This window comes from Aeromonas sp. L_1B5_3 (assembly GCF_963866575.1).
Taxonomy (GTDB): Bacteria; Pseudomonadota; Gammaproteobacteria; order Enterobacterales; family Aeromonadaceae; genus Aeromonas; species Aeromonas jandaei.
Window position 1 is genome coordinate 173,015 of record NZ_CAWMDN010000114.1, and the last position, 57,671, is coordinate 230,685.

General features: G+C 58.0%; 41 protein-coding genes (1 of these 41 cut by a window edge). 26 read left to right on the forward strand and 15 right to left on the reverse strand.

What is annotated here, in order from left to right:
* Positions 1-396: 396 nt before the first annotated feature.
* The 4 genes from mukB to cmoM form a co-directional block, all read right to left on the reverse strand.
* Entirely contained in the window at positions 397-4,824 is a 4,428-nt protein-coding gene (gene mukB, locus AACR93_RS11590) for a chromosome partition protein MukB (RefSeq protein WP_043850876.1), read from the reverse strand.
* A gap of 3 nt (positions 4,825-4,827) precedes the next feature.
* Positions 4,828-5,547, reverse strand: a complete 720-nt coding sequence (gene mukE / locus AACR93_RS11595) for a chromosome partition protein MukE (protein WP_005336835.1) — start codon at positions 5,545-5,547, stop codon at positions 4,828-4,830.
* The gene (gene mukF, locus AACR93_RS11600; RefSeq protein WP_042030892.1) at positions 5,528-6,847 is read right to left on the reverse strand and encodes a chromosome partition protein MukF; all 1,320 of its coding nucleotides are present in this window, start codon (positions 6,845-6,847) and stop codon (positions 5,528-5,530) included. The genes mukE and mukF overlap by 20 nt, the downstream gene beginning before the upstream one ends.
* Before the next feature lie 100 nt (positions 6,848-6,947).
* The gene (gene cmoM / locus AACR93_RS11605) at positions 6,948-7,724 is read right to left on the reverse strand and encodes a tRNA uridine 5-oxyacetic acid(34) methyltransferase CmoM (protein ID WP_033113262.1); all 777 of its coding nucleotides are present in this window, start codon (positions 7,722-7,724) and stop codon (positions 6,948-6,950) included.
* A 101-nt stretch (positions 7,725-7,825) separates the two neighbouring features.
* Between cmoM and elyC the strand changes: the two genes are divergently transcribed.
* The 3 genes from elyC to pfkA all read left to right on the forward strand — a co-directional run bounded on the left by elyC (position 7,826) and on the right by pfkA (position 10,610).
* Positions 7,826-8,596, forward strand: a complete 771-nt coding sequence (gene elyC / locus AACR93_RS11610; RefSeq protein ID WP_043850877.1) for an envelope biogenesis factor ElyC — start codon at positions 7,826-7,828, stop codon at positions 8,594-8,596.
* 135 nt (positions 8,597-8,731) lie between these two features.
* Positions 8,732-9,487 (forward strand): triose-phosphate isomerase, encoded by a 756-nt coding sequence (gene tpiA, locus AACR93_RS11615; RefSeq protein ID WP_041207655.1) that lies wholly within the window; start codon positions 8,732-8,734, stop codon positions 9,485-9,487.
* 151 nt (positions 9,488-9,638) lie between these two features.
* On the forward strand, positions 9,639-10,610 hold the full coding sequence (pfkA, locus tag AACR93_RS11620; protein ID WP_041207654.1) for a 6-phosphofructokinase: 972 nt from the start codon (positions 9,639-9,641) through the stop codon (positions 10,608-10,610).
* Positions 10,611-12,080: 1,470 nt separating this feature from the next.
* Here pfkA and AACR93_RS11625 read toward each other — a convergent pair.
* Positions 12,081-13,322, reverse strand: coding sequence for a dicarboxylate/amino acid:cation symporter (locus tag AACR93_RS11625; protein WP_042030891.1), 1,242 nt, complete (start codon positions 13,320-13,322; stop codon positions 12,081-12,083).
* Positions 13,323-13,590: 268 nt separating this feature from the next.
* Between AACR93_RS11625 and ppnP the strand changes: the two genes are divergently transcribed.
* The 3 genes from ppnP to AACR93_RS11640 all read left to right on the forward strand — a co-directional run bounded on the left by ppnP (position 13,591) and on the right by AACR93_RS11640 (position 17,059).
* Positions 13,591-13,875 carry a pyrimidine/purine nucleoside phosphorylase gene (ppnP, locus tag AACR93_RS11630; protein WP_043850878.1) on the forward strand — a complete coding sequence of 95 codons (285 nt, stop codon included), beginning with the start codon at positions 13,591-13,593 and terminating at the stop codon, positions 13,873-13,875.
* A 152-nt stretch (positions 13,876-14,027) separates the two neighbouring features.
* Positions 14,028-15,413, forward strand: a complete 1,386-nt coding sequence (locus AACR93_RS11635) for an L-serine ammonia-lyase (RefSeq protein ID WP_043850879.1) — start codon at positions 14,028-14,030, stop codon at positions 15,411-15,413.
* Between the two features lie 275 nt (positions 15,414-15,688).
* Positions 15,689-17,059 (forward strand): L-serine ammonia-lyase, encoded by a 1,371-nt coding sequence (locus AACR93_RS11640; protein ID WP_041207648.1) that lies wholly within the window; start codon positions 15,689-15,691, stop codon positions 17,057-17,059.
* Positions 17,060-17,230: 171 nt separating this feature from the next.
* Here the strand turns inward: AACR93_RS11640 and AACR93_RS11645 are convergent, their stop codons facing one another.
* A complete protein-coding gene (locus AACR93_RS11645) occupies positions 17,231-18,757 on the reverse strand; it encodes a fumarate hydratase (protein ID WP_042030888.1) in 1,527 nt (508 codons plus the stop codon).
* Between the two features lie 294 nt (positions 18,758-19,051).
* On the opposite strand from AACR93_RS11645, the gene pabB reads away from it, so the two are divergent.
* The 3 genes from pabB to AACR93_RS11660 all read left to right on the forward strand — a co-directional run bounded on the left by pabB (position 19,052) and on the right by AACR93_RS11660 (position 22,458).
* Positions 19,052-20,335: an aminodeoxychorismate synthase component I gene (pabB, locus tag AACR93_RS11650; protein WP_043850880.1), complete on the forward strand. Its 1,284-nt coding sequence runs from the start codon at positions 19,052-19,054 to the stop codon at positions 20,333-20,335.
* 41 nt (positions 20,336-20,376) lie between these two features.
* The gene (locus AACR93_RS11655) at positions 20,377-20,943 is read left to right on the forward strand and encodes a CoA pyrophosphatase (protein ID WP_043850881.1); all 567 of its coding nucleotides are present in this window, start codon (positions 20,377-20,379) and stop codon (positions 20,941-20,943) included.
* A 216-nt stretch (positions 20,944-21,159) separates the two neighbouring features.
* Positions 21,160-22,458: an HAAAP family serine/threonine permease gene (locus tag AACR93_RS11660; RefSeq protein ID WP_043850882.1), complete on the forward strand. Its 1,299-nt coding sequence runs from the start codon at positions 21,160-21,162 to the stop codon at positions 22,456-22,458.
* A 365-nt stretch (positions 22,459-22,823) separates the two neighbouring features.
* Here the strand turns inward: AACR93_RS11660 and sstT are convergent, their stop codons facing one another.
* On the reverse strand, positions 22,824-24,074 hold the full coding sequence (sstT, locus tag AACR93_RS11665) for a serine/threonine transporter SstT (RefSeq protein WP_043850883.1): 1,251 nt from the start codon (positions 24,072-24,074) through the stop codon (positions 22,824-22,826).
* Between the two features lie 318 nt (positions 24,075-24,392).
* Between sstT and AACR93_RS11670 the strand changes: the two genes are divergently transcribed.
* The 4 genes from AACR93_RS11670 to AACR93_RS11685 all read left to right on the forward strand — a co-directional run bounded on the left by AACR93_RS11670 (position 24,393) and on the right by AACR93_RS11685 (position 31,641).
* Complete coding sequence (locus AACR93_RS11670) at positions 24,393-26,312, forward strand: RecQ family ATP-dependent DNA helicase (RefSeq protein WP_043850940.1); 1,920 nt, start codon at positions 24,393-24,395, stop codon at positions 26,310-26,312.
* A gap of 581 nt (positions 26,313-26,893) precedes the next feature.
* Entirely contained in the window at positions 26,894-28,816 is a 1,923-nt protein-coding gene (locus tag AACR93_RS11675) for a PrkA family serine protein kinase (RefSeq protein WP_033113275.1), read from the forward strand.
* Between the two features lie 23 nt (positions 28,817-28,839).
* Positions 28,840-30,111 (forward strand): YeaH/YhbH family protein, encoded by a 1,272-nt coding sequence (locus AACR93_RS11680; protein WP_042030883.1) that lies wholly within the window; start codon positions 28,840-28,842, stop codon positions 30,109-30,111.
* 9 nt (positions 30,112-30,120) lie between these two features.
* The gene (locus AACR93_RS11685) at positions 30,121-31,641 is read left to right on the forward strand and encodes a SpoVR family protein (protein ID WP_041207641.1); all 1,521 of its coding nucleotides are present in this window, start codon (positions 30,121-30,123) and stop codon (positions 31,639-31,641) included.
* Between the two features lie 166 nt (positions 31,642-31,807).
* Here the strand turns inward: AACR93_RS11685 and fadJ are convergent, their stop codons facing one another.
* Entirely contained in the window at positions 31,808-33,931 is a 2,124-nt protein-coding gene (fadJ, locus tag AACR93_RS11690) for a fatty acid oxidation complex subunit alpha FadJ (protein WP_043850884.1), read from the reverse strand.
* On the reverse strand, positions 33,931-35,241 hold the full coding sequence (fadI, locus tag AACR93_RS11695; protein WP_043850885.1) for an acetyl-CoA C-acyltransferase FadI: 1,311 nt from the start codon (positions 35,239-35,241) through the stop codon (positions 33,931-33,933). Before fadI ends, fadJ begins: the two co-directional genes overlap by 1 nt.
* 183 nt (positions 35,242-35,424) lie before the next feature.
* On the opposite strand from fadI, the gene AACR93_RS11700 reads away from it, so the two are divergent.
* From AACR93_RS11700 to AACR93_RS11750, 11 genes are all read left to right on the forward strand, one after another.
* Positions 35,425-36,375: an AAA family ATPase gene (locus AACR93_RS11700; protein ID WP_043850886.1), complete on the forward strand. Its 951-nt coding sequence runs from the start codon at positions 35,425-35,427 to the stop codon at positions 36,373-36,375.
* On the forward strand, positions 36,366-37,268 hold the full coding sequence (locus AACR93_RS11705) for a DUF58 domain-containing protein (protein WP_043850887.1): 903 nt from the start codon (positions 36,366-36,368) through the stop codon (positions 37,266-37,268). Before AACR93_RS11700 ends, AACR93_RS11705 begins: the two co-directional genes overlap by 10 nt.
* Complete coding sequence (locus tag AACR93_RS11710) at positions 37,253-37,795, forward strand: DUF4381 domain-containing protein (RefSeq protein WP_043850888.1); 543 nt, start codon at positions 37,253-37,255, stop codon at positions 37,793-37,795. Before AACR93_RS11705 ends, AACR93_RS11710 begins: the two co-directional genes overlap by 16 nt.
* Positions 37,792-38,781 (forward strand): VWA domain-containing protein, encoded by a 990-nt coding sequence (locus AACR93_RS11715; RefSeq protein WP_043850889.1) that lies wholly within the window; start codon positions 37,792-37,794, stop codon positions 38,779-38,781. Before AACR93_RS11710 ends, AACR93_RS11715 begins: the two co-directional genes overlap by 4 nt.
* Positions 38,772-40,235: a VWA domain-containing protein gene (locus tag AACR93_RS11720; protein ID WP_043850890.1), complete on the forward strand. Its 1,464-nt coding sequence runs from the start codon at positions 38,772-38,774 to the stop codon at positions 40,233-40,235. The genes AACR93_RS11715 and AACR93_RS11720 overlap by 10 nt, the downstream gene beginning before the upstream one ends.
* Positions 40,229-41,728, forward strand: coding sequence for a BatD family protein (locus tag AACR93_RS11725; RefSeq protein ID WP_043850891.1), 1,500 nt, complete (start codon positions 40,229-40,231; stop codon positions 41,726-41,728). Before AACR93_RS11720 ends, AACR93_RS11725 begins: the two co-directional genes overlap by 7 nt.
* Positions 41,729-41,757: 29 nt before the next feature.
* On the forward strand, positions 41,758-42,351 hold the full coding sequence (locus tag AACR93_RS11730; RefSeq protein WP_041207632.1) for a sigma-70 family RNA polymerase sigma factor: 594 nt from the start codon (positions 41,758-41,760) through the stop codon (positions 42,349-42,351).
* The gene (locus tag AACR93_RS11735) at positions 42,344-43,102 is read left to right on the forward strand and encodes a DUF3379 domain-containing protein (protein WP_043850892.1); all 759 of its coding nucleotides are present in this window, start codon (positions 42,344-42,346) and stop codon (positions 43,100-43,102) included. The genes AACR93_RS11730 and AACR93_RS11735 overlap by 8 nt, the downstream gene beginning before the upstream one ends.
* A gap of 389 nt (positions 43,103-43,491) precedes the next feature.
* On the forward strand, positions 43,492-44,778 hold the full coding sequence (locus AACR93_RS11740; protein ID WP_043850893.1) for an outer membrane protein transport protein: 1,287 nt from the start codon (positions 43,492-43,494) through the stop codon (positions 44,776-44,778).
* A gap of 251 nt (positions 44,779-45,029) precedes the next feature.
* Positions 45,030-46,298, forward strand: coding sequence for an outer membrane protein transport protein (locus tag AACR93_RS11745; protein WP_043850894.1), 1,269 nt, complete (start codon positions 45,030-45,032; stop codon positions 46,296-46,298).
* 116 nt (positions 46,299-46,414) lie between these two features.
* Positions 46,415-47,638, forward strand: coding sequence for an EAL and HDOD domain-containing protein (locus tag AACR93_RS11750; RefSeq protein ID WP_043850895.1), 1,224 nt, complete (start codon positions 46,415-46,417; stop codon positions 47,636-47,638).
* On the opposite strand, the gene AACR93_RS11755 is transcribed toward AACR93_RS11750, so the two are convergent.
* A complete protein-coding gene (locus AACR93_RS11755) occupies positions 47,635-48,798 on the reverse strand; it encodes a thiolase family protein (RefSeq protein WP_043850896.1) in 1,164 nt (387 codons plus the stop codon). The two genes, AACR93_RS11750 and AACR93_RS11755, sit on opposite strands and share 4 nt — an antisense overlap.
* 122 nt (positions 48,799-48,920) lie before the next feature.
* On the opposite strand from AACR93_RS11755, the gene AACR93_RS11760 reads away from it, so the two are divergent.
* Complete coding sequence (locus tag AACR93_RS11760; protein ID WP_043850897.1) at positions 48,921-49,316, forward strand: MerR family transcriptional regulator; 396 nt, start codon at positions 48,921-48,923, stop codon at positions 49,314-49,316.
* 110 nt (positions 49,317-49,426) lie between these two features.
* On the opposite strand, the gene rplY is transcribed toward AACR93_RS11760, so the two are convergent.
* From rplY to AACR93_RS11785, 5 genes are all read right to left on the reverse strand, one after another.
* Positions 49,427-49,714, reverse strand: a complete 288-nt coding sequence (gene rplY / locus AACR93_RS11765) for a 50S ribosomal protein L25 (protein WP_042030867.1) — start codon at positions 49,712-49,714, stop codon at positions 49,427-49,429.
* Positions 49,715-49,829: 115 nt separating this feature from the next.
* The gene (locus AACR93_RS11770; protein WP_043850898.1) at positions 49,830-50,660 is read right to left on the reverse strand and encodes a hypothetical protein; all 831 of its coding nucleotides are present in this window, start codon (positions 50,658-50,660) and stop codon (positions 49,830-49,832) included.
* A 94-nt stretch (positions 50,661-50,754) separates the two neighbouring features.
* On the reverse strand, positions 50,755-54,654 hold the full coding sequence (hrpA, locus tag AACR93_RS11775; protein WP_043850899.1) for an ATP-dependent RNA helicase HrpA: 3,900 nt from the start codon (positions 54,652-54,654) through the stop codon (positions 50,755-50,757).
* A gap of 215 nt (positions 54,655-54,869) precedes the next feature.
* Positions 54,870-55,289, reverse strand: a complete 420-nt coding sequence (locus AACR93_RS11780) for a CBS domain-containing protein (RefSeq protein WP_043850900.1) — start codon at positions 55,287-55,289, stop codon at positions 54,870-54,872.
* A gap of 98 nt (positions 55,290-55,387) precedes the next feature.
* Positions 55,388-56,668, reverse strand: coding sequence for an HD domain-containing phosphohydrolase (locus AACR93_RS11785; protein WP_043850901.1), 1,281 nt, complete (start codon positions 56,666-56,668; stop codon positions 55,388-55,390).
* 349 nt (positions 56,669-57,017) lie between these two features.
* Here AACR93_RS11785 and sbcB point away from each other — a divergent pair, with 349 nt between their 5' ends.
* Positions 57,018-57,671 carry the start of an exodeoxyribonuclease I gene (gene sbcB, locus AACR93_RS11790; protein WP_043850941.1) on the forward strand. The gene runs 774 nt beyond the window's last position, so the window shows 654 of its 1,428 coding nt (coding positions 1-654); its start codon is at positions 57,018-57,020; its stop codon lies off the right edge, out of view.

The following is a 57,671-nucleotide window of genomic DNA, read 5'->3' on the forward strand; positions in this document are numbered from 1 at the left end:
ATCATCTCGCGTCGCAGTAACGGGGAGATTCTCCCCATACCGGCAAGCCACCGCAATGTAGGCGGCCCCTTGCCATCATGGCGCCCAGCCCTGTTGCCAACGCAGTGGTCACCGCGATTGTTGCAATAAACACAGGCTTTAAATCACCACTGTTGCACCCAAGAGACAATCAAGGGGCCACTTTTCTGCTCTCGTTTGCCAACAAGAGCACGCAAACACCCTCCGATCTGCGTCCGCAACGCAGCACAACAAGAGGGATACTTATTAACCAGAACCGGGCAAGCCCGTTCATCCGCTGCCTTATCCCATCGCAGGCTGCGCCGCTACTTTGCCATATTTTTCCAATAAAAAGGGAGGCGAATGCCTCCCTTTTCTCCAGCTATTTGCCCATCAGAGTCAGGCGATCAGCTTGTCGTCGGCGAAGCCGAAGCCGCGCAGACCCACCACATGCACGTGCTCGTGCTTGCCCTGCACCTTGCGGATGAGCTTGTAGGTGGTGCCCTTCTCCGGGCTGATGTTCTCCGGCGCCGCGATAAGCAGCTGCATATCCTGACGCTCGCACAGTTCGAACAGGGTGGCGATGGATTTGCCATCCAGACGGGCCGCTTCGTCGAGGAACAGCAGACGGCAGGGGGCGATATCCTTGCCGCGCAGACGGCGGGACTCCTCCTCCCAGCTGATCAGCACCATCAGCAGGATGGCCTGACCGGTACCGATCGCCTCACCGGTAGAGAGCGCACCGCTCTCGGCACGCAGCCAGCCATCGGCCCCGCGCTGCACCTCGATCTCCAGCTCCAGATAGTTGCGATAGTCGAGCAGCACGTCGCCCATCACCTGATAGCTGCGATCCCCCTGCTCGATCTGCGGGTTCAGGCGCTGGAACAGCTTGGCCATCGCCTCGGAGAAGCTGAGCTCCTTGTCGGCGAACAGATCGTTGTGCATGGCGGTTTGATCGGCCAGCGCCGTCAGCAGACGGGTGTGGGCCTCGCGGATATTGACGTTGAGGCGCACCCCGCGCACCAGACCGAAGGCGATGTTCTGCAAGCCCTGGTTGAGCACCCGGATGCGGTTCTGCTCGCGGCGGATGATGTTGGTGATCTTGGCCGCCACCTCGTGAGAGGAGAGCGACAGATGGGTTTCCCGCTGCTTGAGCTCGTCTGCCAGACGCGCCAGCTCGATCTCCATCTCCTCGATCGCCTCAACCGGATCATCGGAGCGGATGATGTCGTTGCGGATGCGATCCTTGAGGTAACGGTAGACCTGCACGTAGAAGGCGACTTTCTGCTCGGTGCTGCGGTTGCCCTCGGAGAGACGCAGCGCATCGCGCAGGGCCTCGTCGTGGGCCACCGCCACCCGCAGGGCGCCGAGGGCCTTGTCCGACATGGAACGCAGCTCGTCGCCGTCGAGGTACGCCAGCTCGCGCTTGTTGAGGCGCTTCTCGACGTCGGTCTCCCGCGCCAGCCGCACCACCCGCGACCAGCTCGCCTTGTGGCCCACCAGAGATTTACGGGCGCTGTAGTAATCCTTGCCTTCCAGCTTGAGACGACCGCCAAGGGATTCAATCTCGCGCTTGGTGACCTGCAACTGGGCCTCGGCGCTGGTGCGACGGGAACGGGTACGGATCAGCAGCTCTTCAATCTCTTTCTTGTGGGCGCGCGCCTTCTCTTCCATATCGTCAGAGAGGGTCAGCCCCATGGCCGCCAGCTCCTGCTCGAACTCGGTCAGGGTCTGGCGCTTGGCCTCGACGCTGGAGTTAAGCGCGGTGCGCAGCTGCAGCGCCTCGGTGTGGCGCAGGGCAATCTGCTTGTGCTGCTCGCCGGCGGTGCGGGCCGCCAGCTCTGCCGCTTTCAGCTTCTCTTTGAGTCGCTCGCTCATCTCGGACGCCTTGCCCAGCAGGTCTTGTGCATCCTGATAGGCAAAGTGCGGCAGGCGGGCCACCAGCTGATCGAGGGCGTAGCAACGGCGCTTCTGCTCGGCCAGCAGGTCGCTCACCTCATCGTAAGCCGCCTGCAGCGCAGCCAGATCCTGCGGATCCTGACGCAGCACCTGCACCATGGTTTCCAGTTTCTCCAGCGCCTTGCCGTGTTTGGCGATAAAGGCTTCGGCCTGTTTCAGGGCCTCAACGTCGGCATGAGCCGCCTCGAGGCGGACCGCCAGATCAGTCTCGGCAAACAGGTGGGCAAAGGGCAGCATGCCCTGCACCAGCTGGATATGGCGCGTCAGCTGGGCGGCGGCGGCTTTGGCCTCGGCCAGCTGCTTGTCGCACTCGCCGATGGCCCCTTGCAGCGCGCGCAGTTCGGCCTGTTTGGCCTGCACTTCGGCTTCGGGGTCGGGGCGGAAGGCGATATCCAGATGCTGGCCGATAAAGTCGCGGAAGTGACCGTAGAGACGATGGTACTTCTGCTGCTCGAAGGCGGCCTTGGCGTAACCCTCGATGAGCCCTTCGCGCTCAAGGTCGAGCTGCTCGATCCGCTTTTCCCGAGCGGCGCGGCCAAACAGCGGCAGCTCGGGGTAGCGGGAGAAGCGCACCTGACGCTTGCTGGTGCGCACCAGCACGGCGTCCCCCAGCTCGTCCGCTTCCACGAGATCCTCGTCAAAGGAGTCGGGATTGCCCTGAATGAGGTAGATATCTTCCGGGCAATCTTCCAGCTTTTTCAGCCGCTCGATGGCCCCCTCAAGGTCGAGCACCACCAGGGCGCTGCGAGCCGGGCCGTAGAGCGCGGAGTAGTAAGGGGCATCGTCGATGGAGATGTCGTCGTAGACATCGGAGAGCAGCACGCCCCCCACCTGCTCGGCAATGCGGGCAAGACGTGGATCCGCCTCGCCTGCCCCCAGCTGCAGATTGCGAATTTGCAGCTCCAGCGCCTGTTTCTGCGCCGCGATGCGGTTGCTCTCCTGTTCGAACTCGCGCTCCTTGTCGAGCACTGTCTGCATACCGGCCGAAAGCTCTTCGGCAGTGGCGAGCGGCAGACCGCTCTGTTCGCGCAGCTGCTCGAGCTTTTCAAAGGATTTCAGCCAGCGCGGCGCCAGCTTGGTCAGCTCAGCAATATCACGACCCAGCTGGGTGCCCTGATGCTCGAGGCTGGCGCGGCGCTGGTTCACCTCCGCCTGCTGCTCGGAGAGCTCCTCCTGACGGGTGCGTTGGGCTTCGAGGAAGATCTCCAGCTCATCGCTGCTGGCAATCAGCTGGCCAGAGGCCTGCTGCAGCTCGTCGCGCAGCTTGAAGAGACTCTTCTGGCTTTCGCTCTCTTTCTCGAGGCGAGCCAGCGCGGCGCGCAGCCCCTGCCCCTGGGCAATGCGAGCCTTGTCTTCGATGTGACGCTTGAGCAACGCCTGCGCGGTGGGCCAGGCGGCCTCGCGCACTGTCTCCGGGGCGATGCTCAAAAGCAGCGCCAACGCCGCTTCATGCTCGGCTACCGCCGCCTTGGCCAGCGCCAATTGCTGTTCGGCCCCCAGCACCCGGCTGGTGAGGCTCTGCTCGGCTGCGCGGAACTGGTGCAGGGTGTCGCTCGCCTGTTCGGCGGTCAGCCCCGGCAGCTCGCACTGCTCGCGGGCAGCCTCCAGCGCCTGCACCGCTTGACGGTACTGGATGGCGCGGGTCTGCTGAATATCGAGCGCCTGCTGGTAGTCGGCCAGCTGGGTCTTGAGGCTGTCGACTTCTGCCTGTGCCAGCTCCTTGCGCTCTTCCACTTCCAGCAGCTGGCCGTGGATCTCCTCCACCACCGCTTGCTGCTGCTCGAGTTTGTCAGAGAGATCCGCCAGATCGGCGCGGTACATCTCGATCTTCTTCTGCAAGGAAACCGCTGCCATCACCTTGGCCAGATGCTCTGAGGCAGACTCCAGCTCGTCGGTCAGCAGTTTCTCGCGGTTGGTGAGCTGCTCCACCTCGTCGGCCAGATAGATGGCGCGCTGCTTCTCTTCGGCCAGAATGCGGCGCTTGTCGGCCAGCTCCTGACGCGCCTTGAGGGCCAGCTCGGAGAGACGGCTCTTCTCGGCGGCGTTGCGCACATAGTCGGCGGCCACATAGTGGGTGGTCTCGGTGATCAGGTTCTTGAACAGATCCCGCTGACCCTGGGTCTCCTTGATCGCTTCCAGCGTGCGGCGGTTTTCATAGATGGCCGCCTCCATGTCTGCAAACGCCTTGCGTACCCCGGAGTTCTCCGGCAGCAGGTACTCGCGCAGGGAACGGCTGATGGACGAGGAGATGCCGCCGTAGAGGGAGGCTTCGATCAGGCGGTAGAACTTGCCGCGATCTTTTTGATCACGCAGCTTCTTCGGGGTGATACCGAACTCGAACATGAAGTTGTGATAGTCGGTCACCGTATTGAATTTGGCGACTTTCAGCGCCCCCAGCTCGGCGGCCGCCCCTTTCAGATCGGTAAAGGCGCGTACCCGGCCCTTGCCGCCATCAAGCTTCTCCAGCAGCAGATCGGTCGGTGCCAGATTCTCCGGCACATCCACCAGAGCAAACGGGGTGATGTTGACCTTGTTGTCACGGTTGGCCACCTGCTCGAGGTGGACGCCGACCCAGATCCGCTGTTCGCGGCTGTTCATCACTTCCAGCAGGGAGTAGCAGTGGCCGCGCTGCAGCTTGCCGTAGAGCCCCTTGTCACGAGAGGCGCTGCTGGAGCCCGCTTCCGTGGTATTGCGGAAGTGAAGCAGTGACTGGTCGGGGATGAGCGCCGCGATAAAGGCCGCCATGGTGGTGGACTTGCCCGCGCCGTTGCCGCCGGAAAGAGTGGTGACCAGCTGGTCGAGATCGAAGGTCCGGGCAAAGAAGCCGTTCCAGTTGACCATGGTCAGGGATTTGAACTTGCCTCGCACCGGTTATACCTCCAGATCCAGTTGTTCTTCATCGAGATCCGCCTCGATGTCATCAAAGAGCGAGTCGCTGCTCGGCATTTCGTCGTCGTGGAAGATGGCTTCACCCTCCTGGATCATCCGCAGTTGAACGGCGCGCGGATCTTCATCGGAACGCACGTCAGCGGCGAAACGGAACACCGATTCGTTGACCCGGAATTTATCCCCGTTGCCAAGGGCGGTGATCATGCCAAGGCGGCGCAGACGGCGCATGGAGGTACGGATCTTTTCGAGCAACTTCTTCTTGTCGAGATCGGTACCGCCGGAGCGGCTGTTGACCATCCGCAGCAGCTGCTTCTCGTCGGCGAGGCTCAGCACCTCTTCTTGCAGCTCGGCCATGGCGAATACCCCTTCCGAAGCCAGACGGTCCGGGCTCAGGTAGAGGTAGCAGAGCACCTTGCCCACCAGCATATCGAGCTCGGAGAGCACAGTGGTGCCGATGTCGGAGCTCGGGCGCGGGCGCAGGTAAAAGAAGCCTTCCGGCGCCTTGATCAGCTCCACCTGATAGCGGCCGTAGAAGATCTCCAGCTCGCTGTGATATTCGACCAGCGCCGAATGCTGCTCGAACTCGTCGGCACTGATGTGGCGGCCGGAGCGCAAGGCGGTGTCGATGCGCGGAAACAAGGGGTTGGCAATCGCCTCTGCAAGGCGCAGCGGCAAGGGAAACTCAGAATTGATCAATGACATAGGCCTGAACCTTGGATCCAGCTTGGTTAATGGGTTTCCATGCGGGTTGGCGATGCAGTTCACGCTCGCCGCTGGCATGGCCCAGGCGCACGGCCTGGTCGATCAGAAGACGCGCCACATCGAAGTGGGCATGGGCCGGGTAGTCCAGCAGGTATTCCCGCAGCACATCGGCCAAGTCCAGCTGCTGGCCCTGCTCGGGGTAGCGGGCCAGATAGCGCTCGATACGCTCGGCCAGCTCCTGGTTGATATCCACCATCTCGACGTACTCCATCTCGAGGGGCACCTCGCCGGTCACCTCCTCGTCGTGGATGGCGATGGTTTCGTCGCGCAGCTCCAGCAGACGGGGCTCTTCGGCCACCCGCAGCTGCCAGTTGTGCTGCTCGAAATTGCGGATGGACTCGCGCAGCCGCTGGCTGAAGGCACGGTTCTTGTCCATGTCGATGGCGTTGCGGATAAATTTGTGGACGTGCCTGTCGTAGCGGGACCAGAGCTCGATGCACTGCTGACCCCAGCTGGTGATGACGTCAAGGCGCCCTTGCAAGGCGTGAGTCAGCTCCTCGACGTGGAACAGATCGTCGCGCCCCTGCGCCGCTTCCTGAATATTGAGCAGCCCTGCCTGCAGGCGGTGGCCGGCAGCGTCCAAAGTATCTTGCAGCTCGCGCAGGGTCTGGCCGGTCTCGTGCAGCAGCTTTTCGCAGCTGTGAATGGCATCGACCCAGTTCTGGGTCAGCAGGGCCGCGATTTCGCTCTTGACCTGATTCTGCTGCTCATCCATGGCGCGCTGGGTGAGATCGATCCGCCCCAGCGTCTCTTCCAGCGAGAAGGTGAGCCGTGGCAGCACCTCGGCATCCCACTGCTCGCGGGTGTTGGTCTCCAGCGCCGCCTTGCGGGCGGTGTCGAGCTCGGAAGCCAGGTGCTCGAGCAGAATGGAGAGCTTGATGGAGTCAACCTGACGCTGATCCATAAAGAAGTCGACAATGCTCACCCCCAGGCGTGACAGGCGGTAGAGGCTCTCCCCCGCCACCATGTCGGTGTTGAAACGCGACAGCAGCTGCTGGCGAATGAGATCGTTGATGGCGTTGTTGGCGCGACCGGTGAGGGTCTCGTCCATCTGGCCGAAGGCGCTGCTGACATAGCCGAAGGCATCGTGCAGCGCCGCTTCCGACAGGTCCGACTCATCTTCGGACAGGGTCTTGATTGCAATCAGAAAGGCCAGCCGGTCGGTCGGCAGGCTCAGCGCCAACCCCTCCTGCCTGACCCATCCCACCATCTCTGGCAGGGTACGGGATGTACTCATCATGATGTTGTCATCTCGTTGTTGTATTGGGCGCAAAATCGTGCGCGCGGCTACATCCGGTAGCATCGAAAACATGGTTCACATCGACGTGAACAGCGAGCAATCAACTGGCCGGCTTCTGGGCCATCACATGGATATAGCGACCGAGGGAGACAAAAGGCTCCTGACGGCAATATTGCTGCTCCATGGCCAGCAGATCGTCGAACTTCTCCACCTGATCCTGCTTGTGACGCATATAGTCGTGGATCACCCGCACCCCGGTCTTGCCGATGATGCGCAGCCCCCCGCGACCAATCCAGTCATAGACCTGCTCCGGCAGCTGGGGATTGGTGGGCGTAAGCGCAGTCTGGCGCTTCTTGCGAAGACCAAGGCGCACATAGTCAAAATTGCCCACCACCAGGCTCTGGAACAGCAGGCCATGACGGTTGTAGAAAAGCAGCGACAGTATGCCCCCGGCATTGACGAAAGGGAACAGACCCAGCAAGGTCTGACGCGGCTCGGCAAGCCACTCCAGCACCGCATGGCAGAGCACCAGATCAAAGGTCCCGGTCACGTGTTGCTTCAGATCCTGAATGGGGCAATGGATGAGACGAATTTTGTCTTCCAGCCCCTTCTCGGCGATCTGGCTGCGGGCCAGTTCCAGCATTTCTGCTGACAGATCGCACAGCTCCACCTGATGACCCATGGCCGCCAACTTCTGGGCGAAATAGCCAAAACCGCCCCCAGCATCGAGGATGCGCAGCGGTCGGTTGCCAAGGCGGGCCAGGCAGGCTTCGATGTCGCTCCAGACAATGGTGGTGCGGATGCGCCCCTTGGTGGAGTCGTAAATGTTGCGGGCGAACTTATCGGCGCGCCCGTCAAAACTCTGATCGTGCTTCAAGGAGAAACTCAACATTAGCGCCACAGGGTTGTGGCCATCCCAAAAAAGAGAGGTATTCTGTCACATCCCGAATTTGCTGAAAACTCAAGGAAGTGTCTGCCGTGTTTGTGCTCAAAAAGTGGCTTGGTCAGCTGTTGATGCCGCTCCCCTTCTCCCTCTCCCTGCTGCTGGTTGCCCTGTTGCTGCTCTGGTTCACCCGTTTTCAGAAAACCGGCAAGCTGCTGGCGACTCTGTCGCTGCTGCTGGTCGCCCTGCTGGGAATGCGGCCGGTGAGCTACGAACTGGCCCGCGGGCTGGAGCAGACCTTCCCGCCGTTCGAGGTGAGCCAGCATCCCAACATCGACGCCATCGTGGTGCTCGGCAATGGCCATGTCAGCGATCCGGCGGTACCGATGCGCAGTTGGCAGAACAATATCTCGCTGGCACGGACTCTCGAAGGGGTTCGCCTCGCCCAGGCCTATCCCGACGCCGATCTGGTATTCTCCGGCTATGTGTCGGGGGATCCCCTCTCCAATGCCGAGGTCAATGCCCGGATGGCCGAGAGCCTCGGCATACCCCGTTCGCGGATGACGTTGTTTGAAAACAACAAAGACACTCATGATGAGGCGGTCAGTATCAGCCGCCATCTGAAAGGAAAAGAGGTGGCGCTGGTTAGTTCTGCCACCCACCTGCCGCGCGCCATGGCCCTCTATCAGGGTCAGGGGCTCAACGCCGTGCCGGCCCCCACCGATTACACCGCCAAGCAGAGCCAGGTGGCCCAGCCCCTCTACAGTTATTTACCCAAAGGGCGCTATCTGATGTATTCCGAAGCTGCCATCCACGAATGGATTGGGGTATGGTGGGCCCGCTTGCGGGGGCAGGTTAACGAATGAGCAATCAAGCGTTTCATTCCTGATTTGGATCAGGAAAGCGAAAAAAAATTACGTCATTTGCCGCCGGGTCAGCTATCTTGGGCTCGGTTCAATTCATATAATGTTGCGCAATCAAATGCCTAGGAGATTAAGAAGATGAGACAGCACCTGGTAATGGGTAACTGGAAACTGAACGGCACCAAGGCTTCTGTAGAAGCTCTGATCAAAGGACTGACACCGGCTGCTGCCGCTCATCCTTCTGTGCAAGTCGCCGTCTGCCCGCCGGTTATCTTTTTGGGTCTGGTTGAGCAGCTGACCGCTGGCACCAAAATCGCCTACGGTGCCCAGAACGCCGACGTACACGAGTCTGGCGCCTTCACCGGTGAAAACGCTCCGTCCATGCTGAAAGCCTTCGGTTGCACCTACTCTCTGGTCGGCCACAGCGAGCGTCGTACCCTGCATGCAGAGAGTGACGACGTGGTTGCTGCCAAGTACGAAGCGATCCAGAAAGGCGGCCTGGTGCCGGTTCTGTGCATCGGTGAAACTCTGGAGCAGTTCGAAGCCGGCGTGACCAAGAACGTGGTTGAGACCCAGCTGAAAGCCGTTATCGACCGTTGCGGTATCGCCTCCTTCAACAACGCCGTTATCGCTTACGAGCCGGTATGGGCCATCGGTACCGGCAAGACTGCCACTCCGGAGATCGCTCAGTCCGTTCACGCTCACATCCGTCAGTACCTGGCCGGTTTTGATGCCGCCGTTGCTGCCAAAGTACAGATCCTGTACGGCGGTTCCGTCACTGGCGCTACTGCTGCCGACCTGTTCGGTCAGCCGGACATCGACGGTGGCCTGGTCGGTGGTGCGTCCCTGAAAGTGGACGACTTCTCCCAGATCATCGCTGGCGCTGCCAAGTAATCGCTGATTACGGCAAAGAGAGGGGCTTGTCCCCTCTCTTGTATCGCTTTTCCTATGGTGGCCCCCGCATCCCATACGAAAGCCGATATAGTAAAAGTGGCTTGTCTATTTCCAAACATTCGTATTTGACAACTCAGATCCAGAGGCACTCATGACCAAACAAATCAAACGTATTGGTGTTCTGACCAGTGGTGGCGACGCGCCGGGTATGAACGCAGCCATCCGCGCTGTGGTTCGCGCCGGTCTGCATTACGGCCTGGAAGTTTACGGTATTTATGATGGCTACCTCGGTCTGCACCAGGATCGCATCGTCAAGCTGGAGCGTCACAGCGTCTCCGACGTGGTCAACCGTGGTGGTACTTTCCTCGGCTCCGCCCGTTTTCCTGCTTTCAAAGACCCCGCAGTGCGCGCCGAAGCGATCGAGAATCTGAAAAAGCATGGTATCGATGCGCTGGTCGTCATCGGTGGTGACGGCTCCTACATGGGTGCCAAGAAGCTGACCGAAGAGGGTTTCCCCTGCATCGGCCTGCCGGGCACCATCGACAACGATATCGCCGGTACCGACTTCACCATCGGTTTTGATACCGCTCTGAACGTGGTAGTTGACGCCATCGACCGTCTGCGCGATACCTGCAGCTCCCACCACCGTATCTCTGTGGTCGAGATCATGGGCCGCCACTGTGGCGATCTGGCCATGTCTGCCGCCGTTGCCGGTGGTGCCGAGTATGTGATCGTGCCGGAAGTGGCCTTCGACAAAGAGAAGCTGCTCAAGCAGATCAAGGAAGGCGAAGCCAAGGGCAAGAAGCACGCCATCATCACTATCTGCGAGCACGTTACCGACGTGAACGCGCTGGCCAAGGATATCGAAGCCCTGACCGGTCGTGAAACCCGCGCCACCATTCTGGGTCATATCCAGCGTGGCGGTGCCCCGACAGCCCGTGACCGCATCATGTCCAGCCGTATGGGTGCTTATGCCGTTGAGCAGCTGCTGGCTGGTCACGGTGGTCGCTGCGTCGGTATCCAGCGCAACGAGCTGGTACACCACGACATCATCGACTGCATCGAGAACATGAAGCGTCCGTTCGATCAGGAGCTTTACAACCTCTCCACCACCCTGTTCTAAGAACCGCACAAGAACAAGCTGGTTATGCAAAAACCCTCCATCCGGAGGGTTTTTCTATTTCTACGCGCAGATCACCGTGGTGCCCAGATAATGGATTGGTGCCAGTACATTTGGCAATGTCATCAGGCAGATCTGCCAACTGTGAAATAACAACAATGCCTATATGACCGGCTTGAGGTTGGGATTGAGGTTGCGCTTCAGCTCGGCCAATTACCCCACCGTTGCAGTCGCTACCGACAGTTTGCCCAGCCTCCTCTCTGCATCATCTCTTCCGCTCAATCTTATTCCCCCCACTGTTACTGTTGTCCTCTGGTGCTCCTGTTAGGCGATGCGTTATCTCTAATCCGCACCGACGGGGCTCAACATTGGCTACAGATACAGGCAGTCGCAGATCGGGGGCCTATCTCGCTCCCCCCCTGCAGGTTGCAACTTGTCCCCTTGAGGGAAAAACCGCTTCCCAAGCCACTATTGCACCAACCAATATCAATCACGCTATCTCATCCATAGTCAGAGGCTAAAAAATGGGCTACCTCTGCATTTTTTCTCTCTCAGATCCGGCTACATCGCTAAAAACAGGGCTATTTATGCAAATCCATGAACAGAAGATCGTGATAAAACCCTAACCATGGCGCTGGATTGCATGCCGATACCGGCATTACTCTCTTTCAGAGGGGGATTATCTTCGCCAGAAGCGGTAAAACCAGATTCACAGCCATTTTTTGACGCTAAAAATGGCTGCTTAGCCCAACAAAAAATGTAAAACCAATTAATAGCTCCATTCAAACCCCTGAATTCAGATTCCACGCACTTAACTAAAACACTGAAAATAAAGGATTTTTAATGTGGCGCCCCCATTAAAGAAACCAGCACCTCAAACATAGAGGATAAAACAGCCAAAGGATTGCAAAAACAGAGCTTTCATTACCACGAAGAACAAAAAGCTAACTTTTATCAATTAAACCCTTGTTTTAAGCTCCTGTTATGGTATCTTGACCTCATCAACCAACAACCTGGGGAGAAAAAAGATGAAAGAGTTTGTTGTTACCGCTGTTTTTACCGTGTTTTTCACCCTGGTTGCTGTCTCTCTGCCCTCGCTGTCACAGCTCTAAGTCGGATAGAGAGGCATCAATCGGGAACGAGCCTCTCTGGCATGACGCTTTAATCGCCACAAACTGACGTTTTTAGCCATCAGTGCCGAAATGGTCAACATGGATATGATTTCAAGCTGTTGTGGTTGCTTGTTTAACCACACTTCTGACTGAGCCAACGTCAGACCATCCTCGGGGGAGCCAAGCTCCCCTTTTTGCTACCTGCCGTCTGACAACACCTTTGCTCTCTCCTTATCCTTTCCTCCTCTTCTACCGCTTTGCTGCTTGTTCTGATCAATCCATTTTTCCAGTAACCAGCGGGCACAAAAAAGCCCCCACCCGAAGGTGAAGGCTTGTGGCATAACCAGAAGGGTAATCCCGCTTATACCTTGTTCCAGCGCTGCGGGTCATACTCCGGGCTGAAGCGATCAACGATCACGGCGCAGGCTGCGTCACCGGTGATATTGAGGGAAGTCCGGATCATGTCGAACAGACGATCCAGCGCGAACAGCAGCGGCAATCCTTCGATGGGGATCCCTGCCGCCAGCAGCACCGCCACCACCAGGAAGCTCGGGCCCGGCACACCGGCTTGGCCAATCGCGCCCAGGGTGGCCGTCACTATGATGGCGGCCCAGGCACCGACGCTCAGATCGATGTTGTAAACCTGCGCGAAGAAGATGGCGACCAGACCGTAATAGATGGCGTTGCCGCTCATGTTGATGGTGGCCCCCAGCGGCAACACGAAAGAGGCCGTTGCATTGGTCACCTTCAGATCCTGTTCGCAGGTCTCCATATTGACCGGCAGGGTCGCCATGGAGGAGGCGGTAGAGAAGGCAACGATCTGCGGCTTCTTCATCGCCGAGATATAGGTCATCACCGGCGTGTTGGAGAAGAGTGCCACCAGCAGCGGGTAGACAACAAAGCCGAAGATCAGAATCGCAGCGACATAGACCACAAACAGCTTGAGCACCAGCGTCAGCACATCGAAGCCATAGGTGCCGATGGCATCAGCCATCAGACCGAATACCCCGAGCGGCGCGATGATCATTACCTTGTTGATCATCCAGACAAAGGCATCCACCAGGGTATTGAGGCCATCGACCAGCGGCTTGGCCCGCTCGCGCGGCTGTTTGGCCAGCGCAATGCCGAGGAACATGCAGAACACCAGGATCTGCAGAATGTTCGCCTCGTTGAGGGACTGGAATACGTTGGTCGGGATCATGCCAAGCAGAGTTGCGACGGCATCCGGCAGCGCCCCTTTATCGGCATAATCACCGCCAAACATGGAGGAGACAGAGCCAAAATCGACACCGACACCCGGCTTGAAGATCTGTCCCATCACCAGTGCCAGCAACACGGCCAGTGCCGAAGTGACAAGGAAGAAGGCCAGCGTGGCCACCCCTATCTTGCCTGCTGCCGGGCTTGCCCCCAGATTGGCGGCACCGGAGAGGATGGCAACCGCCACCAGCGGGATCACCAGCATCTTGATGAGCTGGATAAAGAGGGTACCGAGTGGGGCAAAGATGGTGGCCTGCTCACCCATGAGCACCCCGACCACTGCCCCCAGTACCATGGCCACCACAACCTGGAAGCCAATATTTTTTATGAGTCCTTTAGTCAACACAGTACTTTCCTTTATGTAGCTACATTCGCACTTTCCCAGTGCAATAAACCAGACAGGGGAATGAGCTCCTGCACATTCCCCTGCTGCGGCGTGTTATCGCATATTTCATTGCTGTTTGAAATCGACAAATCGTTAACAGAAGCTATTAATAATTTTCTAAAAAGCGCATTTCCCACCCTTTGGTTGCGTTTTTTGCAGTCAGCCCAATGACAACTGGCAAAATGTTGTGCTAGCTTGGCTGCACAACCGAACATACAAGGATGTAAAGATGCTGAAAGTTAACGAATATTTTGACGGAAATGTAAAATCCATAGGTTTTGAGCAAAAAGGCGAAAAATCCACTGTCGGTGTCATGAACATCGGTGAATACCTGTTCAATACCGCAGCCCCCGAGCGGATGACGGTGATCAAGGGTGCCCTGACCATCCAGCTGGCGGATGAAGATGAGTGGCACACCTACAGCCAGGGTGAATCCTTCCTGGTTGCGGGCCACTCCTCCTTCAAACTGGAGGTGACTACCCCCACCGCCTACCTGTGTGAATTTCTCGACTGATCAGCCCGGCTGAAGGGGCTCATCCCTTCAGCCCTCTCTCCCCCTCCTGCTCTTCATATCTCTACCCATGTCACAGCGCGGCACATCCCCGCTTTTCATCCATGGCAAAAATCCTAGAATAAACAGACATAAACCATCACCGGAGTGGTGTCATGATCAGTGTGTTTGACCTTTTCTCTATCGGTATCGGCCCCTCCTCTTCCCATACAGTCGGTCCCATGCGCGCCTCTTATGCCTTTGTGCAGCAGCTCAAGCTCCATGGTCATCTGCCTCATACTGCGCGAGTCGAAGTGGAGTGTTACGGCTCGCTGGGCCAGACCGGCAAGGGACACGGTACCGGCAAGGCGATCATTCTGGGGCTGTCGGGCTTTGAACCGGAATCGGTCGATATCGATGCCATCCCCGCCATTCTGGCGCGAGTGGAAAAGGAGCAGAGCCTGCAACTGGCAGGTGAGCAACCAAGCCATTTTCCGCGCACGGGTGCCATCATCTTCAACCGCCGAAAAACCCTGCCGGCCCACACCAACGGCATGACTCTGCGCGCCTTTGGCGAAGATGAGAACCTGCGCTTCAGCCAGACCTACTACTCGATTGGCGGCGGCTTCATCATTGAAGAGAGCCACTTCGCTACCGCCAAGGAGGAGGCCGCCAGAACGGATAGCGAACACCCGATCCCCTACCCCTTCGAGAGCGGCTCCCAACTGCTGGCCCACTGCCAGGAAAGCGGTCTCTCCATCTCCGGCATCATTCTGGCCAACGAACGAGTCTTTCGCAGCGACGAGCAGATAAAGAGCGGTCTTCGCAAGATCTGGCAGGCGATGCAGGGTTGCGTCGAGCGGGGCTGCAAGAGCGAAGGGGTTCTGCCGGGCGGGCTCAAGGTACGGCGCCGCGCCCCGGGGCTATTTCGCCAACTCAGCTGCGAGACCAACTTCAACAAGGATCCCCTGATGGTGATGGAATGGGTCGATCTGTTTGCGCTGGCCGTCAACGAAGAGAATGCGGCGGGCGGACGAGTGGTCACCGCCCCCACCAACGGCGCCTCCGGCATCATTCCGGCGGTGCTGCACTACTATGATCGCTTCGTCCACAAGGTCGATGATGACGAGCTGGTGCGCTTTTTCCTCACCGCAGCAGCGATCGGCATCTTATATAAGAAGAACGCCTCCCTCTCGGGAGCGGAAGTGGGCTGTCAGGGTGAAGTGGGCGTGGCCTGTTCCATGGCGGCCGGCGCGCTGACCGAACTGCTGGGTGGCAGCCCGGCCATGGTGGAGAACGCCGCCGAGATCGGCATGGAGCACAACCTCGGGCTCACCTGCGATCCCATCGGCGGGCTGGTACAGGTGCCCTGCATCGAGCGCAACGCCATGGGCGCAGTGAAAGCGATCAATGCAGCTCGTCTTGCCCTGCGTGGCACTGGGGAGCACAAGGTGTCGCTCGACAAGGTGATCAAAACCATGTGGGAGACCGGCAACGACATGAAGACAAAGTACAAGGAGACGGCTCGAGGCGGCCTCGCCGTTAACATTACCGAATGTTAAAAAACGGCAATTGACTCCATTTGGTTCCGAAATGCCCGGCATCGCCGGGTATTTTTATGGGCAAACGCTTAACAAAATGGATAAGCACCAAAATAAATTTTATACTCGCGCCTCAAACTCAACAAAAATAGATCTATTTCAACTTTTTTTAGGTCGCGAGCCGTTACACTACGGTTATATGGTTCAGTGACCTGCGCAAACCAGCGCGTTCCATGGATCTCCCAAATTTCTGTGAGTGGGCATGCCGCCCCCTTCTACCCTGAGGTAATAGTGACATGATCAGCGTTTTTGATATCTTCAAAATCGGTGTAGGCCCCTCTTCTTCCCACACTGTTGGCCCGATGAAAGCAGCCAAACAGTTTGTTGACGAACTGCGCGCAGGCGGCAAGATCCGCGATATCACCCGCATCAATGTCGATGTCTACGGCTCCCTCTCCTGGACCGGTAAAGGCCACCACACCGACACCGCCATCATCATGGGCCTGGCCGGCAACCTGCCGGAAAACGTCGATATCGATGCCATCCCTGAGTTTATCTCCCGCGTAGAACAGACCGAGCGCCTGCCGATCGGCCTGCACTGCCACACCGTCAGCTTCCCGCGCGATGCCATGGTATTCCACGACGAAGCCCTGCCGCTGCACGAAAACGGCATGAAGCTGACTGCTTTGATCGAAGATGAAGTTGTCTACAGCAAGACCTACTACTCCATCGGTGGCGGTTTCATCGTTGACGAAGAGAACTTCGGCAAGGCTGACAGCGGCGACATGTCCGTGCGCTATCCGTTCAAGAGCGCCGCCGAGCTGGTTGCCCACTGCAGCCAGACCGGTCTCTCCATCTCTGCCCTGATGATGGAAAACGAGAAGTGCTTCAACACCCCGGAAGAGATCTACAAGAAGTTCGGCAAGATCTGGAACACCATGCGTGAAGGTATCGAGCGCGGCTGCCGCACCGAAGGCGTTCTCTCCGGCCCGCTGCGCGTGCCCCGTCGTGCGGCTCCGCTCTACCGTCAGCTCAACACCAACGAGAATCTCTCGAGCGACCCGATGAACATCGTTGACTGGGTCAACATGTTCGCTCTGGCAGTGAGTGAAGAGAACGCAGCCGGTGGCCGCGTAGTCACCGCCCCGACCAACGGCGCTGCCGGCATCATCCCGGCCGTACTGGCCTACTACGACAAGTTCATCCAGCCGGTTGGCCGCGATGAGTACACCCGTTTCTATCTGGCTGCCGGTGCCGTCGGCATCCTCTACAAGATGAACGCCTCCATCTCCGGCGCCGAAGTAGGCTGCCAGGGTGAAGTGGGTGTCTCCTGCTCCATGGCCGCTGCCGGTCTGACCGAGCTGATGGGCGGTAGCCCTGAGCACGTCTGCGAAGCTGCTGAAATCGGTATGGAACACAACCTGGGTCTGACCTGCGACCCGGTTGCCGGCCAGGTTCAGGTGCCCTGCATCGAGCGTAACGCCATCGCAGCCATGAAGGCGGTCAACGCCTCCCGTATGGCCCTGCGTCGTACCTCCAAGCCGCGCGTCTCGCTGGACAAGGTGATCGACACCATGTACGTCACCGGCAAGGACATGGACTCCAAGTACCGTGAAACCTCCCGTGGCGGTCTGGCCATCAAGGTGATGCAGGTTGCCTGCGACTAAGCAGCCACTGGCTGGCATGACGACAAAAGGCGGGTTATCCCGCCTTTTTTCTTTTTACCTGTTCCGGCACTTCGTCACTGGAAGAGTGGATAACAAAAAGGATGGCCTTGCTGGCCATCCTTTTTTATCTGCTCTATCCAGCCAATCACGGCACCAGGGCCGCACGCCGGATCAGGAGGAGAGTTTGCCATCCAGTTCGGCAATCTTGGCTGACCAGTAGGCAGGGCCGGTTTCGTGGATATTGTTGCCTTCGGAATCGACCGCTACGGTCACCGGCATATCTTCCACTTCAAACTCGTAGATCGCTTCCATGCCGAGATCGGCAAAGGCCACCACGCGGGCTTTCTTGATCGCCTTGGCCACCAGATAGGCGGCGCCACCAACGGCCATCAGATAAACAGCCTTGTGCTGCTTGATGCTCTCGACGGTTTTCGGGCCACGTTCGGACTTGCCGATCATGCCGATAAGGCCGGTTTCACCCAGCATCATGTCGGTGAACTTGTCCATCCGGGTGGAGGTGGTGGGACCTGCCGGGCCGACCACTTCGTCGCGCACCGCATCGACCGGGCCAACGTAGTAGATGAAGCGGTTGGTGAAATCGACCCCTTCTGGTAGCCCTTCGCCGCGGGCCAGCATATCGGCGATACGCTTGTGGGCAGCATCGCGGCCGGTAAGGATCTTGCCTGACAGCAGCACGGTATCACCGCTCTTCCAGCTGGCCAACTCGGCCTTGGTAATGCCGTCGACGTTGACACGGCGCACGTTGCCACCCGCTTCACGGGTGATCTCCGGCCAGTCGCTCAATTTCGGTGGAGTCAGTTCGGCCGGGCCTGAACCATCGAGTTCAAAGTGAACGTGACGGGTCGCAGCGCAGTTGGGGATCATCACCACCGGCTTGGAAGCAGCGTGAGTCGGCGCGGATTTCACCTTCACATCCAGCACGGTAGTGAGGCCGCCCAGGCCCTGGGCACCGATCCCCAGCTTGTTGACCTTGTCGTAGAGTTCGACGCGCAGTTTCTCTTCAGTGGTTTGCGGGCCACGGGCCATCAACTCCTGAATGTCGATGTGCTCCATCAGCGCCTCTTTGGCCAGCACGGCGGCCTTCTCGGCAGTACCGCCGATGCCGATGCCGAGCATGCCGGGCGGGCACCAGCCCGCGCCCATGGTCGGCACGGTTTTCAGCACCCACTCGACGATATCATCGGAGGGATTGAGCATGACCATCTTGGATTTGTTCTCGGAACCACCGCCCTTGGCGGCGATGCTCACCTCAACCTTGTCACCCGGGATCATGTCGATATGGACGACCGCCGGGGCGTTGTCTTTGGTGTTTTTGCGACTGCCAGCCGGGTCGGCCAGCACCGAGGCACGCAGCGGGTTGTCCGGGTTGGTGTAGGCACGGCGGGTACCTTCATCCACCATCTCCTGCACCGTCATGTCACTGTCCCACTGCACCTGCATGCCGATCTTCACAAAGCAGGTGACGATGCCGGTATCCTGACAGAGCGGACGGTGGCCTTCGGCAGACATGCGGGAGTTGATCAGGATCTGGGCCAGCGCATCCTTGGCTGCGGGGTTGGCTTCCCGATCATAAGCAGCTTTGGCGGCCTGGACAAAATCCAGCGGGTGGTAATAGGAGATGTACTGGAGGGCATCTGCGATGGAATCGATAAAATCCTGTTTTTTTATAATGCTCATATCATCCTCACTGGTCCTTGCGTCGCACGGGGGCGATGGACAAGGGCTTCCATATGATGGCTGTACAGAGGCGCAAACCAAACACTATCGGTCAGCAAAAAACCTGAAGCACAGCAGTTTTTTCTTTAGTCACCGACACCTATGATACGCTTGCCCACCAGCACCGACTAGGGTTCGGGAATCAAACTGTTGCCTGTGTAACATAAAATGACGCCATCACTGCATATCCATTATCCAGATCATCACACTCCTCTCCACGCGCTATTTGCACGGCTGCAACATCAGCCGTGGGCCATGCTGCTGGAGTCAGCCGGGCCACTTGGTGCCGACAATGGCTTCGACATCATCACCGCCGATCCGCTGGCCACTCTCCAAACCTGCGGCCAGCTCACCACGGTGCGCAGCAGCAATGTAGAAAAAGAGCATCTTGGCGACCCCCTCACCCTGCTGGCCGAACTTCAGCAGCAACTGCTAGGCCAACCGGTTGCGCATGACAGCAAGCTGCCGTTTACAGGCGGCGCGCTCGGGCTGTTTGGCTACGATCTGGGCCGCCACTTTGAACAGCTGCCAAGCCAGGCAACCGCCGATATCAAGGTGCCCGACATGGCGGTGGGGATCTATGACTGGGCGCTGCTGCGCAGCGTCGAGACCGGCGCCTGGCAACTGGTGCACTGGGGAGATGAAGCGGGTCTTGCCCGACGTATCGACTGGCTCGAACAACAAGTGGCCGAACCGGCGCCGCCTTTCCACCTGCAAGGCAGCTGGCAAAGCAACATGAGCCGGGAAGCTTATGGCGCGAAGTTTGCCCGCATTCAGGAGTACCTCGCGGCTGGGGATTGCTACCAGATCAACCTGACCCAACGCTTCAGTGCATCCTATCAGGGCGATGAGTGGCAGGCTTACTGCACACTGGCGGCGGCCAACAAGGCACCTTTCTCCGCCTTTTTGCGCTTGCCGGACAGCGCTATTTTGAGCCTCTCCCCCGAGCGTTTCTTGCTGCTCGATGGTCGCCATATCGAGACCAAGCCCATCAAGGGCACCCGTCCGCGCCATCCTGATCCAGTCATCGATCGGGATACAGCCCAAGAGCTGTCACAGGCGGACAAGGACAGATCAGAGAATCTGATGATCGTGGATCTGCTGCGCAATGATATCGGGCGGGTGAGCAGGCCGGGCTCGGTCAGCGTCCCTCACCTCTTTGCGGTAGAGTCCTTTCCGGCAGTGCACCATTTGGTTTCCACCATTCATGGTGAACTCGATAGCCGCTGGCAAGGGGTCGATCTGCTGCGCGCCTGCTTCCCGGGTGGCTCCATCACTGGTGCACCCAAGATCCGCGCCATGGAGATCATCGAGGAGCTGGAGCCCCAGCGACGCAACGCCTACTGCGGCAGCATCGGCTACCTCAGCCAGCATGGCCGGATGGACACCAGCATCTGCATTCGCACCCTGATTGCCGAAGCGGGCCGTCTGCACTGCTGGGCCGGTGGCGGCATCATCGCCGACTCCGACGCCGACAGCGAATATCAGGAGACCTATGACAAGGTCGCCCGCATTCTGCCCCTGCTCACCGCACTGTGAGCCAGAGCCCCAGATAAACTGCCACGGAACCACGTTACGCCATGGATCGCAACGAACTGCTGACCCGTTTCTCCCTGCAACGGCCGGCGCCTGCCCATCGCCTTGCCATCGCCGGCCTAAACCCGGCGGCGGTGCTGGTGCCTGTCGTGGAGCGCCACGATGGCCTTCACCTGCTGCTCACCCGCCGCAGCACCCGGCTGCGCCATCATGCCGGGCAAATAAGCTTTCCGGGCGGGCGTCAGGACCCCGATGATCAGGATCTCATCGCCACCGCGCTGCGGGAGACCAGAGAGGAGCTCGGCATCCCCTCTCATCTCGTGCAGGTGATCGGCACCCTTAATCCGCTCAATACCATCTCGCGCTTCGAAGTGCTGCCGGTGCTGGCTCTGCTCGATGCCGACTACCCCCTCGAACTGAGTGCAGATGAGGTGGAGCATGCCTTTGAGGTACCGTTAAACCACCTGCTCGATCGCCGCAATCATATTGCCCTCACCTTTGTTCGGGCGGGCAAACAGCACACCGTCTACTGGATCCCCTGGCAACAGCACTACATCTGGGGTGCCACAGCCAGCATGATCTGTCAGCTGGCCCAGCACCTCGAACGATAACAACATGGCAACTTTTGGCGGGGCGGAATTTAATCATTAACATTAAACTAACGTGCCAAATGATAAACAAAAATTGATTTTTTACTGTTTTGATCACGTTTCTATAAGAAACTCGGGGTTTTCGTCTGTTAAAGATGAATTTGATCAACATTTTTGATTAAAAAAACCGTATCCTTGCCGCCGACTTAATAAGAACCACAATTCGGGGTGAGATAGATGTCAAATACTGTCACTGGCGCACAGGATGTCGCGACCGTAAAGGAGCAAGGAACAAGCTTCGCCAAGAGTAAAGGCTGGACAAAACAGGATTCAACCTGGGTTATCAGCCTGTTTGGTACTGCTGTTGGTGCAGGCATCCTGTTCCTGCCGATCAACGCAGGCATGGGCGGCTTCTGGCCACTGGTGGTGATGGCGCTGCTGGTTGGCCCGATGACCTACCTGGCTCACCGTGGCCTGGCCCGTTTCGTTCTCTCCTCCAAAAAGCCCAATGCGGATATAACTGAGGTGGTAGAAGAGCACTTTGGTGCCGGTGCAGGCAAGCTGATCACCCTGCTCTACTTCTTCGCGATCTACCCCATCGTGCTGATCTACGGCGTGGGTATCACCAACACCGTGGAAAGTTTCATGGTCAACCAGCTGCAGATGAGTGCACCGCCGCGCTGGATCCTCTCCATCGTGCTGATCATGGGCATGATGTCCGTGATGCTGGCAGGCGAGAAGTTGATGCTGAAAGTGACCGAAGTGCTGGTCTACCCGCTGATCGCCATCCTGGCCGGTATCTCCCTCTACCTGATCCCGGACTGGACTGGTGCCGCTCTGGAGCAAGTGCCTTCTGCCAAGGATTTCGCCGTCACTCTGTGGCTGACCATCCCGGTGCTGGTCTTCTCTTTCAACCACAGCCCGGCCATCTCCAGCTTCTCGCTGGCCCAGCGCCGTGACCACGGTGAGCACGCCGTCGAGAAAGCCGATGCCATCCTCAAGCGTACCGCCATGGTGCTGCTGGGTTTCGTGATGTTCTTCGTCTTCTCCTGCGTGATGAGCCTGACACCGGCTCAGCTGGCTGAAGCCAAAGCTCAGAACATCGCCGTGCTCTCCTATCTGGCCAACCAGCATGCGAGCCCCATCATCTCCTACTTCGGTCCGCTGGTTGCGTTCGTTGCCATCGTCTCCTCCTTCTTCGGCCACTATCTGGGCGCCCGTGAAGGTCTGAAAGGGATGCTCGTGCAGAACATGCGCAAATCCGGCAAAGAGCCGAACGCCAAGAAAGTCGAGATGTTCATCATCGCCTTCTTCATCCTGACCCTGTGGGGCACTGCTATTGTCAACCCCTCCATCCTGGGCATGATCGAATCGCTGGGCGGCCCCATCATCGCGACCATCCTGTTCATCATGCCGATGTACGCCATCAAGCGCGTCCCGGCCATGGCGAAATATCAGGGTCATATCAGCAACGTCTTCGTGACCGTGATGGGCCTGACAGCCATCTCCGCCATCCTCTATCAGCTGGTCGGTTAATCCCGCCACCGATAGTCAAAAACCAGCCGGCAACGGCTGGTTTTTTTATTGCGTCATTTTGCGTTCTTCTCTGGAAATACCAGCTCCTTTACTCAGTTGCCCCGGTTAACCAAGCTCCCTGCACTACTGCATATCTGTGCCATCACAGCCCTCCTCTCACATCATGAGAACCCGTTTTTATCTCGCCCTGTGGGGTAAACACATCCCAACCCGTCACTACGCAACAGCCTTCTGACTGTCTGCCTATCTATTTGCCAAGCCCCTGCATAGTTGGGCAATACCCACGAAACAAGGCAAAATCGAGGCAATAAAAAGCGCCCTCCGAAGAGGGCGCCAAAAAACAGCATTAACCAGCGAAGCTGAAATCAGGCCTCGCTGCTGGGGAGTGCGGCAGGTTCCAGCAGGGTTTCATCTTCGGCCATGCAGGCCGCAGCGGTGAAGAGCACGTCGGTGGAGCTGTTAAGTGCAGTCTCGGCAGAATCCTGCAGTACGCCGATGATAAAGCCGACGGCTACCACTTGCATGGCGATATCGTTGCCGATACCAAACAGGCTGCAGGCGAGCGGGATCAGCAGCAGGGAGCCACCGGCTACACCGGACGCGCCACAGGCACTGATGGTGGCGACCACGGAGAGCAGCACAGCGGTTGCCAGATCCACTTCCATCCCCAAGGTATGCACCGCCGCCATGGAAAGCACGGTAATGGTGATGGCCGCACCCGCCATGTTAATGGTGGCGCCCAGCGGAATGGAGACCGCATAGGTATCCTCCGGCAGACGCAGCTTTTCACACAGCGCCATGTTGACCGGGATATTGGCCGCAGAGCTGCGGGTAAAGAAGGCGGTTACACCACTCTCTTTCAGGCAAGTCAGCACCAGCGGATAGGGGTTGCGTTTGAGCCTCCAGAACACGATCAGCGGGTTGACCACGAAGGCGATAAAGAGCATGGAACCGATCAGCACCATCAGCAGCTGGGCATAGCCAAACAGGGCGTCAAAGCCGGTTTCCGCCAGGGTGGAGGCGACCAGCCCCAGGATCCCGAGCGGCGCGCAGCGGATCACCGCTTTCACGATGGCGGAGACGCCGTGGGACAAATCGGTGATCAGCGCCTTGGTGCTCTCGTTGGCGTGGCGCATGGCAATGCCCAGACCAATAGCCCACGCCAGAATACCGATATAGTTGGCATCCATCAGCGCCTTCACCGGGTTGGTTACCACGTTGAACAGCAGGGTCTGCAACACTTCGGTGATGCCGCCCGGCGGAGTGATTTCGGCCGTATTAGCCACCAGATGCAGATCGGAGGGGAAGAGGAAGCTGGCAATCACCGCGACCACGGCCGCAGAGAAGGTGCCAAACAGATAGAGCAGCAAAATGGGTCGCATGTTGGTCTTCTGACCCTGCTTGTGACCAATGATGGCAGCCATGACCAGTACAAATACCAGCAGCGGCGCCACCGCTTTCAGTGCGCCCACAAACAGGCTGCCAAGCAGACCTGCCGTTTTGGCCCACTCGGGGGCAAACATAGCCAGCAAGATACCGAAAACCAGACCAACCAGGATCTGGCTGACCAGACTGGTGCTATTGACCAGCCGAAGGAGGGGGTGTTGTTGTGTCATCAAAAAAGTCCCTAGGCACCGTAGTGCTCGATTCATGAGTCCTGTCTGCAACCCTCCCGTCAGCATGATTCCGTTCTGACGGGTTGCCTGCGGCCAGCCTTCTGTCGGGCCGATCCGCCGGTCACCGGATTGCATGACGGAATATCCCATTCACCACTGCTTTTTTCCAGAGACCTACCAAAAAATATCCAGTATCCGGCACAAATAACCGCAACAAAAACACAACAACAGAGTAACCATCCATTTTTGTTCGTTTTATCAACACCCGGGCGGATGGCCAACTGTGGTATCATCCACCATTTGCTGCGGAGCCTTGCCATGATCCCCTCCCTTCTGACCCGACACTTCGGTTTCTCCAGTCTCCGGCCTGGCCAGGAGGCGGTCATCAACCGGATCGTGGCTGGCCAGAGTGCTATTGCCATCTTCCCCACCGGCTCTGGCAAATCCCTCTGCTATCAGCTGCCCGCCCTTGCCCTACCCCACCTGACGCTGGTGATCTCGCCCCTGATTGCGTTGATGCACGATCAGCTCGCCTTCCTTAAAAGCAAGGGGATCAGCGCAGCCACCCTCGACTCGAGCCAGAGTCCGGAAGAGAGCCGACAGGTGATGCAACAGGCGCTGGCTGGCCAGCTCAAGATCCTGATGATCTCGGTGGAACGACTCAAGAACGAGCGCTTTCGCCGCTTCATCCAGCAGGTGCCACTCTCGCTGCTGGTCGTCGATGAGGCGCACTGTATCTCGGAGTGGGGCCACAACTTTCGCCCCGACTACCTCAAGCTGCCGGACTACCGTCAGGAGTTGCAGATCCCGCAGGTGTTGCTGCTGACAGCCACCGCAACTCCAGCCGTTATTGGCGACATGCAAGCCAAGTTCGCCATTGAGCCACAAGGGGTGGTCGTCACCGGCTTCTACCGGCCCAACCTCGACTTGTCGGTCATCCCGATGCTACCGGAGGCGCGCAGCGAATGGCTCTGTCAGATGCTGACACAATCTCAAGGGGCACCGACCATCGTCTATGTCACCCTGCAACATACGGCTGAGGAGTGTGCCGAGGTGCTAGCCAGACGGGGGATCAACGCCCGAGCCTACCATGCCGGGCTCGATGCGGCGCTGCGCAGCCAGATACAGCTCGACTTCATGAGCGGCAAGGTGGATTGCATCGTCGCCACCATCGCGTTTGGCATGGGGATAGACAAAGCCGATATTCGCCAAGTGATCCACTATGACCTGCCCAAGTCCATCGAGAACTACAGCCAGGAGATTGGCCGCGCCGGGCGCGATGGCCAACCATCACGCTGCATCGTGCTGGCCAACCAGAGTCAGCTGCCGGTGCTGGAGAACTTTGTCTATGGCGATACGCCCGATCTGAACGCCATAGTTCAACTCCTCGTCCAGATCCACCAAAGCGGACCCGAGTGGGAGTTCACCCTGCTGCGCCTCTCGAACGATACCAATATCCGCCAGTTGCCGCTTAAAACCCTGCTGGTCTATCTGGAGATGGCGGGCATCATCACGCCGGCCTACAGCTACTACGCTGACTACCGTTTCAAATTCGTGCTGGAAAAGCGCGACATTCTTGCCCGCTTCAACCCGGAACGACGTCAGTTTCTGGAGCAGCTGTTCGCCTGCGCGCCACTGGCACGCAGCTGGTGCACCATGGATTTCGATGCCCTCTGGCAGAGTTACCAGGGGGAGCGGCAACGCGCGGTCGCCGCCCTCGACTATTTGCAGCAACAAGGCTGGATCGAGCTTGAGAGCAAGCAGATGACCGAGGTCTACCGGATCAACCGCCATGACTGGGAACCCGCTGCGCAGGCCAGCGCACTGCACGCTCTATTCCTGCAAAAAGAGCAGAGCGAGCTTGCCAGACTGCAAGCCATGCTCGACTTTTTCACCTCGGATGAGTGCCTGAGCCACCGCCTCGCCCGCTATTTCGCAGATGAGGCAGCTCCGACCCATTGTGGTCACTGCTCGGTTTGTCGTGGCCAGGTTGCTGTACTGCCTCCCCTGCCCCTGCCCCTGCAGACTATGCCAAATGATGCGGGGATCCGCGCCTGGTGCGATCCACTCATCGCCAAGGCAGGCTCACAGGACGCACGCGTGCTCACCCGCTTTTTGTGCGGCATCGCCACGCCGCTCACCAGCAAAATCAAGGCAAAATCGTTGGCCGGCTTCGGCCAGCTGGCACAACATCCATTTGCTGACGTGCTGCTGGCGGTCGAGCAAGCCTACGCCTGACCATTCGCACACCTCTTACATCCCGCAACGGCTCACACACGCTGAAAAAAGAAGACCCTCGCTATTGCGAGGGTCAAGCCAACGGAAACGTGCTTAAACAGAGCTTGGTGAGATCACGATACACTCTCTTGCTAAAGTGTCTCGCTGCTCACACATGGCCAATCTAGGGCAGCAATAATGTAGCGTCAATGTAAAAATTAGAGCTAAAAATCTAATTCATGAAATTTACGTTGACGTGAACGTAATGACATTTTTATCCATATCTGTGCAAGCCAACCCCCGCCTCATCTTTTACTGTTCACCTTTCAGGTAACACCGGCAGTTTCCACTTTCCAATAAACATTTATTTTTTATGTCTTTGACATTTACCTCACTATCGTGGCAAAAATAATTTAACAGTCAGTAACATAGGTGTGTTGTTGACTGACCCTCCCGCACAAGGATCGGGCAGGTTTCCTCCGCATTTAACCAATCGACCTTGATGGATTACTGGGGGCTGTTGACTAGGCTTAACATTGCAAACAACACAAAAGCAGTCATCCAACTTTTTCAGGGCAAGCGACTATAACGAGGGCAAAGTTATGGGCATCTTCGAGCACTACCAACAGCGATACGAAAAGGCAAGGGAAGAGGAGTACACCATCCAGGAGTTTCTGGATATGTGCAAGCAGGACAAAGCCTGCTACGCCTCTGCGGCCGAACGTCTGCTGACCGCCATCGGTGAACCTGAGATGGTAGACACCTCTGCCAACCCCAGACTGAGCCGGCTTTTCTCCAACCGCGTCGTGGCACGCTATCCGGCATTCAAAGATTTCTACGGCATGGAAGAGGCGATCGAGCAGATTGTCTCCTATCTCAAACACTCCGCCCAGGGGCTGGAGGAGAAGAAACAGATCCTCTATCTGTTGGGCCCCGTTGGCGGCGGTAAATCCTCGCTGGCAGAAAAACTGAAATCCCTGATGCAGAAGGTGCCCATCTATCGCATCAAGGGCTCACCGGTCAACGATCACCCCTTCTGTCTGTTTGACATCGAAGAGGATGGCGAAATTCTGGAAAAAGAGTACGGCATTCCGCGCCGTTATCTGCGCCCCATCATGTCGCCCTGGGTTGCCAAGCGCCTGCACGAGTTTGGCGGCGACATCACCAAGTTCAAGGTGGAGAAGGTCAACCCCTCCATCCTCGATCAAATCGCCATCGCCAAGACTGAACCCGGTGATGACAACAACCAGGACATCTCCTCACTGGTTGGCAAGGTCGATATACGCATGCTGGAGCACTTCGCCCAGGATGATGCCGATGCCTACTCCTACTCCGGTGCGCTGTGCAAGGCGAACCAGGGTGTGATGGAATTTGTGGAGATGTTCAAAGCGCCCATCAAGGTGCTGCACCCGCTGCTGACTGCAACTCAGGAGGGGAACTACAACGGTACCGAAGGGCTCTCAGCCCTCCCCTTTGACGGCATCTTGCTGGCTCACTCCAACGAATCCGAGTGGCAGCAGTTCCGCAACAACAAGAACAACGAGGCCTTCCTCGACCGGGTCTACATCGTCAAGGTGCCTTACTGCCTGCGCGTCTCCGAAGAGGTGAAGATCTACGAGAAGCTGCTGGTCAACAGCGAACTGACCGAGGCTAAATGCGCACCGGGTACCCTCGAGTTGCTGGGCCAGTTCTCGGTGTTGTCACGGCTGAAAGAGCCCGAAAACTCCAGCATCTACTCCAAGATGCGGGTCTATGATGGCGAAAGCCTCAAAGACACCGATCCGAAGGCGAAGAGCTATCAGGAGTATCGCGACTACGCCGGTGTGGACGAGGGGATGAATGGTCTCTCTACCCGCTTTGCGTTCAAGATCCTTTCCCGCGTCTTCAACTTCGACCACGCGGAAGTGGCCGCCAACCCGGTGCACCTCTTCTATGTGCTGGAGCAACAGATCGAGCGCGAGCAGTTCCCGCAAGAGCTGCACGATCGCTACCTTGAATTCATCAAGGGTTATCTGACCCCGCGCTATGTGGAGTTCATCGGCAAGGAGATCCAGACCGCCTATCTCGAGTCCTACTCCGAGTACGGTCAGAACATCTTCGATCGCTACGTCACCTACGCCGACTTCTGGATCCAGGATCAGGAGTACCGTGACCCCGAAACCGGCCAGCTGTTTGACAGAGCGTCCCTCAACAGCGAGCTGGAGAAAATTGAAAAACCCGCAGGGATCAGCAACCCGAAAGATTTCCGTAACGAAATCGTCAACTTCGTGCTGCGTGCCCGGGCCAACAATGCAGGCCGTAACCCCAACTGGACCAGTTACGAGAAGCTGCGTACCGTGATCGAGAAGAAGATGTTCTCCAACACGGAAGAGCTGCTGCCGGTTATCTCCTTCAACAGCAAAACCTCGGCTGAGGAGCAGAAGAAGCACGATAACTTTGTCGAACGGATGATGGAGAAAGGCTACACCCGTAAACAGGTGCGACTGCTCTCCGAATGGTATCTCAGGGTACGCAAGTCATCCTGACCCTGACTGTTCAAGGGGGAGTTATGGCGCATTTTATCGACCGCAGGCTCAACGGCAAAAACAAAAGCGCTGTCAATCGGCAGCGCTTCATCCGCCGTTACAAGAAGCAGATAAAACAAGCGGTCTCTGATGCTGTCTCCAAGCGCAGCATTCAGGACGTAGACAAGGGCGAGAGCATCAGCATCCCGACCAAGGACATCGGCGAGCCCCATTTCCACCAGGGGCAAGGCGGTAAACGGGAGATGGTTCATCCCGGTAACGATCAATTCGTCTCTGGCGACAAGATTGACCGCCCCAAAGGAGGGGGCGGTGGACAGGGTTCCGGCGAGGGGCAGGCATCCAATCAGGGGGAAGGAGCAGACGATTTCGTGTTCCAAATCTCCAAGGATGAGTATCTCGATCTGCTGTTTGAAGATCTGGAGCTGCCCAGGCTGCAGAAAACCCAGCTCAATCAGCTGATGGAAGTCAAAACCTATCGGGCGGGCTACACCTCCAACGGGGTGCCCGCCAATATCAACGTGGTGCGTTCCCTGCAAAACTCGCTGGCACGGCGTATGGCGTTGCAAGCTGGCAAAAAGCGCCAGTTGCATGAACTGGAAGAGCGACTGGCTCTGCTGGCCGCCGATCCCAACGAACACTTTGCCGAAATTGCCCAGCTCGAGAAGGAGATCCGCGAGCTGAAACGGCGGATCGATGCGGTGCCATTTATCGACACCTTCGATCTCAAGTTCAACAATTTCGTCAAACGGCCCGTCCCTTCCAGTCAGGCGGTGATGTTCTGCCTGATGGACGTCTCGGGCTCCATGGATCAGGCCACCAAGGAGATGGCCAAGCGTTTCTATATCCTGCTCTATCTGTTCCTGAGCCGGACTTACAAGAACGTCGAGGTGGTCTACATCCGCCACCACACCCAGGCCAAGGAGGTGGACGAACACGAGTTCTTCTACTCCCAGGAGACTGGCGGCACCATCGTCTCCAGTGCGCTCAAGATGATGAACGACATCATTAACGAACGCTATCCGGCCAACCAGTGGAATATCTATGCGGCGCAGGCGTCGGATGGTGACAACTGGGCCGATGATTCACCGCAATGCAGGGAGATCCTGGCGCGGGACATCATGCCAAGGGTGCGCTACTACTCCTACATCGAAATCACCACCCGTGCCCACCAGACCCTGTGGCACGAGTATGAATCAGTGGCCAGCCAGTTCCCCCACTTTGCGATGGAGCATATTCGCAAGGTTGAGGATATCTATCCGGTATTCCGGGAGCTGTTCAAGAAGCAAGCGGCGTGAGGAGGTCACATGATCGAAACTGAAAAACGTGTAGCGCCACTGGATGATGGACCAGACTGGAATTTCGATCTGCTGGAGACCTATCACCAGGAGATCGCCCGGGTCGCCCGTTTCTACAAGCTGGATACCTACCCCAACCAGATCGAGGTGATCACCGCCGAGCAGATGATGGATGCCTACTCCAGCGTCGGCATGCCCATCGGCTATCAGCACTGGTCGTTCGGCAAGCGCTTTATCCATACCGAACGCAACTACAAGCGCGGCCAGATGGGGCTGGCCTACGAGATCGTCATCAACTCGGATCCCTGCATCGCCTACCTGATGGAGGAGAACACCATGCCGATGCAGGCACTGGTGATGGCCCACGCCTGCTACGGCCACAACTCCTTCTTCAAGAACAACTATCTGTTCAAAGCATGGACAGATGCCTCCTCCATCATCGACTACCTGCTGTTCGCCAAGAACTACATCACCCAGTGTGAAGAGAAGCATGGTATCGAAGCGGTGGAGCAGTTGCTCGACTCCTGCCATGCCCTGATGAACTTCGGGGTGGATCGCTACAAGCGGCCCCAGAAGATCTCGATGGCTGAGGAGAAACGACGTCAGAAGGCGCGAGAAGATTATCTGCAGACTCAGGTCAACGAGCTGTGGCGTACCCTGCCCAAGCAGCATAAAGCTGCTGGGGTGGAAGACCGACGCTACCCTGCCGAACCCCAGGAGAACATTCTCTACTTCATCGAGAAGAATGCCCCCCTGCTGGAACCCTGGCAGCGCGAGATAGTGCGCATCGTGCGCAAGATCAGTCAGTATTTTTATCCGCAAAAGCAGACCCAGGTGATGAACGAGGGGTGGGCTACCTTCTGGCACTACACCATCCTCAATCACCTCTATGACGAGGGCAAGCTGAGCGATCGCTTCATGATGGAGGTGCTGCACAGCCACACCAATGTCGTCTATCAACCGGCTTACAACAGTCGCTACTACTCGGGGATCAACCCCTATGCGCTGGGGTTTGCCATGTTTACCGACCTGCGCCGCATCTGCGAGAACCCGACCGAGGAGGACAGATACTGGTTCCCCGATTACGCGGGCAGCAACTGGGTGGATACACTGCATTTTGCCATGCAGAACTTCAAGGACGAGAGCTTTATCAGCCAGTTCCTGAGTCCCAAGGTGATGCGCGACATGAAGCTGTTCGCCATTGATGACGATGATCTGAAGAACTATCTGAAGGTCTCCGCCATTCACAATGACGAGGGCTATCGTCAAGTGCGTAATACTTTGTCGGCCCAGTACAACCTGAGCAATCTGGAGCCCAATATTCAGGTCTACAACGTGGCAGTAAAAGGGGATCGTTCCCTTACCCTGCGCTATGTCCCCCACAACCGCATACCCCTTGGCGACTCACGCCATGAGGTGCTCAAACACCTGCATCAGCTGTGGGGATTCGACGTGGTGCTGGAGCAGGATAACGGCGATCTGCCTGCAGATATCATCGGCCGCTGCCCGGAGCGTAAGCCGGGTATCTGAACCATGCTACCTCGCAAATGGCCCACTTCGGTGGGCCATTTTTTCGGCCTTCGCCTCTGCCTGCATCATTGCAGCACCACCTGAATAACCCGAACAAACCACAACATAGAAAGAGGCCCGCATGGTGTGCGGGCCTCTTTGGCTTGCGATCAATCTGCAGCGGTTATCAATAGAAGGTTTGCTGCTCCGCGGCCATCGCCTTGAGACGGGCACAGGGAGCGAACCGATCACCATGGCGCTTCTGGTAATACTCCAGACGGCCAACCAGATGATCGATACCGAGCTTGTCCATATAGCGGAACGGGCCCCCGAGGAAGGGCGGGAAACCGATACCGAAGATGGCACCGATATCGCCGTCACGAGCCGATGCAACCACACCACTGTCAAGGGTCATGGCCGCTTCATTGAGCATCAGCAGCACACAACGCTCGGCAATATCCTGCCTGGCAAGCTTGGCCACCGGCTTGATCCCCAGCACATCGTAGACGCTCTCATCCACCTTCTTCTTACCTTTGGCTGCCTTGCCATAGAGGTAGAAGCCCTTGCCGTTCTTGCGCCCCTTGCGATCGTTTTGCAGCAGCTTGTCGAACGCCTTGGGTGCCTGGAACTGCTCACCACCGAGCTCTTTTTCGAGGATGGGTGAGATCTTGGCGCCTACATCGATGCCCACTTCGTCCAGCAATGTGATGGGGCCAACCGGGAAACCGAAGTCGAGCAACGCGCTATCCAGCACTTCTACCGGCTCCCCTTCCAACACCAGACGTGCAGCTTCGTTCATGTAGGGAGCGAGGATGCGGTTGACGTAGAAACCGGCTTCGTCCTTCACCACGATAGGCGTTTTGCCCTGTGCGCGGGCGAAGGCCAGAGTGGTGGCGACCGTCTCGGCACTGGTGCCGGCGTGGGGGATGATCTCCGCCAGCGGCATCTTGTCGACCGGACTGAAGTAGTGCAACCCGATAACCCGCTCGGGGTGGCTCGCCACTGAAGCTATCTGGTTGATGGGCAGTGACGAGGTATTGGAGGCAAACACTGTGTGTTCACCACACTCACGCTCCACATCCTTCACCATCTGGTGTTTAAGATTGAGATCTTCAAACACCGCCTCCACCACCATGTCGACCCGGTGGAAACCGGAGTAGTCCAGAGTACCGGTCAGCAAGCTCATCTGCTTCTCAAGCTCACTACGCAGGATATGACGGCGCTTGAGTTTCTTGGCCAGGATGTCGTAGCTGTAGCGCATGGCATTGCCGATCCCGGCGCTTGCCACATCCTTGATCCGCACCGGTACGCCCGCCTTGGTGGCGGTAACAAATGCGATGCCGCCCCCCATCAGGCCGCCACCCAGCACGGCCGCGTGACCCACCTTACGGGGCTCTGCTCCCTGATAGGTGACCTCTTTCTTCATTTCCGTGGTGGCAAAGAAGATAGAACGCAGGGCAGCAGACTCGGCTGTCATCACCAGCTCGCCGAAGTGGCGGGACTCGGCGGCGAGGCCAGCCTGCATCCCCTCCTCCACACCAATGCGCACCACGTCCAGGATCCGCTCCGGCGCAGGGTAGTTACCACGCGTCTTGCTCATCACCCCTTTACGAGCCTGATCGAACAGCACCTTGCGGCCAAGCTTGTTGGTCTCCAGCAGCTTGCCCTGCAGATCCCGCTTCAACTCGTGGCGGGGCTTGCCCTTCTTGGCCAGTTTTATTGCAGCATCCAACAAGATGGAGGGCGGCACCATATCGTCCACCAGCCCCAGTTTTTTGGCCTGTTTGGCCCTCACCTGCTTGCCGGTCAGCATCAAATCGAGCGCCTTGGCCACCCCGATGAGGCGCGGCAGGCGCTGGGTACCACCGGAGCCCGGCAGCAAGCCCAGTTGCACCTCGGGCAGACCCAGCACGGTTTTACCGTGATCGGTCACCACTCTGCCATGACAGGCCAGCGCCAGCTCCAGCCCGCCGCCGAGGCAAGGACCGTGAATAGCGGCGATCACCGGAATGGTCAATGACTCGATCTCGGCAAAGAGAACCTGTCCTTCTCGCGACAGGGTTTCTGCATCATTGGCACTGGCGCAGGCGGCCAGCATGGTGATGTCGGCTCCTGCGATGAAGGAATCCTTCTTGCCGGAGGTGATCACCAGGCCGATTAAATCCTTGTTGCGTTTCACCTCGGCCAGCACGGAGCGGATCTCCTCCACAAAGGCGGCTTTCAGAGTATTCATGCTCTCGCCCGGCACATCCATGGTGAGAATACCAATGCCATCATGGCGAACATCCAAGGAAAAAGTCTTAGCGCTCATTATTCAACCTCCAACACCATAGCCACGCCCAATCCACCCGCCGCACAGGCGGTGTTGAGTCCCAATCCCCCACCACGGCGACGCAGCTCATGCAGGGTCTGGGTGATCATCCGCGCACCGGTCGCGGCAAAGGGGTGGCCATAAGCCAGCGAACCACCGAGGACGTTGAATTTGTCCATATCCACCTCGCCGATAGCCTGATCGCGGCCCAGCTTGTCACGGGCAAACTCGGTGCTAGCAAACATCTTGAGGTTGGCCAGGGTCTGGGCGGCAAAGGCTTCGTGCATGTCAATCAGGGTGAGGTCACTGAGCGTGATACCGGCTCTGTCCAGCGCCAGCGGCGTGGCATAGGAGGGGCCCATCAGCATGTCTTGCCACACATCGATGGCCGAGAAAGCGAAGCTGCGGATATAGCCAAGCGGCTCGAGCCCCAGCTCTTTGGCTCGCCCTTCCCGCATCAGCAGCACTGCAGCGGCGCCGTCGGTAAGCGGGGTGGCATTGGCGGCAGTGACTGTGCCATGAATCCGATCAAACACTGGCTTGAGCTTGGCGTAGCTCGCCAGATCGGAGCTTTCACGGATATTGTTGTCCCGCTCGAGCGGCGACTTGTAGGGCGGTACATGGGCGGTAAACACCTCGCCGCTGAGCTTGCCATCAGCCCATGCTTGCGCCGCCAGAGTATGGGAGCGGTGTGCCAGCGCATCTTGTGCTTCGCGGCTGATCTGGTGGCTCTTGGCCATCTGCTCGGCGGTCTGCCCCATGGAGAGGCCAGTGGAGTATTCCGCCACCGCAGGCGGCACCGGCAGCAGATCCTTGACCCGCAGCTGACGCAGAATATTGAAACGCTGTTGCAGATTGCGCGCCTTGTTGAGATCAACCAGAGCGCGGGCCAGCTTCTTGCTCACACCGATGGGCAGCACGGATGAGGAGTCAGCACCGCCGGCAATGGCGATATCTACCGTACCGGCCATGATGGATTCGGTGACGTTGGCCACCGCCTGAAAACTGGTGGCGCAGGCACGAGAGACGCTATAGGCATCGGTGTTGACGCTCATGCCGGTGCCGAGCACGATTTCACGGGCAATGTTGGGGGCTTCCGGCATCTGAACAACCTGGCCAAACACCAGCTGGTCGATAAGCTTGGGGTCGAGATCGGTGCGGGCGAGCATCTCGCTCACCACCAGCTTGCCGAGATCCACCGCAGGGACGCCATGATAGGCAGTCGCCTGCTTGGCGAATGGGGTGCGCAGCCCCGCCACGACGGCAATCCGTTCGCCCTGGCGAGTCGTCAGTTTCAATGGCTGTTTCATCCTGGCTCCTTGGGTTTATAAGGGAGAGGTCTGACCTCATTGCGCCACATCTTAACAATCCAATCACAAGTTTCATACAGCTGATTGAAACTAAATTCAGCAAGGCTGGTGCCCTTCACTCGCCCTTGTGGCTCAACTGGAGTATAAAAAGATCAACTTCCATAAAAACAACGGGTTTATCGCATGGCAGCGGCGGAGTTCAAACAACTGAGGGACTATCTTGTCAGTCAAATTCTGGGACAGGATGAGCTCATCGAAGGGCTGTTGATCGCCCTGTTATGTGAAGGACATGTATTAATCGAAGGCGCTCCCGGCCTTGCCAAAACCCGTGCCGTCAAGGCGCTTGCTGGCGCTGTCGAGGGGCGTTTTGCTCGCATCCAGTTCACCCCTGATCTGCTCCCGGCAGATCTGACCGGCAGCGAGGTGTTTCACCCGCAGGATGCCAGTTTTGTATTCCAGCCCGGCCCCCTGTTCAATCATCTGATACTGGCGGACGAGATCAACCGGGCGCCGGCCAAGGTGCAATCTGCGCTGCTGGAAGCGATGGCAGAACACCAAATTACAGTGGGCAAAAAGAGCTGGCGCCTGCCGCCGCTCTTTATGGTGGCCGCCACCCAGAACCCCATCGAGCAGGAGGGAACCTATCCCCTGCCGGAAGCACAGCTCGACCGTTTCTTGCTAAAGCTGATAGTCGATTATCCGAGCCCGGCCATGGAGCTCGCCATCTTGCAGCTCAATGCCGGTGGCGAACAGCTTGGCGCAGCGCCAGTGACCCTGAGCCAGGCCGCCTTGCAAGGCGCTCGCAGCGAAGTGCTGGCGGTCAGCATGCAGAGCAGGCTTGAACACTATCTGGTAGAGCTGGTCTGCGCTACCCGCCCCGGTAGCGGCCTCTGCCCTGCCCTTGAACCGCTGCTCGCGGTGGGGGCAAGCCCGAGAGCCACGCTGGCACTGGCCCGTACAGCCCGCGCCCGCGCCTGGCTGGCGGGACGGGATTTCGTGCTGCCGGAAGATATCCAGCTGCAAGCCTATCCGGTGCTGCGTCACCGCCTTATCCCAAGCTATCAGGCCCTGGCGGACAATCTGGATAACGACACCCTGATCGCCCAGCTGCTGGATCAGGTACCATGCCCCTAGCGCCGGACCTCCATCCCGATATCGCCCTGTCGCTGCCACAGCTGCTCAAGATCCGCTACTGGGCCAAGGCAAAGATGCCCCCGCGCGCAGGCAGAAGTAGCAGCGAACGCGGCAAACCGGGTCGCACTCCCGGGCTCACCTTTCGCGAGCTGCGCGCCTATCAGGCGGGTGACGAGGTGCGTCATATCGACTGGCGGGTGACGGCGCGCCTTGGTCGTCCTTACACCCGTCTCTATCGCGAGGAGCAGGATCAGGCACACTGGCTGCTGCTCGATCTCTCCCCCGCCATGTATTTCGGCTCCACCATGCAGCTCAAGGCTCGCCTTGGCTGCGAACTGGCGGCCGCCCTTATCTGGCGACATGAGAAACAGCACAACACTCTGATTTGCCATGGGATTGCCCCCCATCGCCAGAGCCAGCGGGGCAACGTGCTGCCGCTGCTCGAATCCCTTTGCCATCACTACCGGCAAGGGCTGGCCCGCCAGCCGCTTTCCCAGACACTGGCCGATACCCTCGTACAAACGGCACTCCCCCACGGCGCCAGATTGACCGTCATTACCGATCACCGCCCCTGTGAATCAGCGCTCTGCCAGCGGCTCCAGCAAATTTCGCTGCGTCACGATATTCACTACTGGCAGATCCGTGATCCGCTGGAAGCCACGCTGCCGCCAAGCGGTTTGCTGCCGGTGGCCATCAACCGGGCTTCAGCCCCCTATCAGGGTTGGCTCGATGGTCAGCACAGCGGCTTTTCCCATCGCTACCAACAGGCGGCCGAGCAGCAACTGCAACTGGGCAGGCAACAGCTGCTACCGCTGGTACAGCGTCTCTATCTGCTCGATAACGGTCGGACACTGCAACAACAGTGGCAGGAGGGGTTATGTCATCAGGGATAGCACCACTCTTGGCCAGCAGTCCGGCATCAGAGGCCATTACCGCCCCCCTGAACGCACTGCTGAAGGACAAGATCCGGGACATTCATCCAGGCCCCGAGGTTGGCGAGCAACTCCTCGATCCCCGTTTACAAGCCCTGCTATGGCTCCTGATCCTCGTTTTGCTACTGGTGCTGATCATCAGATTGGCAATGCGAGTACAACAATACAGGCGCTGGTGCAGGCAGTTGGAAGGCGATCCACAACTGCTGGTCAACCGCATCCAGGATAACCTGCGCCAGGAGGCCCTGCATCGCTGGCCCGAGTCTCGCCTGTTGCAGGGAGAGGAGTGGCTCGCGTTTCTGGATCGTCAGGGCAGTACCCGCTTCAGCCAGTTTGCCCATCACTGGAGCTGCTGGCTTTATGGCAATCAGTCACCCGATCACGAACAGAGCGAGCAGCTTAAACAGAACTATTACCGCTGGGGACGTACCTATTTTCTGTACAAGCCACGGCAGGCGAGCAAGAGCCGAACAAGGGGAAACCGATGACCCTTGCCTGGCCTTGGTTTGTGCTCGCACTGGTGCTGCCGTTGCTGGTGCGTTTCGGCCTGCCCCCCCTGCGCCACGGTTATCTTGCCCACCCTGGCTTTCCCCTGCTGCGCGCACATGCAGGTATGTCTTTGTGGCGAGCGGGGCTTATCTGGTGCGCCCTGATTGCGGCGCTTTGCCGTCCCCAGTGGTGGGAAGAGCCGGTGGTGCGCTATCAGGGGAGCCGTGATCTGCTGCTGGCGGTCGATCTCTCCGACAGCATGCGCACCCCGGATATGCTCGATAGCGGCGAGCAGCTGGCTCGCCTGACGGCGGTTCGCCAGCAAATCAAGAGATTGATCGCCCAGCGCGCCGGCGATCGGATCGCTCTGGTCGTCTTTGCCGATCACGCCTACCTGCTCTCTCCCCTGACCCAGGAGATCCCTGCGCTGCTGACATTGAGCGATGAACTCGATTTTGATCTGGTTGGCCGTACCACCGCCCTCGGTGAAGCGATCCTGCTGGCACGCCAGCATGCCGAGCGGGGTCGTCCGACGGCGCTGCTGCTGGTAACCGATGGGCGCAATACCGCAGGCAGTGCCGATCCGGAGCAAGAGGCCAAACTCGCCGCAGCGCAGGGGATACGTATCTACACCCTTGGGGTCGGAGCCGATCCCGATACCTTTGTGCAGCCTTTCAATGACGCTGGCGCAGATCAGAGCGATCCCAGCAGCGAGCTTGATGAGCCCCTGCTCAAGCAGCTGGCCCAGATTGGCAATGGGCGCTATTTTCGCGCCCGCAGCCAAAGCGATCTGGAGGCGATCAACGAGGCCATCAACCAGCTGGAGCCCACCGCCCATCCCGTCGCCCACTATCAACCGGTGACAGAGCTTTACCCCTGGCCGCTGGCGATGGCCTGTGCGCTGTTACTGCTGCCCGCAGGCCATGGCGGGGTAGATAACCGATTTACCCGCGCCCTGCTGCAGAGAGCGAGACGATGGATCTGATCCTGCTCAGGCCGCTCTGGCTACTGGCGCTCATCCCGTGGCTCTGGCAGGGATGGAGGCGGCGTCGCCAGCCCCCCATGCTGGCTCCTGCCATGCGTGCCTACCTGTTGCCAGAAGCTAAACCGGCTCGCCCCTGGCTCTGGCTGGCGACGCTACCGGTCATTCTGGCACTCAGCGGCCCCGCCCTGCGCAGTGAGTGGCAAGCGCAACCGGCCGCGCCGCTCGATATCTGGATCCTGGATCTCTCCCGCTCGATGCAGGCCACCGATCTAAAACCGGATCGTGCTACCCGGGTCAGACTGCAACTCCAGCAACTGCTTGGCACTGCCATCAATGCCCGGATTGCGCTCGTTCTCTACGCTGGCGACGCCTATCTCGCCATGCCCCCCACCCGGGATCATCAAGCCATTGCCCTGCTGCTGCCCGATCTGCGCCCCGACATCATGCCGTTGCAAGGCAGTAACCCCGCGCGGGCCATCGCCCTTGCCATGAAACAGATTGCCCCCGGTGAGCAGGCACGTCTGCTGCTCATCACCGACGGCCTGAGTAACAAACAGATGGATGAGATTGCCGCGCAGTGGCCCTGTCAGGAGAGCCTTTTCTGTCACAACAGCAATAGCCCACGACTCGATATTCTCCTTGCCAGCAGTGCAGAACCTGCGGCCATGCCACCCATTCCGGCCAATGAGCTGGGTTTTGCCACACGCCCCCCAGCCCAACTGGCCGCACCACAGAGCGAAGTCATGGCTACCCTGGCGCGCAAGCTGGGTGGCGAACTGCAGTGGCTGGGTAGCGAGCCTCCCCGTTTTGCCCCGCTGCCGACCACTACGGTGGCGCTCGCCCCGGCGCCGCGCGATCTCGGCCTCTGGCTGTTGTTGCCGCTACTGACCCTGGCGCTGCTTGCCCGGGTGGGAACCCAACTGCTCATTGCAATAACCATCGGCTGGTCACTATTGGCGCCTGCCCCGACGCAAGCCTCCCCCCACCCACCATCACCAGACGAGCAGGCGATGCAAGCCTATCTGAAGGGAGAGTACCGGCTGGCGGCCAGCACATTCAGCAACCCGGTATGGCGCGGTAACGCCTGGTATCGTGCTGGCGATTATCGGCAAGCCGTCGCGGCCTACGAGCAGGAAACAAGCGCGACCGCCCACTACAACCGGGGCAATGCGCTGATCCAATTGGGGGAACTGGCCGCAGCCAAAGAGGCCTATCTGGCCGCACTGGCCATTGAACCACGCCATGAGGATGCCCTCTATAACCTCTCACTACTGCAAGGCGGTGAGTCGGCAGCCCCTGCAGAAGCAACGCCCAGCAGCGCATCCAGCAAACCAGAAAAGGCACAGGTCGATGTGGTACCACTGCCCCCTGCGCCGCCAGTGCTTTTGCTGGAACAGCGGCTGCGCAAAGAGGCGCTGCGCCGTGAGCTCATCAAGGTAGAAGAGCCATGGTGAAGCAGCACATGCTCTGCTGGCTACTGCTTGTGATGCTGAGCCTCCCCGGCTGGGCACAGCCACGGGCTGAATTGCTGCCTGGTGCCACCCCGGCTGACTGGTTGCTGGTGATCGAGGCGGATGGCGTGCGTCAGGGCAACGAGCTCGAGATCACACCGCTGCTGCGCCAGTTCGCCGTGGGCAGAGTCACCATGAGTCGGATATCCACCCCGGTGCAGCAGTTGACCCGCTGGCAGATCCCGTTGCACCTGACCAGCCAGCCAGATGATCCTGCCAGCATGGCGATCGCACCGCTAAAGCTTGGCAACGAGTGGACACCCGAGCTGACACTCAAGGCCCCAGCACCACAACAAACTCTGCCTGCACCACCACCCCCAGCCGCACTGGAGATGGAGACCCAGCTTGATCATCAAGGCCCCCTCTATCCCGGTCAGCCGGTGATCTATCGGCTCACGCTCTGGCTCCCCACCACCATGCAGCAACCCGGGCTCAGTGAACTCAACTCGCCCCATTTCATCATTCGCCGCCTTGGTAGCGATGAGTGGCTTCCCCCGGTGCAGAGCGGTCTGCCCGGCAGACTGACCCGCAGCTGGCTGATCCAGGCCAAGGCACCGGGCCTCTGGCTTATCGACTCCCCGCGGCTACAGGGACAATTGCCCCAAAACGGAGGCCAGCTACAGCGCCTTGCCGCCCGAGCTGCCCCCCTTCAGGTTCGTGTTGACCAAGCTCCCGCAACGCCGGTAGCCAGTCGATTGCTGCTGACCCAGCGGATAGAGCCCTCGGCAGAGGGCCACGCGGGGGAGCCGCTGATCCGGGTCATTACCATCACGCTTGAAAATGGCGACAGCAGTCAGGTGCAGCTTGCCCCTCTTATGGCGCAGCAGCTCCCCGCCGGGCTGCAAGCGCACCCCGATGGCGAGCAGCAGCAGGAGCGTTATCGGGAGGGCAAATTGCTGTTTGAGCGGGAGTGGCGTCAAACCCTGCTGGCCGGCGAGGCAGGAGAGTATCAACTACCAGCGATCACCCTGCCCTGGTTCAATACCGCAAGCGGTCGTATAGAACAGGCGAAGCTGCCTGCCACTCGCCTCGTTTTCCAGCCGGCCAGCCGGCAAGGTACGGGCGAGTCACTGCCACTGGCCAACGAGAGCCTCTGGTGGGTATTGCTGGCGCTGCTGCTGCGAGGCATAAGGCACAACAGTCCGCGCTGGCTCGCCTTCTATCGTCTGCAACGAGCACTTGCCAGCCAGCAGAGCGAGCAAAGCCGTTTAGCCCTGCGCCACTGGCTCTCGCTTTCCACCCCATCCGATTGGGCGAAAAAGTCCAATACAGATCCGTTGCAAAGATGGCAAGCTGAGCTGGATCACGCCTGTTTTGCCCCCTCGGCACCGGCCGTGCCATGGTGCACAATCTCCCGTGATCTCTGCCACGTTGAAACAGCGGGCATCGCTCAGCTCCTTGCCCTGATGGCCCACCGGTTCCCCTTGCGGGGTTAACCCAGCCTCCACAACAGGAGACACTCCTATTGCTCTTTTTTAGAAAAAAGCGGGGTCAGCCTCATAAAAGTGGAAATGATCCGGCCACTTTACCGGTCTATGACCCTATGGCTGACAAACAAACCAAATTCGAAGCGCTGGTTCATGCGCTGCACAAGGATATCTATCGCTACGCCTACTGGCTGGTGAGGGATCCTCACGTCGCGGAAGATCTGGTGCAGGAGACCTTCCTGCGAGCCTGGAAGGGTATCGACGCCCTGCAGGACGATCAGGCAGCCAAAGGCTGGTTGATCACTATCTTGCGCCGGGAGAATGCCCGCCGTTTCGAGCGCAAACAGTTTGATCTGGTGGATCTGGACGACCACCCCCAACCCCAGCCCGATGCGCTACACAGCGAAGAGGAGATGGAGAACGAGTGGTTGCATCGTCACATTGCCCGCCTGCCCGAAGAGTATCGGGAGCCCCTGATGCTGCAGGTGCTGGGCGGATTTAGCGGTGAGGACATTGCCGAGCTGCTCGGGCTCAACAAAAACACGGTCATGACAAGACTGTTTCGCGCCCGCAACCAACTGAAAGAGGCGATGGCGCAGAAGAAATTATCAAGAGGAGATGGACATGGATGAACTGGAGTTTCGCCGTCGCGCCATGATCCAGCCCGGCGATCAGCAACCCGACTTCCTCGAGGCTGCCCGTGCCAATCCTGCCAATCAGCGCTATCTCGACGAGATGAAAACTCTCGAGCAACGGATTGCGCGTACCATGAGTATCGAGCCGCCGTCAGGGCTGGCAGAGCGGATCCTGCTCAAACAAGCCCTGCAACAGAGCGAAGATCAGCAGGAGAAAACACGGCATGTTGTCAGCAGCACTGCGCCGAAATCCCATTGGCGAGCCGTGGCCATGGCTGCATCCGTCGCTTTTCTACTTGGAGTGAGTACCCGATGGATAAGTTGGCCTGCCAGCTCCGATCAAACACTCTCCCTCGCTCAGGTGGCGATGGCCCATGTCTATGGTGAGGAGCCGTTTATCGAAGGTATCGATGAGCGGGTCAATTTGCAGAGCATCAACGCCAAGATGGAGAAATATGGCGCGACCCTGAGCGGTATGGATGGTCTCAAGGTGACCTATGTCAACCACTGCGCCTTCTATCAGGGGCCGGCATTGCATATGGTGATCCAGGGCAAGATGGGACCCGTTACCCTCTTTCTGGTTCCCAAGCATGTTCCTCTCTCTCTGCAGCCCAGTTTTGCAGATGGCACCCTCAAAGGAGAGATTGTCCAGTTTAAAGGAGGAAATATGGTACTGATTGGCCAGATGAAGGAGCCGCTTGCCCCCGTCGCTACGGCCCTGCAGTCACGACTTCACTGGAACATTTAACGAACAGAATCTATCGATAACACCAGGCAGCGACACCAGCCAGCTGCCTGTTTCCCCTCTCTTTCCCGACCCATTACCTGCTTTTTGTCGCAAAATTGCGAAAAACAGCAAAATTATTTTTGTGAGCAGGATCAACCGTTTCGCCTAAAAAAAAACCTGTCTTACCCCGTAAATGATGAATTAAACATCAAGTTAAAACAAATGATTAACAGATTGATCACTTTTATGTATTCTGCTGTCACTGGTCTGATTTCTTACCTCCTACCAGATACATAGAATCACGCCAGAATTGATTCGGAAGAAGCTGAAATAAAAACGGATTTTGTCGAGGTTTGCATTGAACATGCCGCCAATATCGACAAAAAAATCTGCCTACAAGAGAGACCACCATGACGACAACTATGTTTAAGAAGAGCCTGATTGCCGCCACCATTGCGCTGGCCACCGGTCAAGTCCATGCAGCGGCATTCCAGTTGAACGAGCACTCAGCCTCCGGTCTGGGTCGTGCCTATGCTGGTGAAGCAGCCATTGCCGACAACGCCTCCGTTCTGGCCCGCAACCCGGCTGCCATGACCACCTTCGACAAGATGGCAGTTTCTGTCTCCGGCACCTACATCAAACCGGATGTGGATGTGGATGGTGCTGTTTACGCTGGCTCAAACAAAATGGCTCCAGCCAGCGAAAGTGGCATTGCTCCGGCAGCCTTCGTTCCCGCCTCCTACTTTATTCAGCCGCTGAATGACCAGTGGGCTTGGGGTATTGGCATCTTCTCCAACTACGGTCTCTCCACCGAATACTCCAAAACCTTCCCGGCTGGTGCCGGTGCAGGTGATACCGAGTTGATGACCTTCAATATCAACCCGAACATTGCCTATCGTGTCAACGAACACTTCAGTGTCGGTGCTGGTATAAACGCCGTTTACGGTGCCGCCGAACTCAACCGCTATGCCGGTCTGCTGGGCCCACTGAACCCACCTAGCCAAGGTGGCCCGCTGCCGACAGATACCCGTCTGGCTCACCTTAAAGGCGACACCTGGGGCTTTGGCTGGAACGTCGGCACCCTGTATGAAGTCAATGAAAACCATCGCTTCGCACTGACCTACCGTTCACAAGTCGATATGAGCTTTGACGGTGATTTCCAAGGCGCAAGCTCATTGAATCGCACAGTGGATGGCAACCTGAAGCTGGATCTGCCTGCACAAGCCGAGTTCGCCGGTTACCATCGCCTGAGCCCGCAGTTTGCTGTTCATTACTCTGTAAACTGGACTGACTGGAGCGCCTTCCAGGAGCTGAAAGCAACCAGCAGCCAATGTGCTGGCGGCGTATGTCTGCAAAAAGATGAGAAGTTCAAAGATTCTACTCGCTACTCCATCGGCGGTACTTGGTATATCAACCCGGCATGGGAAGCTCGCATGGGCTTTGCCTATGACAACACCCCGATCGAAGCTGACTACCGCAGCCTGAGCATTCCCGACTCAGACCGTATCTGGTACAGCGCCGGTGCCACCTACCATATCAACACCGATATGAGCGTTGACTTTGGTATGGCTTATCTGGACGGTAAAGAAGTTGACGTCAACGAAGGTCTGCGTAGCCACTCCGACAGCCTGCGTTGGAAAGGTACTTCCCACGGCAACGCCTTCCTGGCTTCTGCCCAGTTCAACATGAAGTTCTGATTATTTATAGAATGGAAAGAGCGCCGCCAGGCGCTCTTTCTTATCCACAGCTTAGATTTCAGCGCACACATGTAGCACACACGTGTTTATTTTTCTTTTCCAATCAAGCTATTAGAGTGCATCATCCCAGCATTTAATCTTGTTTTATCCAGATACTGGCCATTACCGTTGCCTTACTGGTCATACCATATAAAATCCTGCCTCCATTCATATGACCTATTGAACCTTCGGGTAACAGCAAGGATTTTGCCATGCATCCCATCATTAAACCGTCCGCCATCGCCCTGCTGGTGATCGCGGGTCAGACTCATGCCGCCGGGTTCCAGCTGGCTGAACAGTCCGCTACAGGCCTGGGACGCGCCTTTGCCGGTGAGGCCGTCATCGCGGATAACGCCAGTGTGCTCTCCCGCAATGCTGCAGCCATGACCCGCTTCGATCAGATGGCGCTGTCTGGCGGAGTCATCTACGTCAGTCCTGACGTCAATATTGAAGGCAACACCCGCTTGCCGACCAAAGCCGGCATCGTCACCTCCGATGCCAGTGCACGAGATATCGCGGCCGATGCCTGGGTTCCCAACGCCTATCTCATCATTCCACTCAATGAGCAGTGGCGCCTTGGATTCTCGGCTACTTCCTATTACGGTCTCGGCGTCAAGATGCCGGACAACTACAGTGCCGGTCACTTTGGCAATGTCTCTGATATCAAGACCATGGATCTGGGCACATCCCTTGCATATCGCATCAATGAGATGTGGTCAATTGGTGCCGGGATCTCTGCTATTCAGGGCGAGGGCGAAGTCGGCGGCACCTTCCCTTCTCGCAACCTGATAGCAAAACATCTGCAAGGGGATGGCTGGGCATGGGGCTGGAATGTTGGCACTTTACTGGAGTTGTCGGAGCAAACCCGGATTGGCCTCTCTTACCGCCATGATGTCACTTTAACCCTCTCGGGAGATGCTATCGTGGGCCGACCCAATGCAGATGGCTCTGTTACCGAGATCAGAGATACCGGCAGTCTGGATCTGCCGTTGCCCGCATCGGCAGAATTGGCAGCATTTCATCAGCTGACTGACAAGCTGGCTATCCACGGCAGCCTGAACTGGACCAACTGGAGCAAATTCGTTCAGTTGGAAGCTGATCTCAACAATTTGCAGAACATGCACATCAAGGACGAGCACTGGGAAGATAGCTGGCACTACGCCATCGGTATGACCTATCAGGTCACTCCCAAGTGGCAAGTGCGCTCCGGTGTGGCCTATGACGCCAGCCCGGTGCCAGCCGATCGTCGTACCATCTCCATCCCGGATGCCGATCGGCTCTGGTACAGCCTGGGAATGGGGTATCAGTTCACGCCCAACTTGACCCTGGATCTGGGGCTGACCCTGATCGATGGCAAAAAGGTGGATGTCACTGAAAAAATGGAGCTGCAACCGGGTAATCCACGAACGACGTCAACCTTCCAGGGCACTTCTGAAGGGGATGCTTGGCTGGCTGGCTTACAAATGAGCTATCTCTTCTAAATTCGGCTCTGACAGAAAAACACTATGCCAATTATTGCCTTACTCAATAGGGTCAGGACTGGCATAGTGTTCTGCAACACCATAAAATCAAGCCAGTACCCATATCGGAGCCAGGCATGTATTCCTACGTTGCAAGACAGCCCATTCTCGACAGAGATCTTAATACCTACGCCTATGAGCTGCTCTTTCGCGATAGCCTGAATAATGTCTTCCCGAGCATCTCCTCACGGCAAGCAACGTCGAGTCTTGTCGTTGAACAGTTCCTGCAACAAAACATCGATCAGCTACTGGGCGGCCGCCCCTGCTTCATCAATTTTCCTCACTCCCTGTTGCTGGATGGCTTGGCAGAGTGCCTGCCGCCCGAGAAGGTGGTGATTGAAATTCTGGAGGATGCAGCACCGGATGATGCCCTGCTGGAGAAGGTCAAACAACTCCATAAACTGGGCTATACGCTGGCGCTCGATGACTTCACCATGTCGCCAGACTGGGAGCGTTTCCTCCCCTTTATCAAGATCATCAAGTTCGATCTGCGGGCAACACCGCTATTGCAGATCAAGGTGTTCATTCAGCGCCACCAAAGCATGAATCTCACCTATCTGGCCGAAAAGGTGGAAGACAAGGCGGAATTCGAGCGGGTCAAGCAGCTGGGGATCCAGCTATTTCAGGGTTTTTTCTTCAGTCGCCCCGAGATGGTCAAGCAGGCGACCATGGAGCCAGCCCAGGTCGTCGTGATGCAACTGCTCAACGTGGTCAATCAGGCCGAACCTGACATCAACCGGATCGAGCAGCTGCTAAGCCAGGATATCTCCCTTTCCCTGAAGCTACTGCGTTACGTCAACCATCTCAAGGGACACACCAATCCCATCTCTTCATTTCGCCAGGCCGCCATCTACCTTGGCAACACCCAGCTAAAGCGTTTTGTCTCGCTGGTGGCTGCCACCAGTGCAGGCAAGGGCAAGAGTGCAGAGCTCTATCAGATGTCGCTTATCAGGGCCCGCTTCTGTGAGCTGCTGGCCCATGCTCACGCACCGACCCAGCAGGCGCCACAGGCTTTTATCACCGGCCTCTTCTCCCTGCTGGATGTGTTGATGGAGCAGCCGATGGACAAGCTGCTCGGCACCATTCCGCTGATCGATGCCATCCGGCTGGCACTGCTTGAGCGCAAGGGCAATCTCGGCTTCTACCTCGCATTTTGCGAAGACTACGAGAATACCAACTGGTCACGGGTCACAGCCAGAACCGCCAAACTGGGCTTGAGTGAGGAGAAGGTCAGCCATCTCTATTTGGCTGCAACCACCTGGGTCAACGAGCAGCTGCAGGCGATGGAAGCCACCGATTAATTGAGTTCCACCGCGATCGCTGTCGCCTCTCCCCCTCCGATACACAGAGAGGCAATCCCCCTTTTCCCTCCCCGCTGACGCAGGGCTGAGATCAGGGTGACCAGAATACGGGCACCACTCGCGCCGAGCGGATGCCCCAGCGCACAGGCCCCACCATATACATTGACCTTGTCATGGGGGATACCACATCCCGCTATGGCCAACATGGTCACCATGGCAAATGCCTCGTTGATCTCGAAGAGATCCACTTCCTCCACTGACCAGTCAAGCCGCTCCAGCAATTTGGATATTGCGCCAATGGGTGCCGAGGTAAACTCGACTGGCAAGGCTGCATGGCTCTGATAACCGACGATCCTTGCCAATACCGGCACCTGCCGGGCAACTGCCGTAGCGCTATCCATCAATATCAGCGCCGCCGCACCATCAGAGATGGAGCTAGCATTGGCTGCAGTAATGGTACCCTCTTTACCAAACGCAGGTTTTAGCGTTGGTATCTTTTCCGGCCGTCCTCGGCCAGGTTGCTCATCCTCTGCCAGCAGCAAGCGCCCCTCATGATGGCAAGGCGTCAGCTCCAAACTAAACGAGCCAGCCTGCTGGGCATCAAGGGCTCGCTGGAGCGATGCCAGGGCAAATTCATCCATGGCACTGCGGGTCAAACCGGCCAGATCAGCGCTGCGCTGGGCATGGATTCCCATCAACTGGCCATCATAGGCATCCTGCAATCCGTCGAGGAAGAGGTGATCCAGCGCCCGCTGATGCCCCATCCGAAAACCGCTACGGGCGTTATCCAACAGATAGGGGGCACGGCTCATGCTCTCCATGCCACCAGCAACCACAACCCGGTTGTCGCCAAGCCGGATAGAATCTGCCGCCAGCATCACCGCCTTCATACCAGAACCACACACCTTGTTGACTGTGGTTGCGGGTATCGATGGCGGCAATCCCGCTTTCAACATCGCCTGCCTGGCGGGAGCCTGCCCCACCCCGGCCGACAGCACGTTGCCCATAAAGACTTCGTCGACCTGCTCCGGATGCAGGCCGCTTTGCTGCAACGCAGCCTCAATGGCACACGCCCCCAACTCAGGCGCCGTCACCTCTGCCAATGCCCCCTGAAATGCCCCCATCGGGGTCCGCTTTGCAGCCACAATCGCAATATCCATTTGCCAGCCTCTTTTTTGTTACATGGCATAACATAGGTTTTCTGCGCTACAGGAACAAGAGTTGCAGTGCAGTTTACGTTTAGGTAAGGTGCCAGCAGGATTTAGTTCGCCAAGAAGTCTGTATGAACAAAAACAGGGATGAAGCCCGGCGCTACAGCATCAGTGAGCTGGCTCGGGAATTTGATATTACGACGCGCAGTATCCGCTTTTATGAGGATCAGGGATTACTCAATCCCGCGCGAGAGGGGCAGACCCGCATCTACAGCAAGCAGGATCGGGTTCGCCTCAAATTAACCCTGCGCGGCAAGCGTCTTGGCTTCAGCCTCGCCGAGATCCGCGAATTGTTTGATCTCTATGATGCCGACAAGAGCAGCCGCACCCAGCTGCAGACCATGTTGGGACTGGTTGAGGAGAAGCGTGAGACGCTGCAGCAACAGATGGAAGATATCAGGATGGTACTGCTGGAGCTGGATGCAGCCGAACAGCGCTGCCAGCAGGCGCTGAAGCAGCTGGGGTAATAAGGCCTGAGGGCAAATATGCCCTCTTTTCACACAGTGAAAACAACCAAACGCCAGATCGCAAAAAGCCACTCCTGAGAGTGGCTTTTCTTCAACCTGACGGCTCGCGATTAGACGCGAACGAAGTCCAGGTGAACCAGCTTGTAACGTACCGGGTGACGCTGGATAGCTTTCACTTTTACGTTAACTTCTTCGCCGTTGATGACCAGAGTCAGTACGGACTCATAGAATTCCGGCTTCTCTTGAGCCAGGATCATTTTCTTGTGGTCAACAGCTACGGACAGAGCTTCTTTGCCTGCACCGTAAACGATGGCAGGAACTTGGTCAGCTTGACGCAGGCGGCGGCTCGCACCTTTCCCCAGGTCAGAACGGACTTCAGCTTGGAATACGAAAGACATAGTATGTATCTCTTTTGGATGAATTTATGGTGCTAACTGCGACCGGTCAGCACCTCGCAAAACGAGCGCGCATACTACCATGGGCCAATAGCGGATACAAGGCTAATCCCGTGCCTTAACGCCCCTGCTCAAGGCGGGCAAATTGCTGCTGCCGCTGGGCCGGGCTCAGCGCATCAAACTGCGCCAGCGTCTCGGCGCGGGGACAATAGAGACCATCCCCGGTTTTGACCCGGATGCTATGGCCAAGTCGCGCCTGATTTTCAGCCACCAACGCCAGCAAATAGCTGTACGTATCGCCCCCCATGGCACTGGAGAGCTGGTTCGCTATGCGCCACAGCGTCTCACCGGCCGCCACCTGATGACACACGGCACGCTCACCTCCTGCAGCCGGGGCCGATAGCGTAAGGGTGGCGCTATCGGTGGAGGCGGCAGCAGCCAGCTGGATATCAGCATTGTTTACCGATTCACGCGCGACGCTCCCAAGCATTGCCAGCAACGGCTCCGCCTCGTAGCGATGCGTTACCGCAAGCTGAACCGGCATGGTATGCGCGGCACTGAACTCGGCAATAAAGGGGGCAAGCGGCCCATTTTCATCCAACGAAAAGAGACCCTGCTGCACTGCCGCAACAGCCTGAACGGATGCGACGCCATAAGCCATCTCGTCGATGCGCCGCAACCTTGCCAGATAAGCTTTGGAAAGCTCTGCCTCCCCCTCGAACAGCTCAAAAGGGGGTACCAGACGGGCAGGAAAGAGGATCTGCCAGCGACCATTTTTCTGTTTCTGGGCCAGCGGCGGAAACTGGTTGCCGTGCCATGCCACAAACATGGCGGGCGGTTTGCGCGCTAAAGGGTAATACTCAGGGTTCAACTGCACCCAGGTTTGCTCTGCAATAGGCTGGTAACCGCTGATCACCACCTGCGCCACACTCAACCAGATCCCCAGCATCCTTGCCTCCCTGACTTCCGTTTAAAAGGGCCCACCACCTTGGCAGCCCCTTCCCACACTCTATATCACGCAGTTAAAACAGACAGATAGCAGCTTAGCACTGAGCGATAGCATTCAGCACCCGTTTATCCGACACCGGATAGGGGGTTCCCAGATTCTGGGCAAAAAACGATACCCGCAGCTCCTCGATCATCCAGCGGATATTGACCACCTCGGTGGGAATAAGCTGGGATTTGGGGATCTTGGCCAGCAGCGCCTTGTACTCCGACTCCACGCTGTGCACCTTGAGCATATAGACCCGATCCCGGTTGGGATCGATGGCGAGCTTCTCTAGCCGCCGCTCGATGGCCCGCAGGTAGCGCAACAAGTCAGGCAGCCGCTGCCAGCCAGTCTCGGTGACAAAGCCCTTGTGAATGAGGTTACCCAACTGCTGCTGGATGTCCGACATGGCAAAAGCGGTGTCGAGCTGCATCTTGCCCTTGAGCCGTTTCTTGATCTCATGGGACAGCGTCAGCACGGCTTCCACCTGCTTGGCCACCTCCACCACCGCATCGTTGAGCTCGGCGCGGACATACTCCTTGAGCGCCTCGAAACCGGCCTCGTCCCAAGCCATGCCGCCGTGCTGCTCAATCAGCTTGTCGCAGCCGCAGGCAATGCAGTCGTCGATAAGCTCGGCCACCTTGCCAAACGGGTTGAAATAGAGCCCGAGCTTGGCCTTGTTGGGCAACTTCTCCTGCAGATACTTGATGGGCGATGGTACGTTGAGCAGTACCAGCCGACGCTGACCGGCCCACATCAGCTGCTGCTGCACCACCGGGCTCTCCACCAGCTGGATGGCGACCGAATCCTTCTCGTCTACCAACGCCGGATAGGCCTTCACCTCGAACCCGCCCCGCTTCTGACTGTACTCTTGCGGCAGCTCGCCAAAGCTCCACAGGGTGAGACCTGACTGCTCGATATCATCGTCCGCCACTTGTGACAGGGTCTCCTGCACCTTGCCGCGCAGCGACTCTTTCAAGGCCTCCAGATCTTTGCCTTCCGCCACCTTCTTGTGTTTGTCGTCCACCACCCGGAAGGTGAGTTTCAGGTGATCGGGCACCGCAGACCAGTCCCAGGATTCACGGGGCACGGTCACGCCGGTCATACGGCGCAGCTGGCGCTCCATCTCGTCCAGTAGCGGCCCCTGTTCGGGGTTGATGCTGGCTAGCAGCGCATCGGCATAGTTGGGGGCCGGTACGAAGTTCTTGCGCATCGGCTTTGGCATCGACTTGATGAGGGCCACCAAGAGTTCATGACGCAGCCCCGGGATCAACCACTCGAACCCCTTCACCTCCACCTGATTCAGGAGCGGCAGCGGAATATGCAGGGTCACGCCGTCCGCCGCCTCCCCCGGCTCGAACTGATAGGTCAACTTGAGCTTGAGGCGCCCCTGCTGCCAGAAGTTAGGGTAGTCGAGATCGCTGATGTGGGCCGCATCTCCCTTCATCAGCATCTCTTTTTCGAAGTTGAGCAGCTCAGCGTCCCGCTTTTGCGCCTCTTTCCACCACTTGTCGAAGTGACGGGCGGAAATCACCTCCTCCGGCAAGCGGGCATCGTAGAAGCGGAACAGATCCTCGTCATCCACCAGAATGTCGCGACGGCGGGATTTGTGCTCCAGCGCCTCCACCTCAGCCAAGAGCTTGCGATTGTCGCTGAAGAAGCGGTGACGGGTCTCGAAATCCCCCTCCACCAGCGCGCGGCGGATAAACAGCTCGCGGCACAGCGCCGGATCGATACGGCTGAAGTTGATGGTGCGCTCGTTGACCAGAGTCAGACCATAGAGGGTCACCTTCTCCTTGGCCATTACGGCGCCGTTTTTCTTCGACCAGTGGGGGTCGCTGTGGTGCAGCTTGATGAGGTGCCCCGCCAGCGGCTCCACCCACTCGGGTTCAATCTTGGCGTTGATACGAGCGTAGAGGCGCGAGGTCTCCACCAGCTCGGCGGCCATCACCCACTTGGGTGGCTTTTTAAACAAGCCCGAAGCCGGGAAGAGGTGGAAACGGCCATTGCGAGCACCGAGGAACTCGGGCTTTTCCAAATCCTTGTTGCCGATATGGCTCAAGAGGCCGGTCAGCAGCGCGCAGTGCACCGTCTTGAAATCCGCCGGTTCATGGTTGGCTTTAAAACCAAGCTCTTTCACCGTCTGGCGCAGCTGGAAATGAATGTCCTGCCACTCGCGAACCCGCAGGTAGGAGAGAAACTCCTTCTGGCACATGCGGCGGAACGGGTTACTGCCAAGGGCATCCTGCTGCTCTTTCAGGTAGTTCCACAGATTGACGAAGGCAAGGAAGTCGGAATCCTTGTCTTCAAAGCGTCGGTGCTGCTCGTCGGCGGCCTGCTTCTTCTCCATGGGCCGTTCGCGGGGATCCTGAATGCTGAGGGCGGCGGTGATCACCATCACCTCGCTCAAACAGCCTGTCTGCGCCGCGCTGATCACCATCTTTGCCAGACGCGGATCAAGGGGGATGCGCGAGAGCTGGCGTCCGGTCTCGGTCAGCTGCAGTTTGGCTTCGCGATCGCCCGTGGCGGGCAGCTCGCGCACCGCCTCAAGCTCTTTCAAGAGGGTCAGGCCATCCTTGATATGGCGCGACTCAGGCGGCTCGACGAACGGGAAGGCCTCCATGTTGCCAAGGCCGAGCGCCAGCATCTGCAGAATGACGGAGGCCAGGTTGGTGCGCAGGATCTCGGGGTCGGTGAAGGCAGGGCGGCTATTGAAATCCTCCTCTGAGTAGAGGCGGACACAGATACCATCCGCCACCCGACCGCAACGCCCTTTACGCTGGTTGGCGCTGGCCTGGGAAACCGGCTCGATGGGCAGGCGCTGCACCTTGGTGCGCCAGGAGTAGCGGCTGATACGGGCGGTACCCGGATCGATGACGTAACGGATGCCCGGCACCGTCAGCGAGGTCTCCGCCACGTTGGTGGCGAGCACGATGCGCCGCCCGGCGTGTGGCTGGAACACCTTGTTCTGCTCGGCGTTGGAGAGGCGGGCGTAGAGCGGCAGCACCTCGGTTTCGCGCAGATTGAGCTTGCGCAGGGCATCGGCGGTATCGCGGATCTCCCGCTCGCCGTTCATGAAGATGAGGATGTCCCCCAGCCCTTCGCGGGCCAGCTCTTCCACCGCATCGAAAATCCCCTGCAGTTCATCGCGCTCTTCCAGCCCTTCGCTCTTGTCACTGGTGAGTGGACGGTAGCGCACCTCCACTGGATAGGTGCGACCGGAGACCTCGATCACCGGCGCCTTGTTGAAATGGCGGGAGAAGCGTTGCGGATCGATAGTGGCCGAGGTGATGATCACCTTGAGATCGGGGCGCTTGGGCAGCAGCTGTTTCAAGTAGCCCAGAATGAAGTCGATATTGAGGCTGCGCTCGTGGGCCTCATCGATGATGATAGTGTCGTACTGGGTGAGCATCCGGTCGTTCTGGATCTCGGCCAGCAGGATACCATCGGTCATCAGCTTGATGTGGGTCTGCTCGCTCACCTGATCGGTAAAGCGCACCTTGTAGCCCACGTAGTGACCGAGCTCGGACTCCATCTCTTCTGCAATACGGGCCGCCACGGTACGGGCCGCCAGGCGGCGCGGCTGGGTGTGGCCGATGAAGCCCTTCACCCCACGCCCGAGCGCCAGACAGATCTTGGGGATCTGGGTGGTTTTGCCCGAGCCTGTTTCGCCGGCGATGATCACCACTTGGTGCTCTTCAATGGCCTTGGCGATCTCCGCCTGCTTCTGGCTGACTGGCAGGTTATCCGGATAGGTGACCTTGGGCACTCCGGCCAGACGGGATTGGTAGCGCGCCTGTGCCGCATCCAGATCGGCGGCGATGGTCTCTAGCACGGCGGCTTGTTTGCCTTCAGGCAACTTTTTGACCCCGTGCAAACGGCTGGAGAGACGGCGGGCGTCAAGGTTCATGCAGGCAGGGAGACGGCGGCGCAGCGCCTCGATAGAGAGAGACAAGGTACGAATTCCTTAAAAGAGTGCCCGACAAGGGGCCATATCGATAGCTGGGGCTGATCCTAAAGAGCGAGAAGGAGAGGTGCAAGCCTTAACATGAAGCTCGGGGCATACGAGTAGATCCCTTTACTTCATTGAAAACATCAGGTCGGCGAACTTTCTGTCTCCCAAAATAACGAAGCAGGCCATTGGCCTGCTCCAACATAGAGACGCAACACTCAACCGTGGCTATGGACAAAACAGGTAGTGAGCTGAGCGTGGATCGCCTGCATCACATTGTGGCGATTGATCACCCCAAGCAGCCTGCCCTCCTCCACCACCGGATAGATCTTGGGCTTCTGTCCCATCATCATCTCAGCCAGAGTCAGAATGCTGGTATCTGGCCCCACCGTCAGCACCTCTTTGCGCATCACATCCCGTACCTGTGCCACCTGTTCACAGTGATACGCCTCCTTGAGCATTACCGCGATGCAATCCTGCTCGGAGATCCAGCCGATCAGATGCCCTTTTTCATCGGTCACCGGGCCCCCCAGTTGGTGGCTATTCAAAAATTTCTCGACTGCCGCTTGTACCATCATGTCCGCTTTAAAGGTGATGGGTCTGCTCTGCATATAATCCCTAGCTTTTAGCGATTCCATATCTGCTCCCCTATGGTGGTCAGTCAAGCCTGCGTATTGCACGTGGATATCAGCACCATGCACGGCTTATTCCAAGCATAGCTGGAAGCCGGTGCAGGTCAGCAGTACGCATGCACCTCCTCTACCGTTGGAATGGCGGCCTGTACCATCTGTGGCAAATTCTCAGCCAGCACGGCAACAACGTCGCCATCCACCCGACCCTCTCTAACCAACTGCTTCATAAAAGAGAGCGCCTCGCCAGCAGAGAGCCCCTGCCGATACGGCCTGTCCTGCACCATGGCTTGAAAAATATCGGCCACCCGCAAGATCCTCGCCTCCAATGCCATCGCCGAAGCCGGCAAATGAAACGGGTATCCCTCTCCGTCCGGTTCTTCATGGTGATAGGAGGCCCAGCATGCGATCTCTTCAAACCCTTCGATGTGGCGCAAAATCTGATAGGTCTCGAAACTGTGGGTATTGATGATGGCCCGCTCCTCGGAGGTTAATCGCCCCGGTTTATCCAGAATTTCATCCGGCACTCGCAGCTTGCCAAGATCGTGCAGCAATCCGGCAATTTCCAGCATGTCACAATGGATGGCACTGACACCCATACGCTCGGCCAGCAGACGCGAGAGACGGGCGACACCGAAGGAGTGAGCCATGGTAAACGCACTTTTGGCATCGACAATACCCGAAAAAATCAGCGCCAATGCTTTCAACTCGCCATTGGTCGTCGTGCAAGGCTCGCGCTCTTGCAGCATTTCAAGCATGTAGTCATTGATGGAACGAGCTTCCAGCTGCAGCCAGAAAGCCTCCGAGCGAGAAGCTTGCAGGAATGCCGCCACCAGCTCGGGGTCAAAAAACTCACCGCTATAACCCTGCAGCCGTTCGCGGATCTCGTTGGTATGCATCAAGAGCGACCCGTCGCTATAGTGAGGGGCCGCCAGCGCGTCACAACGGTCTACCAGAAAGATGAGATTGGCCTGACGGGCAACTTTCTTGTCCACGTCGGGTAAATTGCGCAGCAACTTCCAGTGGGTGTGGTGATAACGGATGGGAAGTGCCAGAGGAGCGAGCAGCCGGAAATCCTTTAATAGCTGATACCCCACTTCACAGTGAAGCTGTGACGACTCCCAGTCAAACTCGCTGACCAGGTGGTGATGGATGACTGTCGAGGAGACGCCGATATCATGCAGGACGCCCAACTCGAAGAGCAGTCGGCGCTCCACATCGTCCATCCCCAGCACCCGACTACACTCGGCTGCCATGATCCCGACTCGTTTACCATGGGCAACATCGCCAATACCCACCAGATCCAGCGACGCAGACAAGGCATATACCACCTGTCTGAGATCGACTAGCAACGAGAATGAGTTCTTCTCCGTCAGCGTTTTGTCCATGATCACTGTCCCATGCCGCCATGTTGTTATCAGAGGAGCCGTTGTACTCCGCTCATATGAACAATTTAGTCAACAACACTCCTCTTGGCCTTGGTGGACAGACAAAAAGTGTGATGTGGCAAAGGATTACCGTGAAAAGTACCTATGCAGCCTCCTACCCGCCGGAACATTTGAGAATCTGCGTTTTGTTACTGGTGAACAAAGGTTCCCCATTGTCTAATAAAACGACGAATGAGGGCCCAACCCTTCGTTCTACCTGCGCTATGGTTTACCATGCTGGCCATTGTGGTGCATGGCACCATCCACCCAGGCGCTAGCCGCCGTCATCGGATACCTCATCTCGAGCAACATGAGCAAAACAGCACACGCCGGCAGCGAGCCGACCTTCTATTTCCACGACTACGAGACCTTCGGCATCAGCCCCGCCAAGGACAGGCCATCGCAGTTTGCCGGTATTCGCACCGATACGGATTTCAACATCATTGGCGAGCCGCTGGTCATTTATTGCAAACCGCCAGCGGACTACCTGCCGGATCCGGAGGCATGCCTTATCACCGGTATCACGCCACAAAAGGCGATGAAGGATGGGCTGTGCGAGGCGGATTTCATTCGCCAGATCCACGAGCAGTTCGCCACTCCGAATACCTGCGTGCTGGGCTACAACAGCATCCGCTTCGATGATGAAGTGACCCGCTACACCCTCTATCGCAACTTCTATGACCCCTATGCCTACAGCTGGCAGAACGGCAACTCCCGCTGGGACATTCTCGACATGCTGCGGGCCTGCTATGCCCTGCGTCCGGAGGGGATCGAGTGGGCCTTTGATGATGAGGGCAAGCCGAGCTTCCGGCTGGAGAAGCTGACGGTCGCCAACGGCGTCGCCCATGCCAATGCCCACGATGCACTCTCTGACGTGCTGGCCACCATCGAGATGGCCAAGCTGGTGAAAAAGGCCCAACCCAAGCTGTTCGGGTACCTGTTTGACCTTCGCAACAAGAACAAG

Bases quoted from the DNA above. Each gene is read 5' to 3' on its own strand.
- mukE (WP_005336835.1), bottom strand. From the start codon at position 5,547: ATGTCATTGATCAATTCTGAGTTTCCCTTGCCGCTGCGCCTTGCAGAG.
- mukF (WP_042030892.1), bottom strand. From the start codon at position 6,847: ATGATGAGTACATCCCGTACCCTGCCAGAGATGGTGGGATGGGTCAGG.
- tpiA (WP_041207655.1), top strand. From the start codon at position 8,732: ATGAGACAGCACCTGGTAATGGGTAACTGGAAACTGAACGGCACCAAG.
- pfkA (WP_041207654.1), top strand. From the start codon at position 9,639: ATGACCAAACAAATCAAACGTATTGGTGTTCTGACCAGTGGTGGCGAC.
- ppnP (WP_043850878.1), top strand. From the start codon at position 13,591: ATGCTGAAAGTTAACGAATATTTTGACGGAAATGTAAAATCCATAGGT.
- AACR93_RS11635 (WP_043850879.1), top strand. From the start codon at position 14,028: ATGATCAGTGTGTTTGACCTTTTCTCTATCGGTATCGGCCCCTCCTCT.
- AACR93_RS11640 (WP_041207648.1), top strand. From the start codon at position 15,689: ATGATCAGCGTTTTTGATATCTTCAAAATCGGTGTAGGCCCCTCTTCT.
- AACR93_RS11645 (WP_042030888.1), bottom strand. From the start codon at position 18,757: ATGAGCATTATAAAAAAACAGGATTTTATCGATTCCATCGCAGATGCC.
- pabB (WP_043850880.1), top strand. From the start codon at position 19,052: ATGCTGCTGGAGTCAGCCGGGCCACTTGGTGCCGACAATGGCTTCGAC.
- AACR93_RS11655 (WP_043850881.1), top strand. From the start codon at position 20,377: ATGGATCGCAACGAACTGCTGACCCGTTTCTCCCTGCAACGGCCGGCG.
- AACR93_RS11660 (WP_043850882.1), top strand. From the start codon at position 21,160: ATGTCAAATACTGTCACTGGCGCACAGGATGTCGCGACCGTAAAGGAG.
- sstT (WP_043850883.1), bottom strand. From the start codon at position 24,074: ATGACACAACAACACCCCCTCCTTCGGCTGGTCAATAGCACCAGTCTG.
- AACR93_RS11670 (WP_043850940.1), top strand. From the start codon at position 24,393: ATGATCCCCTCCCTTCTGACCCGACACTTCGGTTTCTCCAGTCTCCGG.
- AACR93_RS11675 (WP_033113275.1), top strand. From the start codon at position 26,894: ATGGGCATCTTCGAGCACTACCAACAGCGATACGAAAAGGCAAGGGAA.
- AACR93_RS11680 (WP_042030883.1), top strand. From the start codon at position 28,840: ATGGCGCATTTTATCGACCGCAGGCTCAACGGCAAAAACAAAAGCGCT.
- AACR93_RS11685 (WP_041207641.1), top strand. From the start codon at position 30,121: ATGATCGAAACTGAAAAACGTGTAGCGCCACTGGATGATGGACCAGAC.
- fadJ (WP_043850884.1), bottom strand. From the start codon at position 33,931: ATGAGCGCTAAGACTTTTTCCTTGGATGTTCGCCATGATGGCATTGGT.
- fadI (WP_043850885.1), bottom strand. From the start codon at position 35,241: ATGAAACAGCCATTGAAACTGACGACTCGCCAGGGCGAACGGATTGCC.
- AACR93_RS11700 (WP_043850886.1), top strand. From the start codon at position 35,425: ATGGCAGCGGCGGAGTTCAAACAACTGAGGGACTATCTTGTCAGTCAA.
- AACR93_RS11705 (WP_043850887.1), top strand. From the start codon at position 36,366: ATGCCCCTAGCGCCGGACCTCCATCCCGATATCGCCCTGTCGCTGCCA.
- AACR93_RS11710 (WP_043850888.1), top strand. From the start codon at position 37,253: ATGTCATCAGGGATAGCACCACTCTTGGCCAGCAGTCCGGCATCAGAG.
- AACR93_RS11715 (WP_043850889.1), top strand. From the start codon at position 37,792: ATGACCCTTGCCTGGCCTTGGTTTGTGCTCGCACTGGTGCTGCCGTTG.
- AACR93_RS11720 (WP_043850890.1), top strand. From the start codon at position 38,772: ATGGATCTGATCCTGCTCAGGCCGCTCTGGCTACTGGCGCTCATCCCG.
- AACR93_RS11725 (WP_043850891.1), top strand. From the start codon at position 40,229: ATGGTGAAGCAGCACATGCTCTGCTGGCTACTGCTTGTGATGCTGAGC.
- AACR93_RS11735 (WP_043850892.1), top strand. From the start codon at position 42,344: ATGGATGAACTGGAGTTTCGCCGTCGCGCCATGATCCAGCCCGGCGAT.
- AACR93_RS11740 (WP_043850893.1), top strand. From the start codon at position 43,492: ATGACGACAACTATGTTTAAGAAGAGCCTGATTGCCGCCACCATTGCG.
- AACR93_RS11745 (WP_043850894.1), top strand. From the start codon at position 45,030: ATGCATCCCATCATTAAACCGTCCGCCATCGCCCTGCTGGTGATCGCG.
- AACR93_RS11750 (WP_043850895.1), top strand. From the start codon at position 46,415: ATGTATTCCTACGTTGCAAGACAGCCCATTCTCGACAGAGATCTTAAT.
- AACR93_RS11755 (WP_043850896.1), bottom strand. From the start codon at position 48,798: ATGGATATTGCGATTGTGGCTGCAAAGCGGACCCCGATGGGGGCATTT.
- AACR93_RS11760 (WP_043850897.1), top strand. From the start codon at position 48,921: ATGAACAAAAACAGGGATGAAGCCCGGCGCTACAGCATCAGTGAGCTG.
- rplY (WP_042030867.1), bottom strand. From the start codon at position 49,714: ATGTCTTTCGTATTCCAAGCTGAAGTCCGTTCTGACCTGGGGAAAGGT.
- AACR93_RS11770 (WP_043850898.1), bottom strand. From the start codon at position 50,660: ATGCTGGGGATCTGGTTGAGTGTGGCGCAGGTGGTGATCAGCGGTTAC.
- AACR93_RS11780 (WP_043850900.1), bottom strand. From the start codon at position 55,289: ATGGAATCGCTAAAAGCTAGGGATTATATGCAGAGCAGACCCATCACC.
- AACR93_RS11785 (WP_043850901.1), bottom strand. From the start codon at position 56,668: ATGGACAAAACGCTGACGGAGAAGAACTCATTCTCGTTGCTAGTCGAT.